Genomic DNA, 56,580 nt, shown 5'->3' with positions numbered 1-56,580 from the left:
CGAGACCGGAGGCCACGGCGGTCAGCGCCGGGCGGCGCCGCACAGCGCGGCCGAGGGCGGCGAACCGGGCGTTCTCCGGCTCCCGCTGCCAGGACTTCGACGGCCAGAAGACCTTGGGTCCGATGAGCGAGACGACGGCCGGGATCAGGGTCAGGCCGGCGACCAGCGTGGCGGCGACCGCGATGGCGAGCGCCGGGCCCATCTGCTTGAGGAAGCCCAGCGTGGAAAGCACCAGCGCCAGGAAGGCGATGATGACGGCACCGGCGGCCGAGGCGATGGCCTCGCCGACCCGGCCGACCGCGTTGACCATGGCCAGCTTGGGCTCGTCACCGGCGCGCAGGCGTTCGCGGTATCGGAACATCAGGAACAGGAAGTAGTCCGTACCCACGCCGAAGAGCACGACGATCAGGATCGACGAGATCGAGCTGTTGGCCTGCAGGCCGAACAGCTTGGTGGCGTAGGCGATCAGACCGTTGGCGACGGCCGAGACCAGACCGATGAGCACCAGGGGCAGTACGGCGAGGATCGGCGCCCGGAAGATGATCAGCAGGGTCACCAGGATGATCACGAAGGTGCCGATACCGATCAGCGCCTGGCCGCGCGTGGACGAGTCCTGCTGGTCGAGGGCCTGTGCGGCGGAGCCGCCGAGCTTGACGTCGAGATGTGTGCCCTTGGCCAGTTGCTTGACGTCGTCGCGCAACGTCTTGGCGGCGTCGGCCTGTTTGGGCTGGCCGGCGTTCTTGCTGTCCATCTGGACCAGGGTCATGGAGTACTTGCCGTCCTTGGACGGCGGGCCGGGGACGACCTTCTGCACCTGGTCGATGTGTTTGTCACCCAGCTCGGTGGTGATCCGGGCGATGTCCTGCTGGTCGGCGGCCGTCAGCCTGCCGCCGTCGGTGCGCTGGTAGAGCGCGATCGCGGACGGGGTGAAGGCGCTGGGGAACGCCTTCTGCTGGATGTCCGCGGCCTTGATGGATTCGTAACTCTTGGGCAGGAAGCTGCTCTCGTCACTGTTCGAGGGCAGACCGGGGGCGGTGGCGACGATCGCCACCGCGGCTATCAGCCATGCCACGATCGTCCACACGGGATGTCGGACGACTGTGTTGCCAATACGTCGGAACATGCGGAAGGTCCTCCTGGACAGGAAGATCACCGCAGCCCGGGGAGCGGTCCCTGGCAATCGGCGACCCCGACCGGAACGCACTGTACGAACCGGTCGATCGGTTGACTTCGGGCCACATGGTAGTGTCCCGATACGAATTGTCATCTCATCAGATGGCTCAGGCGTGGGGACGCCCGGGACCGGAGGTGAGAGAGGGAGGGAAAAGGGCGGGGAACCGCTCGGCCGAGGGCTGTTGGGCCGAGGGCTGGTCAGCCGAGCACGAAGGGGAGTTGTGCGGCAAGTTCGCCCAGGTCGTACTTCTCGGTGCCGGTCGGCGCGCGCCGTCCGGTGCCCACCCGCAGCGCGTCCGCGTCGGAGATCGAGGCCGGGAACGGGGCGCCCGCGATCCGCTCCAGCGCGATACGTGCCGCGGCGAGCGTGTCGGCGGGCGGTTCCGGGGCCGACGGCAGGTGCGCGATCAGGTCGAGGTGATGCAGAGTCCATTCGACGACGTACGCGGACAGGTAGTCGCCGACGGTCAGCACTTCGCCCCGGGTGCCGACGCGCGCGGCCGGATCCGCGAGTTCGGCGGCACGGCCCGCGGCGGAGCCGACGTCGTCGAGGTGGAACCGCAGCAACCCCGGCTCGCCGTAGGCGGCGGCCAGCCGCGGGATCAGCGCGTCGAGCGGATCGTCACCGGTCGGGGGCTCGCCGAGCTTCCAGTACCCGGCCGCGTCCACGGTCGGCTCACCCGTCGCGGGCGTGACCAGCGTGATCAGCACGTCTTGGGCGTCGATGACCAGGTGGCAGACCAAGTCCCGCACCAGCCAGCCGGCACAGCCGGAAGGCCGCCCGAAATCCTCGTCGGGGAGTCCGGCGACCGCCGCGCGTAACGCCGTCCAGGAACGTGAGAAGAGATGCACCGGGGCAACGTAGTGCGGGACCGGATCAGCCCTCAACCGAATTCAAGCGGATCACGGCCGCAGCGAGCGCGGGGGCAGGGGTATCACGGCGACGTGAGGACGGGCGGCGGGAGTCGGAGGAGGGGGGCGGAGTGCGGGGAGTGGGGCGAGTGGGGCTGGAAGGCGCGAGCCGGGGAAGCGGGGGCGGGGCCGTGGGAGGGCGGCCGGCCGGGGCTGGGGCGGCGGAATCCGGGAGAACCCTGACGGAGACCACGCGTCCGGGGCCGGAACGCGAGCCGGGGCCGCGGGCAGCCCGGGCGACCTGGGGCAAGCACGGCGGAACCGAGCCGAGGTCAGGCATCGGACGGGCAACGCCGGCGACTCCGGCCGGGGCCTGCGACGTGAGCGCCCGCCAGCCGGGGCACGGGAACCGGGGGCATACGGCGCGAGGAGCCTTGAGCCGGGCCCCAGGGACCCGGGACGACCAGGACCGACACGGCGCGCCGCGAACGACGGGGAAGAAGGGCGGCGTCGCCAGGGTCATGCGACGCGGGCAGCCCCGACTCGCGGCGGGGGGGGCCGGGACATCCGATTCGGGCGGCAGAGGCCCAGGGACCGCACGGCGCGCGGCCGGCAACGGGGCGGAGGAACCGGGGCACGCGGTACGAGCAAACCGGCGCCGGGGAGGGCAGGCGCGGGGGGGGTCAGTGGGCGGATGGGGAGAGGCGGTAAGAGGCGGCGAGGTCCCGTACCTCCACCGAGAGCACGGCCTTCGGCGGTACGCCCTCGACGCGCAGGTGCTTGCCCAGCAGTGCCAGCACCGCGTCGGACAGGCGCGTCTTCTGCGCCTCGGGGCGGCCGGGCATGAGACCGATCTCCACGTGCACGAAGGCGGCCTCCTCGCCCGGCCGGTCCCCCACGAACGTCTCCGCCGCGCGCAGCAGCGTCTTGCAGACGCCGGTCGTGGCGGACTCCTCGGTCACGAGCGGGTGCAGTTCTTTCACCAGGGCCGCCGGGTCGAAGGATCCGGCCAGGCGGGAGGAGTAGTCGATGGTGAGGTGCGGCATGGGGGACCCTTCACACGATCCAGGTGGTTTCACTAGGCAACTAGTTTCCCTCATGCCGTTCACGCGCCGCACTGGCCCCCCTTCCGCCACCCTGGACGCACCGGATGCCTCACGCCATGCGGACCTCCGTACGGAGCCCTCCCTCCGCTCGCACCGGTCGGCCGCGGCATGGGAGACGTCGGCCTGTCGGCCGATGACGTACGCCTCGCACATCCGGCTGACCATGACCACCTCTTCGGTGCGAGCGGCAGTACGGCATCGCCGCCGCGCTCGCGGAACGCTTCGCCCCCCGAGGAGCCGGCCCGGGCCGTCCGGCCGCGGTGCGCCGCTCATGCGCACGGGGCGACGCGGAGCCGGGCCCATCCGCCTCCCCCACGCTGGGGCCTTCCGGGCACTGCTGGAGGAGGCGTTCGGTGTCCTGCGTCACATCGGACAGCGGCGAGTAAACCGGCCAATCACCTCAGAGCGGTGAGCACGTCCCGCGAGCCGGACCCGTCCCCGCGGACGCCGTCGTTCCGGGACCCGCGGCACGGCGCGAAACATGCTCGTCACACGCATCCCCGTGTCGGTTTTCGGCCGGAGTAGGAGTCACCTCTTCCCCTGCCGCCACACGAGGCGAACGATGTTCGAAGGAACGAACCACGTCACCGGGCGACGTCGCTGAGCAGACCACTCACATTCAGGACCTCATGACACTGCGCCGCCTGCTGTCCCGTGGCCGGGGTGCCCGGCTTCGCGCAGGTCACGTTCATGGTGACGGTGGCGTCCTCGGGGATCTTGATGGGGGTGACCCAGTGGTAGTCCTGGTTGCGGAAGGTCTCCAGCGCGATCGTGGTGATCTTCCGGTCGCCGAACGTGATGGTCAGGAGGCCCTCGTCACCCTGGAAGTTCGCGACCACGATGTCCGTGACACCGAAGATCTTGCCCTTCGGGACCACATAGGTGCCCGTCTTGGTCGCCCCGCCCGCCGTCTGCACGTCGATCGTGGTCGAACTCTGCTGCCCGCTTCCGGACGCCGTGCCGCCGGGGCCGTCGCCTCCGGTGCCCCCCGGCCCGGCGGTCGTGCCCCGGCCGCCGTCCTGCCGCGGACCGGTGCCCTTGCCGGTGCCGGCCCCCGGGGACTGCCCGTTCTGGCTCCCGCCCGTGGTCGGGCGGGGCTGGACCACCTCGTCGGCCGCCTGCTTGGCGGCACTGCGCACCGCCGGGCGGACCAGCGCGAACCAGGCCACGACCAGCGCGATCAGCGCCGCGAGCACCGCCAGCAGCCACTTCGGGAAGACCGGTATCTGGACGAACTCCGCCTCCAGCGGAGGCCGAACGACGTCTCCGGGCCGCTCGGCCTCCTCCGCGGCCTGCGCGTCGTCGGCGCGCACGGTGAACGGCCAGACCACCGGTTTGCCGAACCAGACCGGTTTGCCGATGCGCACCCGCAGCCGGGTCTCCGCCGACTCACCCGGTTCCAGCGGGAGTTCGGGCGGCGTGAACCCGAACTTCAGCTCCTCGCCCGGCTGCTGCGGCGTGAAGGAGACGCGGGCCGGGGTGTTGCCCTCGTTGCGCACCGCCAGCCGGTAGCGGCCGCGCAGCCAGCCACGCCGACGACGCGGGAGCACCTCGGTGCGCAGTTCGTGGAACGCCTCGATGTGCACCGTGGTCTCGGGCACCGTCACCGACTCGGGGTGCTCGGCGGGCAGCACCCGTACCGCCAGCGGCACCTCGCCCGCGCGGACCTCCGGGGAGCGCGGCGGGGCCAGCCGGATGGTCACCGTCTCGGAGGTGCCGGGATACAGGGAGACCCGAGCGGGTTCGACGGTCGCCCAGGCCGCGCAGTCGCCCACGACCTCCAGGGTGTACGCCTCGACGATGTCGCTGTCGTTGCGGACGGTCAGGCTGGTGGAGGCGGTACTTCCCGGTGTCACCGTCACGGCGGGGATGTCGAGGCCGGGCGCTCCGGGTCCGGAAGAGGCAGCAGATGGCGTCACCCCACGACCGTAGAACCGCGAGCCGTGGGCCACGAGAGATGCGAGGGCAACTTCCGGGCAGTCGGCATGCCCCCAACGGTCAACGCCAACTCGCCACGATGACAGGGGGGTTGACCCGAGCGGTCCCGGCGCGCGCCCCGCCGTCACGGGGTGTCGGCCATTCCGCGCGCCTCCTTGGTTCCGTCCGCCTCTCTCCGCTCTTCTCGTCATGAAACAGGTACTCAGTATGTCCGGCTCCGTGAAGGGGAACCCGCTCATGCCCGCCCGCACGCCCCGCACCACCCACCCGTCGGCGACCAGCCACCGGGCCGCCTCCGAGCACCGGCCGCACCGGGTGTCCGTCGCGGTCTACGCCCAGGATCTGGTGCTGCGCATCGGCGTCGTCCACCAGTTGCGCCAGCGTCCCGAGGTGGAGCTGGTCGACGAGGCAGAGGCGGACCGGGCACGGACGTCACTCGTGGTCGTCGACTCCGTGGACGACGAGGTCATCGTCCTGCTGCAACGGCTGCAGCGCAACGCCGCCACCCGCACCGGGCTGGTGGTCGGCACCTTCGAGTCCGCGGCGCTGCAGCGCGTCATCGAGTGCGGTGTCGCGGCGGTGCTGCGGCGCGCCGAGGCCGACCAGGACCGACTGCTGCACCTGGTCGTCGCCCTGGCCAACGGCGAGGGAGTGCTCCCCGGCGACCTGCTCGGCAAGTTACTGACCCATGTCGGAGGCCTGCAGCGCGCGGCGCTCGATCCGCGCGCCCTGGCCCTGTCCACGCTGACCGCGCGCGAGGCGGACATGCTGCGGCTGGTGGCGGAGGGATTCGACACGGCGGAGATAGCGCAGAAGACCGCCTACTCCGAACGCACCGTCAAGAACGTGCTGCACGAGATCACCACCCGGCTGCAACTGCGCAACCGCGCCCACGCGGTGGGCTACGCGCTGCGCAACGGACTGATCTGACGGGCCGGTCGCGCGTCCGGTCGTGGCGGGGCCCTTTGCACCGCGCCATGCGCTGACCCGGCGGGCACCTCGCGGTCCCCGGGTGCACGGCCGTCCTCCCCTCGCCCGCAGCGTGCCCGGTTTCCACCGCCCCGCCCGCGGCGCGCCCGCACCGGCCGGCTGCCCGAAAGCGCAGCCCGCGCTTCCCCCGGGCACGGCCCCGCCGCCCTGCCGTGCGCCCTGCGCGCGGGCGCACAGTGGCGTGGCACACCCTGGTGTTCCAAGACTGCGAGGTGGAACCGTGAACGGCACCGCTGGCCCCGGCGGGGAGCGCCGGCTGGGGAGATTCGGCGCGTCGTTGCTCCTGCTGGTACCGCTGCTCGCGGTGACGGCGGCCTCCGGGCCCGACCGCGCCGAGGCCCGGCCGCGGGCGGCCACCGCCTCCGCCACCCGGATCGTCTACGCCGGCACCGGGCACCGCAGTCTCGGCAAGGTCGTCAACTCCAAGGAGAGCGACGCGCTCTTCGGGCCGGGTCCGGCGCACTACGACGTCGAGCCGTCGGCGCTGGGCGACACGATGGTGTTCGCCAGCCGCCGCGACTCCAAGGACCCGCAGGTCTATCTGCGCGCCCCCGACGGCTCGGTGCGCAAGCTGACCAGCGGCCGGGACGCGGCCCACCCCCGGCTGACCCCGGACGGCAAGGCCGTGGTGTTCGACTCGGCGGAGCCCGGTGGCCCGAACGGCGAGAAGCAGCGCGACCTGTGGCTGGTGCGCACCGACGGCACCGGACTGACCCGGCTGACCGACACGCCGTACGACGAGGAGAGCCCGACCGTGTCACCGGACGGGCAGCGCCTCGCGTACTCCGGCGACAGCGACGCCGTCCTCGGGTTCCAGATCTACGAGCGTCCGCTGGCCGGGGGCGCCGCCACCCGGGTCACCGGCGCGCCCGGCAAGGCGACCGAGCCCGTGTGGAACCCGGTGGACGACGCCGCGCACCGGGACCTCATCGCGTACACCTACACCGCCGACTCCTCCACGGGGCCGCGGCTGCGGATGACCGGCGGCCCGGCCGGGGACCAGCCGCTGCTCACCAAGACCCCGCAGGACTGGCGGACCCATGGGGCGGCCTGGCTGCCCGACGGGGAGGGGGTGCTGTTCCTCAGCCCGGACCGCACCTGTGGCTGCGAGGGCGACTGGGACCACGTGTACCAGGTGCAGAACCGCGGCTCGGACCCGCAGTTGGTGCTCATGGAGGACCGCGCGGTCGGCACACCGACCTGGGTCGGCCCGCGCGACGGCGGCTACGTCGTGGTGGACCGCACCACGGCCGAGGCCGACACGGAGAACGGCGTTCACGGCACGAACGTGGTGACGCTCCAGGACGTCCGCACGGACGGCGCCGACCCGCGCGACCTCCGGCTCACCATCCTGAACGAGGACCCGGCGGCCGACACCAACACCGATCCGGCGAAGGATCCGCTGTTCGCCCCGGCGCCTGGGTACGACCCGTGGACCGAGCGGCAGAGCTACACCCCGGACGGCCGCCGCATCGTGGTGACCCGGTTCGAGGGCACCAAGGACAACCGGATCGAGCGGATCTGGACGGTGGACGCCGACGGCACCCATCCCGCGGCCATGCCGCTCGCCGGGCGCGGACCGCGGGACTGGGACACCGACCCGGCGTTCTCCCCGGACGGCAAGTACCTGGCGTTCACGCGGACGTCGCCCGGCGGTGTCGGCTCCGCCTCGGGCCCGGGCCGGATCCTCATCGCCGACGCGGCTACCGGCGCGATCCTGCACGAGATCGTGCCGCCGGCCGGCGGGCAGCCGGGCAGTGACGCCCAGCCCACCTGGTCCTCCGACGGCACCATGCTCGCGTTCACGCGCACCATGACGATCGCCGGCAACGGCGGCAACAAGCACATCTGGACCGTACCCGTCGACGCCCTCGGCCAACAGCGCGACCTCAGCGCACGGATGTGCCCCGGCACCTGCTCGGTCATCGACGACAGTCCCGCCTTCTCCCCGGACGGACGCCGGATCGCCTTCAACCGGAAGGACGGCGGCGGCCAGGTCGACGAACGCAACGGCCTGCTGCTCAGCTCCGTGTCCGGCGACAGCTGCCGGGTGCTGCTGCCCGAGTCTGCCCGGTCCGCCGCGGACGGCTGCCGCCAGGAACTGCCCGACACCTCCGTGACCGGGCCGCACCAGCCGCGCGACGCGGCCTGGACGGCGGACGGCAACGGCATCGTCTACAGCTCACGCACCGACACTCCGGCCAACTGCCCGGAGAAACTGCACCTGTTGAACGTCACCACCGGCCACAGCAGCCCGCTCACCCTGGAGCTGCCGGGCCGTCAGAAGGAGCCCGGCGTCCAGCAGTCGGTGGACCTGGCCGTACGCGCGCCGGGCACCGGGCCCGCGGTCACCGTCGGCCGTTCCGCGGACATCCGCGTCGACGTCGTCAACAACGGTCCGGCCGCCTCCCCCGGTACCCGGCTGACCATCGCCCCGCCGGCCGGCCTCACCGTCACCCGGATCCGCCGCCCCGGCGGCACCTGCGACGCCGCCTCGCTCCAGTGCGCCGTCGGGATGGTGCCGCCCGGCACCACCGTGCCGGTGACCGTGACGGTCACCGGAGGCGTCGTGGGCGAGCAGCCCGTCGACTGGTCGGTCACCGGCAGTGTGATCGACCCCCAGCCCGGCGACAACACCGCCCGGACGGTCGTGCCCGTGCGCAAGGCCGCCCCTGCGAGCCCCAGCCCGACGCCTGCGCCGCCCGCCCCGACCCCCGTCCCGACGCCGCCTGCGCCGAAGGCCGGACCCGGAGTCACGGTGAGCGCGCAGCCCGACCCGGGCTATGTCGGCGGGCGGGTCGTGGTGACGTACACCGTGCGCAACGGACGCAACGCCCTGGCGACCGGACTGCGGCTGCGGGTCGGACTGCCCGCCGCGATCCCCTCCAGCGGGCCGCCCGCGGGCTGCGACAGCGGCTGGGTGTGCGCCCTGCCGGACCTGGCCCCGGGCGACAGCACGGTCGTACGGGTGGTGCTCTCGCCGGACCGTGCGGCGACCGGCCGCGCGACCGGCGTCCTGACCACCACCGGCACGGACGCCGACCCGAACGACAACACGGCCCGGACCACGATCCGGATCCTGCAGCCGCGGATCGTCGCCGTGCCGCCGATCGGCAGGCCCGGCTTCGTCACCTCGGTGCGCGGCAAGGACTTCCCGCCGGGCGTGCCGGTGCGGTTCACCTGGAAGCCGGGGATCACCGCGGCGGCCGCGCCCACCGTTCCCCAGCCGGACGGCACGTTCATCGGCCAGCTGCTGATCCTCGCCAAGGACCAGACGGGCCCGCGCACCATCACCGCGAGCGGCCCCGGATTCTCCCCGGTGAAGACCGACTTCCTGGTCGTGAACGGCAGTGTGCAGCCGCCCGACGAGGTGACCCGCCGGTGATCCACGAGGTCGACGAGGCGCTGCGCGGTCTGCTCGGCGAGTCCGGACTGGAGGCCTCCGGGGTCGAGATCGTCTTCGACGCGCCGACCCGCGACTGGGCGGCCCGCCGCACCGCGCCCACCGTCTGCGCGTTCCTGTACGACATCCGGGAGGACGCGTCCCGGCGCGGCAGCGGCGCCGGGGAGGTGTACGACGCCGACGGGTATGTGGTGGCGCGGCGCACCCCGCCGCGCTGGTTCGAGCTGACGTACCTGGTCACGGCGTGGACGAGCCGCCCGCAGGACGAACACCGGCTGCTGTCGCAGGTGCTGGCCACCCTGGTGGCCGTCGACGCGCTGCCGGACCGGCTGCTCACGGGCTCGCTCGCCGAGCTGGGCCTGACCGTCCCGCTGGACGCCGGCGGAGCCGCGCTGGACGCGCCCAGCGCGTCCGACGTGTGGTCGGCGCTCGGCGGTGAACTGAAGGCGTCCCTCGGCGTGCGGGTGCGCGCGCCCCTCGCCGGGGCGAGCAGGGCCGCCGCGCCGCCGGTCACCGAAGGGCTCCTGGTGCGTTCCGCGCACCGGCCGGAGGACGGCGCCGCGGTGCCGGGACGCCGGCTGCGCTACGACGGGGTGAGCGAACCGGGGCCGCAGGAGGGCTTCGCCGGTTCACGTGAACGGCGTCCGGCGCCCGCGCGCCGCCGCCGGGGAGGACGCCAGCCGTGACGTACGCCCAGGAGATGGAGGAGACGGTCCCGGACCTCGGCGCGGATCCGCTGTGGGCACGGCTGCGGCTGGTCGAGCAGCGGGTCCGCCACGCGGTGGCGGCCCGCCGGGCCGTCGATCCCGACCCCGACGACCCCTACCGGGGGCAGTACCTCACCCCCGAGGCGGTCCAGCGGATCCTGGACGGGCCGGGCGGCCTCGACGTACCCGGGTACGGCCCGGCGCCCGTGCCGCCCGACTCCGTGCTCGGCACGCTCGCCGCGCGCTTCGGCCTGTCGCCGCTGGACACCGATCTGCTGCTGATCGCGCTGGCCCCGGATCTGGACGCCCGCTTCGAGCGGCTCTACGGCTATCTCAACGACGACCTGACCCGCCGGCGTGCGACGGTCGGCCTCGCCCTGGAGCTGTGCGGGCTCGCGCCGGCCTCGGCGGCCCGGTTCCGGCTCGCCGCCGGCGCTCCCCTGGTGGCGGGCGGGCTGCTGGAGGTCGGCGAGCCGGAACGCCCGCCGCTGTCCCGGGTGTTGGCGGTGCCGGACCGCGTCACCGCCTTCCTGCTGGGCGACCCCGCGCCCGACGCCCGGCTCGCCGGTGTGCTCGGCACGGCCGCCGAGGATCCGACGGCGGAGCCGGAGGAGGTCCGCCGGGCGGCCCGCGCGGCCCGGTCCGGACCGGGCCTGGTGCACCTGCTCGACCGCGGCGGTGACGCGCCGGGCCTCGCCGCGGCGGCGCTGCGTGCGGCCGGGCGGGGCACGCTCGTCCTGGACCCGGCGGCCCTCGCCCGGCGCTCCGCCGACCTGCCCGCCCTCGCCCGGGTGGCGGCGCTGGAGGCCCGGCTCACCGGCGCGGGCGTGGTCCTAGGCCCGCTGGAGGCGCTGCCCGCCGCGCCCGGTGAACGGGCCCGCTGCGCACGCGCGTTGTGCGGGGCGCTGCGCGGCGTCCCCGTCCTCACGCACGGCACCGACGGCTGGGACCCCGCGTGGGCGGCCGACACCCCGGTCGTCCTGCCCGTGGCCCCGCCCTCCCCCCGGCGTCAGGCCGCACGCTGGCGCCACGCGCTCGCCCTGGCCGGCGCCGACCTGTCCCCGCAGGGCAGTGGCGCGGACGTCGACGGGGCGGACCCGGCCGGTGCCGAGGCGGAGGAGGGCGCCGAGGTGCTCGCGCGGGCCGTCGCCGCGCACCGGCTCGACGGGGATCAGTTGCGGCGCGCCGCGCAGGCGGCCGTGCGAGCGGCGGACCTCGCGGGCCGTCCGGTCCGCCCGGAGGACCTGCGTGCGGCCGTACGGGCGCAAAGCGGCGCGGGGCTCGCCCGGCTGACCCGCAGGATCGAGCCCGGCGTCGGCTGGGACGACCTGGTGCTGCCCCCGCCGACCCGGCGCGGGCTGCGCGAACTGGCCGTGCGTGCCCGGCACCGCGAGCAGGTGCTCGGGCGGTGGCGGATGCGGCCGGGCGGCGGCCGGGGGCGCGGGGTGATCGCGCTGTTCGCGGGCGGCTCGGGCACCGGCAAGACCATGTCCGCCGAGGTGGTGGCCGCGGACCTCGGCATGGACCTGTATGTCGTCGATCTGTCCACGGTCGTCGACAAGTACGTGGGCGAGACGGAGAAGAACCTGGAACGGATCTTCACCGAGGCGTCCGCCGTCAACGCGGTGCTGCTCTTCGACGAGGCCGACGCGATCTTCGGCAAGCGCGCGGAGGTCAAGGACGCGCACGACCGGCACGCCAACATCGAGTCGGCGTACCTGCTGCAGCGCATGGAGTCGTTCGACGGCATCGCCGTGCTGACCACGAACCTGCGGGCCAACCTGGACGAGGCGTTCACCCGCCGGCTGGACGTGGTGGCGGAGTTCCCGATGCCCGACGCCGCCCAGCGTCTCGCCCTGTGGGAGCGCTGCCTGGGCGACCGGCTGCCGCGCGCCGCCGACGTCGACCTCGGCTTCTGCGCGGACCGCTTCGAACTCGCCGGCGGCTCCATCCGGGCCTGCGCGGTGACCGCCGCCTATCTCGCCGCCGAGGCCCGGCGGCCGCTCACCATGCGGCAGTTGGTGTCGGCGGTGGTGCGCGAGTACCGCAAGCTCGGCCGGCTCGTCCTGGAGAGCGAGTTCGGCCCGTACCTGGCGGACGCCGTCGACGCCTGAAAAGGCAGCGCGATTGCCCCCGGCAAGGTACCCGCGCCCCTGCCGCCGGGCCGCACCCGCCTCGGAGACTCGGCATCGACGCAGGTGACCCGATGGAACGTGTGAAGGAGCGAGCATGCCGACGTACCTCACCCCGGGCGTGTACGTGGAGGAGGTGCAGTCCGGTGCCCGCCCGATCGAGGGGGTCGGCACCGCCGTCGCCGCGTTCGTCGGGTTCGCCCAGAGCGGGCCCTTCCACGAACCGACGCTGGTCACCAACTGGGACCAGTACACCCAGCTGTTCGGCGGCTTCACCGAGGGCACCTACCTCGCGCACGCCGTCTACGGCTACTTCTCCAACGGCGGAGGCGCGGCCTACGTGGTGCGCATCGGCGGCTCCGCCGAGGGCACGGCCGCGGGCGGCCGGGGCTCCCAGCAGGTGAGGGCGGCGGCCGAGCCCGTCGCGCTCGGCGGGTTCCAGATCGCCGCCCGGCCCGGCGTCTTCGGCGTGTCGGTGGAGATCGCGGACCCGGACGGCGAGAACCCGCCCGAAGACCGCTTCAAGCTGCTGGTCCGCCAGGGCGACCAGGTCGCCGAGACGTACGACGTCTCCACCCGCAAGAACGTCAAGGGCTATGTCGTCGCCCAGCTGCGCGCCTCCAAGCTGGTCGAGGTCACCGAGCAGCGCGACGCCGCGCAGACCCGCCCGGCGAGTCAGACGGTGGCCGTGCCCGACGCGCCGGCCGCGCCCGCGGTGCCCGGCTCCGGCGCGGCGAGCCGGCTCGACCCGGCCGAGTACGTCGGCGACGCCGATGCCCGCACCGGGTTCGCCGGACTGGAGGCCATCGACGAGATCACCATGGTCGCGGTCCCCGACCTGATGGCCGCCTACCAGCGCGGTGACATCGACGCCGAGGGCGTGCGCACCGTCCAGCTCGCGGTGATCTCGCACTGCGAGCAGATGGGCGACCGGGTCGCGGTCCTGGACACCCCGCCCGGACTGACCGCCCAGCAGGTGCGCCACTGGCGCAACGAGGAGGCGGGCTACGACTCCCGGTACGCCACCCTCTACTACCCGTGGGTGCGGGTCTTCGACCCGGCGGCCGGCCGCAACACGACGGTCCCGCCGAGCGGTCACATCGCCGGTGTGTGGGCGCGCAGCGACGCCGAGCGCGGGGTGCACAAGGCACCCGCGAACGAGGTGATCCGGGGCGCGGTGGACCTGGAGGTCCGGCTCAGCAAGGGCGAGCAGGACCTGCTCAACCCGATCGGCGTGAACTGCGTGCGCGCCTTCCCCGGCCGCGGGATCCGGATCTGGGGTGCCCGCACGCTGTCCTCCGACCCGGCCTGGCGCTATCTGAACGTGCGCCGCCTGTTCAACTACCTCGAGGAATCCATCCTGTTGGGCACCCAGTGGGTGGTCTTCGAGCCGAACGACGACCGGCTGTGGTCGAGCATCCGGCGCAACGTCACCGCGTTCCTCACCGAGGAATGGCGCCGGGGCGCGCTCTTCGGCCGCACCGCCGACGAGGCGTTCTACGTCAAGTGCGACCGCGACAACAACCCGCAGACCTCCATCGACCAGGGCCGCGTCGTCTGTGAGATCGGCGTGGCCCCGGTCAAGCCCGCCGAGTTCGTGGTGTTCCGGCTGGCCCAGTTCTCCGACAGCACCAGCCTCATCGACGAGTGACCGCGGGTCGGTCAAGGAAAGGTGACAGACAGTCATGGCAGAGGGCGATGCTCTTTCCACTCACGTCTTCGGCGTGCAGCTCGGCGGGTACATGGTCGAGTCGATCCAGGAGATCAGCGGGCTGACCGTCGAGGAGGAGGTCGTCGAGGTTCGGCAGGTCAGCTCGGAGGGCAAGCAGATCATCCGCAAGCAGCCCGGCGCGCGCCAGGCCGGCGAGATCACGATCACCCGGGGACTCGACAAGAGCAGCGAGTTCACCAAGTGGATCAAGGAGACCCTGAACAACGGCGCCGTCGACACCGCCCGGCAGAACCTGACCATCGAGATCAAGGACACCAAGGGCGACACGGTCCGCCGGATCCAGCTGATGAACGGCTGGGCCTCCAAGTGGGAGGGCCCCTCCCTCAAGGCCGGCGAGTCCGCCGCGGCCACCGAGTCCGTCACGATCGTCTTCGAGGAGATCCACGTCGAATGAGGCGCCGTACCGTCACGGCGGGCAACCTGGAGGAGATCCTGGAGCTGACGGCGCCCGCCGCCCAGGCGGCCGCCGAGCAGCAGCAGGCGCTGCCCCCGGCCGCCCGCCCCGCGCCAGGACAGGACCACGGGCTGCGCACGGAGTTCGAGTTCGAGCTGCCGCGCGGATACGTGGACGAGGCGGGCACCCTGCACCGGCACGGCGCGATGCGCCTGGCCACCGCCCGCGACGAACTGCGTCCGCAGATCGATCTGCGGGTCAAGGAGAACCCGGCCTACCTGAGTGTGGTGCTGCTGAGCCAGGTGATCACCCGGCTCGGCACGATCACCGACGTCCACGCGGGGATAGTCGAGCGGATGTACGCCACCGACGTCGCGTTCCTCCAGGACTTCTACCGCCGCGTCAACAGCGAGGGACACACCCGGGCGGCGGTGACCTGCCCGCACTGCGAGGGCGCCTTCGAGGTCGACCTCTCGGGTGGGCGCCTGGGGGAATCGTGACGTACGCGCTCCCCCGGCTGCGGGAGGAGATCGCGTACGTCGCCTACCACTTCCACTGGCCGCGCGAGGAGATCCTCGACCTCACCCATGCCGAGCGCCGGCAGTGGGTGACCGAGATCGCCCGTATCAACACCCGTGTGAACGAAGGCGGTTGAGCAACATGGCATGGCGGGACAGACTGCGCCGCCGGGCCGCGGCGCGGGCCGCCGCCCCGGGCTCCGCCGCGCCTGCGTCCGGTGCGACCGCAGGTGTCGAGGGCACGGAGGGTACGTCCCTGTCCCTGCCCGGGGACTGGGACGGCGGCTGGCGCCTGGCCCCGGCGCCGACGCTGACCGTGGCCCGCGCGCCGCTCGGCGTCAGCGACGGCCTCGCCTTCCGCGCGGGCCTCGCGTCCTGGCAGAACCCGTCGTTCGACGCCGGCCTCGGGCACGCGCTCCTGCCGTCCGCCCCGGTCGGCCTGGTCCACGGGGTCACCCGCCCGGCCGCGCCCGCGGGGACGTTCGCCGACGGAGGTCCGCTGCGCTTGCGAGCGCGGCGGGCGGACACCGAGGGCGGCGACGGGGGCGAGGCAGGCGTCGCATCCGGTGCCGCGGCGGCCCACGGCACCGCGCGCCGTGACCGCCGGGCCGCAAAGGGCGACGCGCCCACCGCGAACGCGCCCATGGCACCGGCCTCTCCGAGGAACCGCGCGGCCGAGCACACTCCTCGCCCGCGGGGTTCGCAGCCGTCGGACCGCTCTGCGCGGACTCCCGCGACCGACACCGTGCCCGTCCAGCGTTCGGTGACCGCGCCCGCCCCGGGCCGTGCGATCGTGGGCGCGGACCCTCTGCCGCCGGTGACCGTGCCGGGCACGTCCGGCCGGCGGGCGGAAGGAGCGGACCGGACCACGGGTGTGGTCCGGCCCGACACTCCCGGCCGTCCGGCACCGGGGCCGGAGATTCCGGTGGTGCGGCGCGTCGCCGTGGTGCCGAACGCCTCGGGGCCTGCCCCGGATGACACGGCGACGGCCACTGGGTCGCGTACCGGCCGGGCAACGGCGCCTACGGCTCCCTCCGGGGGGCGAACCGCGCCGGGCCCCGAACGCTCCGCCCGGCCGGAGCAGGCGGCGAACAGCCCCGTGCGCCCGAGGGCACTCGGCCCCGCGCTGACCACCGCCCGGCGAACGGCCGCGCCGGTACGGCGGATCGCCGTGCTGCGGCCGGCTGTCCCGGTGGCCGAGGCGGTCGCCTCCCCGTCCGCTGCCGGCAAGGGCACGGAACCCGCCGCCGTCACGGGTGGGACTGCTCGGCCCGCGCCCGCCGTACAGCGCGCCGCCACGCCCGCGCGGCCGGGCACCCGGCCGCCGCTCGGCGAGCCACTTGCCGAACTCCCCATGAGTGCACGGATGTTGACGTCCGACGACGCCCCGGGCATGACAGGGCCGGCCGGCGACAGGCAGGCGACGGAGGGACCTGCACTGCCGATCGTGCAGCGCCAGGCGGAGCCCCCCGCGTCCGCGCCCGGCCCGCACGGAAAGGGTCCGGCGACACCCACCCTCCCCGCGAGGCCCGCCTCCCCCCGGACCGGGTCAGAGCCGCCCCACCGGAGGACCTCCCACAGCGCCTCCCGCACCGGCACGCCGAGCAACCCCCGGTCGGACGCCGCCCCATCGAGCACCCGCCCCTCCGACACCGGCACCTCGGACGGCCGCCGGTCCGGCACCGGCGCCTCAAGCACCCACCCGTCCGACGGCAGCACCGGCAGCCACCGCTCCGGGGCCCGGCCGTCCGGGGCCCGTGCCCGTGGCGGGCTGGGAGCGCCGCTGCCGGCCATGCCGCCGACCGCGGACGTGCCGCGCTCCGCCGGCCCCGGCGGCCGGCCGGAGACCCCGGCCGGCCCCGTCGCTCCGCTCGTCCAGCGCGCCCCCGCCCGTCCGGACCGGTCCGCCGCGGGCGCCGTGCAGTCCCCGTCCGGCAACGGGCTCGGAAGCACCGCTCCGCTGCTGGGCACGACGGAGGACGAGCGTCTCCGCCGATCCCCCGACTCCCCCGACGCACAGGGCGATTCGGGCGCGGCGGCGAGCAGCAGCACACCGGCTCCGGCGACCCCCCTGGTCGTTCCCGGCGGTGCCGCTCGGCCCGCACCCGCCTCCCTCCCGTCCCCCGAATCCGAACCCCGCCCCGGCCCCGCCCCGGTGCGGCGGCTGCTCGCGACGGGGGCCGCAGCCCGGACGCGACCCGGTGGAGCGTCCGCGGACGCCACTCCGGTCGTCCTGGCCCGGACCGCCGCGGCTACCGGTTCCGGGCGGGCTCCCGATGCGGGCGCGGGCCGCCGGACCGCCGGTGTCGTCGACGCGCGCCCCCTCACGGCACAGCGCCGGCCGGTCCGCCGTGCCCTTCCCCTGCTCGCCGCCCGTCCGCTCACCGTCAACACCCGTCTCCCGGAAGGCGTCGCGCCCGCTGTCGCCGCCCGTGGCACCGCGCGCCCGGTCGTCGCCGCGGCCTGGCGACGGGAACCGGCGTCGGCCCCGGCACCCGTCCCCTCACCGGCGCGGCGGAGCGTCTCCGCCCCGGCTCCGACAGCGTCGTACAACTCCCCCGCGCCGGGCGCCGGTTCCTCGCCTTCCCGCCGCTCCGTCCCCCTCGTACGGCCGAACCCGCCAGTGCAGCGGGCGACGCCCGTGGGCCTCTCGGCGCTGCCCGTGACCGATCCGCAGGCGCCCCCGGTGCCGGACCGGCCGGACAGCCCGACGCGGCACTCCGGCCCGCCCGTGCCCGTGGTCCGGGCCGCCCGGCCGTCGGCCGGCGGGCCCACGGGCGCCCCCGCCCCGGCCGCACCCGTCGTCCAGCGGCAGGTGGCCGGCGGTGGCACCGCCCCCGGCCCCGCCGCCGTCCCCCCGGGGGTGCCGGTGACCGCCGTGCCCGCGAGGACGGTGCGGCGCACGCCTGCCGGACCAGCGGCGCCCGGGCGGAGCGCGGGCGGGGACACGGTCCGGCCGACGGGAGACGCGCGGGATCCCGGGATCGATCTGGACGAGCTGGCGCGGCGGCTGCTGGACCCGATGGCACGGCTGTTGCGGGCCGATCTGCGGCGCGGCCGGGAACGTGCGGGCCGTCCCCACGACGGACGCCGCTGAGGACTGGGAACGGATGGACTGCGGATGACGGACAACATCTTCGCGACGAGCGTGTTCTTCCGGCTCGCGATCGGCGGCAACGACCTCGGCGCCTTCCACACGTGCTCCGGCATGGGGGCCCAGGTGGAGATGGAGACGTACGCCGAGGGCGGCAACAACGGCTTCGAGTGGCAGTTACCCGGCCGGGTGACCTGGTCGAACATCACGCTCACCCGGCCGGTCACCGCCGACACGGCGAAGATCGGGCGCTGGCTCGACGACACGCTGCGGCGGGTGGAGCCGAAGGACGGGGAGATCGTGGCGCTCAGGCCGGACCTGAGCCGGATCATCAGCTGGCAGGTGCTCGGCATCGTGCCGGTGCGCTGGCAGGGGCCGTCGTTCGATCCGGCCTCCTCGCAGCCGGCGGTGGAGACGCTGGAGATCGCCCACGAGGGACTGAGGCCTTCCTGATGGCCGCCGTCCGTACCAACGTCGCCAGGGCCCAGCTGACCCTGAGGGAGCCCCCGACGGCCGTCGGCGCCAAGCCGGGCGGGACGATCGCGCGGCTCAGCCTGCAGTTCAACCCCAACACCCTGCAGCTGCGCAAGACCACCGAGTGGCGGCGCACCCCGTCGCGGATGGCCGGGGAGTCGGCGCTGCCGGAGTTCGTCGGCAGCGGGCCGCGGGAGCTGAGCCTGGAGGTCTTCCTCGACGCCACCTCCACCCACGACAACTCGGTCGAGCAGGCGGTGGAGAAGCTGATGAAGGGGTGCGTGCCCACCCCGGCGAGTCTCGCGCGGAAGAAGCCGGCGAGTCCGTGGGTGCGCTTCGAGTGGGGCACGGCCCGTACGACGTCGTTCGACGGCGTGCTGTCGAGCCTGTCGGTGACGTACACGCTGTTCGACGTGGACGGCAAGCCGCTGCGGGCGACCTGCTCGCTGTCGGTCGCGGAGGCCAGCGTCGACCCGGCGGGGCAGAACCCGACCTCCGGCGCGCGCACGGCCCGCAGTACGCACACCGTGGTGGCCGGGGACAGTCTGCCGCTGCTGGCGTGGCGGGAGTACGGGGACGCGACGGCCTGGCGGGTCATCGCGGAGGCGAACGGGATCGACGACCCGATGGCCCTCGCGCCCGGCACCGAACTGGTGGTGCCGGCGCTGGGCGACGCGGGCGATGAGGGGGAACGGTGACCACACCCGAGGCACGCGGCGGCCGGTCGTTCGCGGCGGACCCCGTCGTGGAGGCGCCAGGTGAGCTGCCGCGGATCTGGGCGGCGCAGCTGGTGAGCTGTGTGGTGGACGAGAACGTGGGTCTGCCGGACACCGCGGTGCTCACCTACCGCGATCCCGACCACGAGTTCCTGAGGTCGACCGGCATCACCCTCGGCACCCCGCTGCGGGTGTCGGTGGTGACCGTCTCCGGGCAGGCGCGCGAGCGGCTGTTCAACGGCGAGGTCACAGCCGTGGAGATCGACCGGGACGGCACGGGGTCGTTCACCGTCGTACGCGCCTGTTCCGTCGCGCACCGGCTGCAGCGCGGCCGGAAGGTGGTGGCGTACCGGAACATGACGGCCGCGGCGATCGTCCGCAAGGTGGCCGCCGGGGCGGGGCTGCCGTGCGGCACGGTGGAGGCCGCGCCGGTCACCTACCGGCAGTTGTCGCAGGCGAACGTCTCCGACTGGGAGTTCCTGCAGTACCTGGCGGGCGAGAGCGGTGCGCTGGTGCGGGTCGACGACCAGGGGGTGCTGCAGTTCACCAGGCCGGAGAAGGCCTCCGGCGCGCCCGCGCCGTCGACGCCGGCCACCCAGAGCCCGATGGTGCTGGAGTACGGGCGGAATCTGCTGGCGCTGCGGGCCGCGCTGTCGGGTGCGGACGGGGCGTCCCAGGTGGAGGTGCGCGGCTGGGACGTGACCACCAAGACGCCGCTGGTGGCCCGGCGGCAGTCGGTGACGAGCGAGACCGTGCTGCCCGGCCTCGCCCCGGAGCTCGGCGCCCGGTTCGGCTCGTCGGCGAAGCTGACCGTGACGGACACGCCGTACCGGACGCAGGCCGAGACGACCGCGGCCGCGAACGCCACCGCCGCCCAGGTGAGCGCCGGTTTCGGCGAGTTGGAGGCGGTGGCCGAGGGCAATCCGCGGCTGCGGGCGGGCCGTCCGGTCGCGCTCGGCAACGTGGGGCCCGCGTTCTCCGGCAAGTACACGGCGACGGCGGTGCAGCACACCCTGGAGCCGCACGGCGGCTACCGGACCACGGTGTGGGTGAGCGCGAGCCCGGACCGCTCCCTGGCCGGTCTGGTGACCGGGGCCAACGCGCCCGGCCGGGGCCCGCGCATGCCGGGTCTGGCGATCGGCGTGGTGACGGACGTGCGCGAGCCGGGCGGTGCGCGGAGCGGAGGGGTCCGGCTCACGTTCCCCTGGCTGGACGACACTTATGTCACCGACTGGGTGCGTACGGTGCAGTGGGGCGGCAAGGGCGGCGGGGGCGTGGTGAGCCCCGAGGTCAACGACGAGGTGCTGGTCGGCTTCGAACAGGGCCTGCTGGACCGGCCGTACGTCATCGGCGGCCTCTACAACGGCGTGGACCGGCCATCGCCGCACGACGTGCCGCTGGTCGACGGGACCAGCGGCAAGATCAACCGCCGCTCCGTGGTGTCGCGTTCGGGACATCGCGTGGAGCTGCTGGACGCGCCCGCTCCGGGGCCGTCCGGGGTGCGGCTGCGCACGGCGGACGAGCGGCTGGAGGTGGTGCTGGACGACCGGCACGACCGCATCGAGCTGACCGTGTACACGGCCGGCGGCCGGCGCGCGGTGTCCTCGCTGCGGCTGGACGAGGGCGGGATCACGCTCGACGCGACGACCGGCACGGTGCGGGTGAAGGGCGGGAGCGTGGAGATCGACGGCACACAGTCGGTGACGGTCGACGGCCGGTCGGTGACCGTCACCGGGCACACGGACCTCAGCCTCGACGGCGGCCTGCTCGGAGTGCTGAAGGCGGATCTCGTGCGCATCAACTGACCGCCGTACCCCGCTGTTTCCCCTTTCCGCCGACGCCACGAACTCCGAGGAGCCCCGCATGCCCGCCGCAGCCCGTACCGGCGACCCCACCAGCCACGGGGGCGTGATCGCCACCCCGCCGCCCGGCGCCGCCGCGACGGTGGCTCGGGTGCTGATCGGCGGTCGGCCCGCCGCCGTCGTGGGGAGCCTGCACACCTGCGTGGTGCCCCCGCACGCGGCCATGGGACCGGCCAACGTGGTCCTGCCCGCTCCGGGCGCGCTCGTCTCGGGCGAGGTGCTCATCGGCGGACTGCCGGCCGCGCGGGCGGGCGACTCCACCGCCTGTGGCGCGACGATCCAGATCGGCGCCCTGAACGTCCGGATCGGGGGCGTGTGATGAGCGAGCGGTTCATCGGCCGGGGCTGGGCTTTCCCGCTACGGGTCGGGCCGACGGGCGGGATCGCCCTGGTGGAGCGGGAACGGGAGATCGAGGAGGCGATCCGGCTGGTGCTGGGAACCGCGCCCGGCGAGCGCCCGATGCGGCCGGAGTTCGGCTGCGGCATCCACGACTACGTCTTCGCGCCCGGCGACGGCGCCACCGCGGGGCGGATCGCGCGGGCGGTGCGCGAGGCGCTGGAGCGGTGGGAGCCGCGGATCACGGTGGACGACGTGGTGGTCGCCTTCGACGCGGTGGACGACGGAACCCTCTACATCGACGTGCGCTACACGGTGCGTTCCACCAACGACCGGCGCAACCTGGTGTTTCCCTTCTACACGATCCCCTCCGAGGAGGGGACCGAGGAAGCGGTCGCGGACTGACATGGCCCTGCCCTCCCCCAACCTGGACGACCGGCGGTTCCAGCAACTCGTCGACGAGGCGAAGCGGTATGTGCAACAGCGCGCCCCGGAGTGGACCGACCACAACGTCTCCGACCCGGGTGTCACGCTGATCGAGACGTTCGCCTATCTGGTGGACCAGTTGCTGTACCGGCTGAACCGGGTACCGGACAAGAACTACACCGCGTTCCTGGACCTGTTGGGGATCCGGCTGTTCCCGCCCGCGGCGGCGAGCGCCGAGGTCGACTTCTGGCTGTCGGCGCCGCAGTCCGAAGCGGTGACGCTGCCCGCCGGTACCGAGGTGACGACGGCGGACGGCGAGGCGGAGGAGCCTGTGGTCTTCACAACCACTCAGGAACTGCGCGTGGTGCCCAGCGAGTTGATCCGGCTGGTGACCGCTCCGCGCGCCGGTGACCAGACCGACCGCACGCGTGAGCTGGGCGAGGGCCGTGACGTACGGTGCTTCCAGCCGGCGCCCGAGCCGGGGGACGCCCTGCTGTTCGGGCTGCCCACGGCCGTGCCGCGGTGCATCGTCGCCGTACGGCTGGACAGCCGGGTGGAGGGCGTCGGCGTGGACCCGCGCCAGCCGCCGCTGGTGTGGGAGGCGTGGGACGGCGGCCGCTGGCAGGTGTGCGAGACCGGCTCGGACACGACGGGCGGCCTGAACCGGCCCGGCGAGGTGATCGTGTACGTCCCGGCCGGGCACACCGCGTCCGTGATCGGCGGCACCCGGGCGGGCTGGCTGCGCTGCCGGGTCACCGAGGCGGAGCCGGGCCAGCCGTTCTACTCGGAGTCCCCGACCGTGCGGGAGGCGGCGGTGTTCACGGTCGGCGGCACCGGCACGGTGGAGCACGCCGAGACGGTCACGGACGTGCCGCTCGGGGCGTCGGAGGGGGTGCCGGGCCAGAGCTTCCGGCTCGGCCGGCCGCCGGTACTGCTGGACGGCGAGCCGCCGGTGGTGGAGGTCTCCTCGGCGGACGGCTGGCGGCGCTGGGAGGTGGTCGAGCACTTCGGCCGCTCCGGACCGGGCGACCGGCACGTCCAAGTCGACGCCACGACGGGCGAGTTCGTCTTCCCGCCCGCGCTGCGCGAGCCGGACGGCACGCTGCGGCTGTGCGGTGCGGTGCCGGAGAAGGGCGCCCAGATCCGGGTGTCCCGCTATCGCACCGGCGGCGGTCCGGCCGGCAATGTGGCCCGGGGCGCGATCTCGGTGCTGCGCAGCTCGGTGCCGTACGTCGCGCGGGTGACCAACCGGGAAGCGGCGCGCGGCGGGGTGGACGGGGAGACCGTCGCCAACGCCAAGCTGCGGGCGCCGGACGCGCTGCGGATGCAGGAGCGGGCGGTGACGGCCGAGGACTACGAGATCATCGCCCGGCAGGCGGCGCCCTCGGTGCGCCGGGTGCGCTGTCTGCCCGCGGCCCAGGGCGCGGGCGCGGTGCGGGTGCTGGTGGTGCCGGACGCCGTGGCCGATGAGGGCGACCGGCTCCGCTTCGAGCAGCTGATCCCCTCGGACCAGGTGCTCGCCGCGATCGCCGGGAGCCTGGACGAACGGCGGCTGATCGGGACCCGGCTGGTGGTGGAGCCGCCGGCCTACCAGGGCGTCACGGTCGTCGCCCGGCTCGCGGCGGCCGCCGAGGAGACCGACCGGGTACGGGACGCCGCGCTCGCCGCGCTCTTCCGGTACCTCAACCCGCTGCGCGGCGGCCCCGACGGCACGGGATGGCCGTTCGGGCGGCCGGTGCAGTACGGAGAGGTCTTCGGCCTGCTGCAGCGTGCCACCGGCAACGCGCTGGTGGAGGAGATCCGGCTGTTCGCCGCCGACCCGATCACGGGCCGGCGCGGCAGCCCGGCGGACCGCGTCGACGTGGCCGCGGGGGCGCTGGTGTTCTCGTACCAGCACCAGGTCGTCGTCCAGCCGCTTCAGCCGGGAGGCCCGGCATGAGCCGCGCCGCCGTTCCCGGTCTGCCGAGCCGGCACCCCATCGGCGGGCTGCTGCCCGCGCTCTACGCCGACGACGACGTCGCCCAGCGCTTCACCGCCGGTCTGGACACCGTCCTCGCCCCGGTGTTCGCCACCCTGGACAACCTGCCGGCCTACCTCGACCCCCGCGTGGCACCGCTGGACTTCGTGGCCTGGCTGGCGTCGTGGGTGGGCGCCGCCGACGACCCGGACCGGTCCGCGGAGCTGCGCCGCGAGGCGGTGGTGCGCGCGGTGGAACTGCACCGCCGGCGCGGCACCCGGCGCGGCCTGGTGGAACGGCTGCGGCTCACGCTCGGGGTGAACGCCGACGTCAGCGGCGACGGCGGGGCGGTGTGGTCCCGTACGGCGGGCGCCGCGCTGCCGCCGGAGCCGTCCGGCGAGGTGGTGGTCCGGGTGTGGCCGGGGCGCGACCCGGTGGTGGACGAGGCCCGGGTCCGGGAGACCGTCCGCGCCCTGTGCCCGGTCCATGTCTCGTGCCGGGTGGAGGTCCTGCCCGGCCCGCCCGCCGACGAAGGGAGGTGACGCCGTGCGCGCGTGTCCCGTGTGCGGAGCGTCCAACGAGCCCGATGACGACTTCTGCTCCAACTGCGGTTCGTACCTGGGCTGGTCCGAGGAGGGCTCGCGGAGCCCGTCCGCGCCGGCGTCCGGCTCCGCGCCGGATGCCGCACCGGCTGCGGTTCAGGAGCCTGCCGCGCCGTCGGCCGGGGAGCCGAGCGCCGCGCGGTCGTCCCGTACGTCACCCACCGCGCCACCGGGTACGTCGTCCTTGCGGACGAGGCGGACGGGCCGGTCCCGGCGGGACGCGGAGCCCACACCCGGTGCCGCTCCCGAGGGCACGCCCGAGCCGGAGCGGTCCGCTCCTCCCCCGCCACCGCCGGCTCCGGACGCCCCGGCAGGCGACGACAGGGTTCCGGCGGGGGGGAGTTCGTCCCCCGTGGCAGGCGCAGACGGCGAGGACCGCCGTACGGACAGCACCGGTCCGGCCCCCTCCCACACCCCCGCGTCCGCGTCCGGCACATCCGACGCCACGGGACGGCCTCCGCAGGCCCCGGCCCGGCAACCGGCACCGCCCGAACGCGAGCCGGAGCCCGGGCCCGGGGCCGTTGGGCCCGTGCAGCCCGCGAAGCCGGTCGCGCCGCGGCCCGTCGTCCGGCCCGTGGCGGCGCCGCAGGAGGTGTCCGGCGTGCCCTGCCCGGCGTGCGGTACGCCCAATCCGCCCGGCCGCCGGTTCTGCCGGCGCTGCGCCCATCCCCTGACCCCGGCGGCGCAGCGGACCGCGCTCCCCTGGTGGCGGACGCTCTGGCCGCTGCGGCGCCGGGTGCGGGCGGGATCGGGGCGGTGGATCCGGTTCCTGGTGATCCTGGCCGTGGTCGTGGCGCTGTGCGTGGGCGGTTTCCTCCTGCTGCCCGCCGGGCACGCCCTGTTCGAGGACACCCGGGACAAGCTCAGCGGCACCAAGGCCGTCACACCGGTCGGCGTCCGGGCGAGTGCCGAGGTGCCGGGGCATCCGGCGAAGAACACCACGGACGGGATCAGCAACCACTACTGGGGAGCGCCCGGGGCGGGGGCGTCGATCACGTACACCTTCGGCAAGCCGTTCCGGATGGTCGACCTCATCGTCACCAACGGCGCCTCGCGGGAGCCCGAGGAGTACCACCGTGAGGCACGGGCGCTGCGCATGGACATGGAGGTGACGTCGGCGGACGGCTCGGTGCACCGCAAGGAGATCGACCTCAGCGACAAGGCGGGCGACCAGACCGTCGCGACCGGGATCGACGACGTGGTGAAGGTGCGGCTGGTGCTGGGCTCGGTCACGGGACTCACCGCGGGGCGTCATGTCGCCGTCGGCGAGGTCGAGTTCTTCCAGCGGAGCTGACCCGCGCCGCCGGGCGCGGCCGGGTCAGCGCGGCGCGTCCATGCGCTGGGTGCCGACGACCGACAGCAGCCGGAGCGCCTCCTCGGAGGGCGAGCCCGGGACGGCCGTGTAGATCACGACCTGCTGGTCCCGGTCGGTGAGGTCGAGCGCGTCGCAGTTGACGGTGACCGGCCCGACCAGGGGGTGCCGGAACGTCTTGCGCAGGGTGGGCGCCACGGCCACCTCGTGGGACGCCCACAGCCGGGCGAACTCCGCGCTGCCCTCGCGGAGTTCGCGGACCAGCCCGGCCACCTCGGGGTCGTCCGGGTAGCGGGCGGCGGCCGTGCGCAGGCGCCGGACGGCGTGCCGGGCGAAGGCGCCGGCGTCGGACACGCCGTACAGCGGCCGTCCCTGCGGGTGCGGTCCGAGGAAGGCGCGGCGGGCGAGGTTGCGCTCGCGCCGTGACAGGGCGGAGAAGTCCTCCATGAGGGCGGCGGCCAGGTCGTTCCAGGCGAGCACCTCCAGCGTGGCGGAGGTGACGAAGGCGGCGGAGCCCGGCAGCCGGTGCACGAGGTCGAGGACGGCCTGCGGCACCGCGCGGGAGGGGCCGGGCGGCGGGCTCGGCGAGGCACCGGCCAGCAGGTGGAGGTGGTCGCGTTCGGCGTCCGTCAGCCGCAGGGCGCGGGCCAGCCCGGTCAGCACCTCGCGCGACGGGCGCGGGGCGCGGGCCTGCTCCAGGCGCGCGTAGTACTCGGTCGAGATGTACGCCAGCTGCGCCACCTCCTCGCGGCGCAGTCCCGGGGTGCGGCGGCGCGGCCCGGCGGGCAGCCCCACGTCGGCGGGCCCGATCCGCTCGCGCCGGCTGCGCAGGAAGGCCGCCAGCTCTGTTCTGTCCACGCCTCGAGTGTGCCCGGGTGCGCCGGACGCATCCAGGTACCGCCGGTGCCTGGATGCGTCCGGCGCACCGGCGGGAGGCTCGGCGTCATGGAGAACACAGACATCCCCGCATCCGCTCCCTCGGCTCCGGGCCTGCTGGCCGGCAAGGTCGCCTTCGTCACCGGCGCCGGGCGCGGGATCGGCGCGGCGGCGGCCCGGCTCTTCGCCCGGGAAGGGGCCCGGGTGATGCTCGCGGCCCGTACGGAGGCCCAGTTGGCGGCGGTGAGCGCGGAGATCCGGGCGGCGGGCGGCACCGCGGAGCACGTGGTGTGCGACCTGGCCGTACCGGCGAGCGTGCAGGGCGCGGTGGACCGTACGGTCGAGGTGTACGGCCGTCTCGACGTGGCCTTCAACAACGGTGCGACGATCCAGCCGCCCGGCCCCATGGACCGGTTGCCGGAGGCCGACTTCGACCGTGTCTGCACGGTGAACCTCAAGGGCGTCTGGCTGGCCATGGTCGCCGAGGTCGCCGCGATCCGGGCGGGCGCCGGCACCGGCGCCATCGTGAACAACTCGTCCGTCGGCAGCCTGCGCGGCAATCCCGAACTGCCCGCTTACGGCGCGGCGAAGCGGGCGGTGAACAGTCTGACCGAGTCGGCCGCCGTGACGTACGGGCCCGAGGGCATCCGGGTCAACGCCATCGCGCCCGGGAACACGCTGACGGAGATGATCCGGCGCTGGGAGGAGGACTCCCCCGGTCTGCAGGACCGGCTCACCGCCCTCACCCCGCTGCGCCGCGCGGCCGACCCCGCGGAGATCGCCGAGGCCGCCGCGTGGCTGCTGAGCGACCGCGCCTCCTTCGTGACCGGCGCGGTGCTCCAGGTCGACGGCGGCGCCCGGGCGTGAACTCCTGCCCGGCCCGGGTCAGTCGAGGCCGAGCACGCTCATGGTCCGTTCGGCCATGCGCTGTTCGCCGAGGGCGTTGGGGTGGACGGGCACGACGTTCGTCCCGAACAGCAGCGCCTCGATCCAGCGGGTGCCGATCGGCCGGCAGGCGTCATGGCCGGCGGAGGCCTGGGAGAAGTCCACGTACGTGGCCCCGGTCTCCTCGGCGGCGCGCCGCACCACGGCGCTGAGGTGGGCCTGGAGGGCGTGCAGGTACGGCACGTCGCCCTCGGCGACGTGCAGTCGGGCGAAGCAGGACGGGTCGGCGGTGGCGGGCGTGATCCAGGGGTAGCCGAGCACCGCCACGCGGGCGCCCGGCGCCTTGGCCCGTACGGCGCTCAGGGCGCTCCTCAGGGCGGGGTAGGTGTGGGCGTCGACGGCGCCGTCGAAGTCGCCCGCCCCGAGCGGGTGGACCCCTGGATCGCCGAGGGTCTGCGCACCTGGCGGCAGGGCTTCCGCCCCGGCCTCGGCTCTCCGGTCTCGCGCGATCTGTAGCCTGCTCCGGCAGGCCCGGCCCGAACTGGCGCCGCTGTCGCACGCCGTGCCGGCCCGCGAGTACCGGCGCGCCCGCCGGGCCGAGGACAAGCAGGAACGACGGCGCCGGAGGGAACCGCGCGGCCGCGGGCGCGGTACGCGCGCCTGACATCCGCCCCGGCCGTGCCGCCACCCCTTACGGAGTCGTGACGTGCGGCCCGCGTCGCCGGGCGGCGGCCCCGGCCGAGGCTAGCGTGGCCGTATGCGTGTACTGGTCACCGGCGGTGCCGGGTTCATCGGGTCCCATGTCGTCGAGGCGCTGCGGGCGAGCGGGCACGAGCCGGTCGTGTACGACGTCCGGGACGATCCCGGCGCCGACGTGCGCGACCCCGCGGCGGTCGCCCGGGCGCTGGCGGGTGTGGACGCCGTCTGTCACCAGGCGGCGATGGTCGGGCTCGGCGACGGTGTCGCCGACGCGGCGCAGTACGTCTCGCGCAACGACCTCGGCACCGCCGTCCTGGTCGCGGCCATGGCGGAGGCGGGGGTGCGGCGCCTGGTGCTGGCCGGGTCGATGGTGGTCTACGGGGAGGGCCGATACACCTGCTCCCGGCACGGGGTCGTACGGCCCGGCCCCCGCAGCGTCGCCGACCTCGACGCGGGCCGCTTCGAGCCCCGGTGCCCGCGCTGCGGGGCGGAGTTGAGCCCGGGGCTGGTCGGCGAGGACGCCCCGGCCGATCCGCGCAACGTGTACGCGGCGACCAAGCTGGCCCAGGAACACCTGGCCGCCGCGTGGGCCCGCGCCACCGGCGGGTCGGCGGTGTCGCTGCGCTACCACAACGTGTACGGCCCCCGGATGCCGCGCGACACCCCGTACGCGGGGGTCGCCTCCTTCTTCCGGTCGGCACTGGCTCGCGGGCAGGCGCCCCGGGTCTTCGAGGACGGGCGGCAGCGGCGGGACTTCGTCCACGTCCGCGACGTCGCGGAGGCGAACGTGGCGGCGCTGGAGGCGGAGCCTGCGCCGGGCGCGCTCACGGCGTACAACACCGGCAGCGGCGAGCCCCGTACCGTCGGCGAGCTGGCCCGGGCGCTGGCCGACGCCCACGGCGGGCCGCGCCCCCGGGTCACCGGACAGTACCGGCTCGGGGACGTACGGCACATCACCGCGGACTCCTCCCGGCTGCGCACCGATCTTGGTTGGCGGCCGCGGGTCGGATTCGCCGACGGCATGCGGGAGTTCGCGCGGGCCGCCCCGCGCGAGGGGTGACCGCGCGGGCCCGGTGCCCGGGCCGGCGACGTTCGCCCCGTCGCGACGCCCGGCACGCTCCCCCGCCGCACGGGAGGTTCCCCACCCGCCGCGCCGGACGCCGCTCCTCGACGGGCCGACGTCGCCCGCCCGGGTCCTAGGGCGCCGTGGGCAGGGTCACCTCGAAGCGGCATCCCCCGGGGATGTTGCGGACACTCGCCCGCCCCTGGTGCGCCTCCACGATGCCCCGGACGATGGCGAGGCCGAGGCCCGCGCCCGCCGGGGGCGTGCGGGCGTCGGTGCCGCGCCAGCCGGTGTCGAAGACGCGGGGCAGGTCCTCCTCGGGGATGCCTCCGCAGCCGTCGGTGACGGACAGGACCACCGCGTCCCGGGTGCGTTCGGCGGCGATCGCCACGGTGCCGTCGGGCGGGGTGCGGCGGATGGCGTTGACCAGGAGGTTGCCGAGGACGCGGGTCATCTCCTTGGCGTCGACCTCGACGGGGACGGCTGCGACGGCGTCGCCCACCAGTCGTACGCCGTGCTCGCGGGCGAGCGGGTCGGCTCCGGCCAGCGCGTCGCCGACGAGGTCGTACAGCGAGATCCGGGAGGGCTGCAGCGGAAGGGTGCCCGCGTGGATGCGGGACAGTTCGAAGAGGTCGCCGACCATGTCGTTGAGGCGTTCGACCTCGGTGCGGATCTGCTTGAGGTAGCGGCCGGGGTCCGTGGCCACGCCGTCCTCCAGCGCCTCGGACATGGCGCGCAGTCCGGCGAGCGGGGTGCGCAGGTCGTGGGAGATCCAGGCGACCAGTTCGCGCCGGGACTTCTCCAGCGCCCGCTCGCGCTCACGGGATTCGGCGAGCCGCGCGCTGGTGACCGCCAGCTCCCGGCCGAGGGCGTCCAGTTCGGCGGTGGCCGGGCCGTGCGGGGCGGCGAAGGCGCCGGCCTCACCGAACGAGCGGGCAGCGTCGGCCAGTTCGCGGCTGCGGGCGACGACCCAGCGGCCCAGGAGCAGGGCGGTGGCGAACGAGACCACGGCCGCCATGGCGACGACGGTGGTGACCACGCTCAGGTCGTGCGAGGACAGGAACATCGCCCAGGCGACGGCGAGCGTGCCGGCGAGCATCGCGACGACGCCGACCGCCGCGACGACGGCGAGCGAGGCGGTGAGCGAGCGGCGGCGGATCAGGCGCAGCACGACCGCCCCGCTCACCCCGGCGGCCGCGGCGCCGGCGAAGGCGTACAGGGCGATGAGGAGGGTGTCGCGCATGGTCAGGACACCGCCTCGCCGGAGCCGGAGGCGGGCTCGAAGCGGTAGCCCACACCCCAGACGGTCTGGATCAGCCGGGGCCGGGCCGGGTCGTCCTCCACCTTGCCGCGCAGCCGGCGGACGTGGACGGTGACCGTCGACAGGTCACCGAAGTCCCAGCCCCAGACCTCGCGCATCAGGTCCTCCCGGCTGTACGCCCGGCCCGGGTGTCGCAGGAAGAAGGCCAGCAAGTCGAACTCCCGCAGGGTCAGGGCGAGTTCGGTTCCGTTCTTGGTGGCCCGGCGGGCCGGGGGGTCGACGGCGAGTCCGGCCGCGGCCAGCCGGTGCCCGGCGCCGGCGGGGCGGCTGCGGCGCAGCACCGACTCCACCCGCAGCACCAGTTCGCGCGGGCTGAAGGGCTTGGTGACGTAGTCGTCGGCGCCGACCTCCAGGCCCAGGATCCGGTCGTCCTCGTCGCCGCGGGCGGTGAGCATGATGACCGGCACGGGGCCGCCGTCCCGCATCCGCCGGCACACCTCCAGGCCGTCCATGCCGGGCAGCATCAGGTCGAGCACGACGAGGTCGGGGCGGTGGGCCGCGGCGCGGGCCAGGGCCGTGGGGCCGTCGTCGGCGCGGTCGACCGCGTAGCCGGCGCGGCGCAGGTATCCGGTCACGATCTCGGCGACGGTCGGGTCGTCGTCGACGACCAGGACCCGGGCCGCCTGGCCTGCGGCTTCGGTTCCATGGGGCGGGTACGGCGAGTGCATGCCTCCAGCCTCGCACCGCCGGGCCGGCGCCGCCGGGGCGGGAGGTCCGGCGTCCGCGTTTCGTAAGGTCCTGAAGTCCGATATGCCCGATCGGTGTTCGTAGGGTGAAAGCCGTGACGACCCATTCCACGGACGTCGACGTGGTGCTGCCCTGCCTGGACGAGGCCGAGGCCCTGCCCTGGGTGCTCGGCCGGATCCCCGCCGGGTGGCGCGCCCTCGTCGTCGACAACGGTTCCACCGACGGCTCCGCCGAGATCGCCCGCGCGCTGGGGGCGACGGTGGTGCGCGAGCCGCGACGCGGCTTCGGCGCCGCCTGCCACGCCGGGCTGAGCGCGGCGACGGCCGCCGTCGTGTGCTTCTGCGATTGCGACGCCTCCCTCGACCCGGCGCTGCTCGAACCCTTCGTCCGGGAGGTCCGGCAGGGCACGGCCGACCTCGTCCTCGGCCGGCGCCGGCCGCAGGGCCGGGGCGCGTGGCCCGCGCACGCCCGGGCCGGCAACCTGGCGCTGGCCCGGATGCTGCGCCGGCGCACCGGACTGCGCCTGCACGACCTGGGCCCGCTGCGCGCCGCCCGCCGCGAGGCGCTGCTCGCGCTGGACCTCAGCGACCGGCGCAGCGGCTACCCGCTCCAGATGGTCGTCCGCGCGGCCGACGCCGGCTGGCGCATCACCGAGCACGACGTGCCGTACCGGCCGCGCTCCGGCGCCTCCAAGGTGACCGGCACGTGGCGCGGCACCTGGCAGGCGGTGCGGGACATGAGCCGGGTGCTGGCCGAGGCCCCGGCCGATCGCGGGCTCGTCCGGTGACCGCCCTCCTCGTCATCGCCAAGGAGCCGCTGCCCGGGCGGGTCAAGACCCGGCTGACCCCGCCGTTCAGTCCGATCGAGGCGGCGGAGCTCGCGGAGGCGGCGCTCGCCGACACCCTGGGTGCCGTGGCGGCGACGCCGGCGACCCGGCGGATCCTCGTCCTGGACGGCGCGCCCGGCGCCTGGCTGCCGCCCGGCTTCGAGGTGGTGCCGCAGTGCGCGGGCGGCCTGGACGAGCGGCTGGCCGACGCCTTCGCGCACTGCGCGGGCCCGGCGCTGCTCATCGGCATGGACACCCCGCAGGTCACGCCCGACCTGCTGACCGTGGACTTCACGGACTGCGACGCCTGGTTCGGCCCGGCCGAGGACGGCGGCTTCTGGGCCCTCGGGCTCGCCGCGCCGGATCCCGCGCTGCTGCGCGGGGTGCCCATGTCGACCCCGGGGACCGGGGCCGCGCAGCGGGAGCGGCTGCGGGCCGCCGGGCTGCGGGTGCGTGAGCTGCCCCGGCTGCGGGACGTCGACACCGCCGCCGACGCCCGTGCCGTCGCCGCGCTGGCCCCGCACGGCCGGTTCGCGGCGCGGCTGGCCGACTGTGCTCCGGCCGGCCCGCGATGAGCGGCCCGCGGGCAGCCTGCGCCTGGGCCGCGGCCGACCCCTACGCGGACGCGCTGCGCACCGGCCGGGGCCCGCTGTTCCTGCGCCGCGCCGACGGCTGGCTGCTGCCGCTGGAGGTGGAGCGCTGGTGCGGCCGGGCCGATGCCGTGGACCGGACCGTACTGGACCGCTGCGAGGGCGCGGTCCTGGACGTCGGCTGCGGTCCGGGCCGGCTGGTCGCGGAACTCGCAGCCCGGGGCCGTACGGTGCTCGGCGTCGACGTCAGCGAGGCCGCCGTCGAGCACACCGGGCGCCTCGGCGGGCCCGCGCTGCGCCGCTCGGTCTTCGAGCCGCTTCCGGACGAGGGCCGCTGGGACACCGTGCTGCTCATGGACGGCAACATCGGCATCGGGGGCGAGCCCGCCGCCCTGCTGCACCGGGTGGCCGGGCTGCTGCGCCCGGGCGGGCTGCTGCTGGCCGAGACCGTGCCGGCGGACGTCGACGAGCGCGCCCGGGTCGAGGTGGTCGCCGCGGTGGCCGCCGGCGCGGGCGGCGCCTCGTTCCCCTGGGCCCGCCTCGGTACCCCGGCCCTGCTGCGCCACGCGCGCGGGGCCGGCTGGCGGCCCGCGGCTCAGTGGGAGGCGGGTGGCCGCTGCTTCGCCGCCCTGCGCAGCCGGAGCGCCAGCAGGAGCGCCGAACCGCCGAACAGGGCGGCCGTGATCAGCAGCCAGCGGGTGAGGAAACCGTCCGGGGACAGTCCGGTGAGCAGCCGGTAGCGCTGGGCCGCCATTCCGCTGATCAGCGGGAACCAGACGAGCAGAAGCAGCAGGGACAGCGCGGCCGGGACGCGAGCGTACGGCGTCCAGCCGCGCCGCCCGGCCGTGCCGAGACCGCGCACGACCAGCCGGTCCGCCAGCGCGTACAGCGGCAGCAGGACGAGGTCGTGCAGCAGGGCCGCGCCGACGATCCACAGCGCCACCCCGAACCAGTCACCGGCGAACAGCCGCAGGCCGGCGTACGCGGCGAGCGCGAACGAGCAGACGAGCAGCAGCAGGTGGACGGGGCTGCCGAGGGGCGGGCGACGCGGCCGCACCAGGCGCGGCAGGACAGGTCGCGGTCGGGGCATCACAGGTCTCCGAAGGTCAGCCGGGCCACCCACTTGGTGTTGAGCACACCGGGGGCCGCGGGCACGATGATCCGCGCCGGGTGGCCGTGGTCGGGGGACAGTTCCTCGCCGTTGACGTACAGGGCGAGCAGGGAGCGCCCGTCGGCCACCTGGTTGGCACGCAGAGCCGCGCGGCGGAAGGCGCCCTGGCGTTGCAGCGACTCCACGAGCACGTCCGGCGGATCACCGTCGTACCCGACGAGCGCGGCGAGGTCGCGCAGCCGCACCCCGCGCCACCACTGGTCGGCGGTCGACCAGCCCTCCACGCAGGCGATGGGCAACGACGAGCTGTGCAAGGGCAGTCGCAGCAACTGGGCGCGGCTGAGCCGGAGGGTGCCGGTGCGGCCGGTGACGACGAGGCGCCAGCTGTCCGCGTGGGTGTCGGCCGCGGTGATCCCGGCGTAGGCGGCGGTCTTGTTGATCTGGAAGCCGTTCGGCCCGCCGCCGGGATCGGCCGTGCCGTGCGGGGCGAGCAGGGCGGTACGGCGCAGGGGACCGCCCAGGCTCTGGCCGGCCGTGGTGAGGAACAGCAGCAGGGAGCCGCCGCCGACCAGGCCGAGCGCGCCGCGCCGGGACACGGTGGGCGCGTCGGGGCGCGGGGAGGCCAGGTCGCCCCCCTTGCTCGCGCGGTTCCGTACGGCACGCAGCGCGGCCGGGGTCTTCAGCACGGCGTGGGCCGTGAAGGCGGCGAAGAAGACCCAGGCGCCGTAGAAGTGCAGCGGGTAGAAGGAGCCGGGGAAGACGTAGTCCAGCTGGACGTTGAGCACACCGGTCGTGAACTCGAACAGCCCTCCGCCGACCAGCAGCAGCAGCGAGATCCGCTCCAGCGCGTGCGCGAGGGAGCGGGCCGGCGGCAGTGCGAACAGCTTGGGCACCACCGACCACAGCTTGGCCAGCAGCACCGGGACGAGGCCGATGCCGAGGGTGACGTGCAGGCCCTGGGTGAAGCGGTACAGCCACACCGGCCCGGTCGGCCAGGCGAAGAGGTAGAAGCCCAGCACCCCCTTGTCCGGTGTCATGTCGTTCACCCGGGACAGGCCCGGGTTGTAGGCGGCGTACGACACCAGGCCGGTCACGAACAGCACGGTGACGCCGCCGAGCAGGACGAGTCCGAGCACGGAGGTGAACCAGGTGCCGCGCAGCGGGCTGCGCCAGAAGCCGGGAGAGGTGGGAAACCGGGGATGGTCGCGCATGTCCCGACGGTAGGCCGCGCATCCCCGGTGACAGGGGGTGCGGCCCATGACGAAACGCTGACGTCCGGCCCGGACGGCGGCCACGCGTCGCGCCCCCGGCCTAGCGTTCCGGTGTGATCCGCGTTCTCCTCTCCGCCGAGCCCCGCCCCGTCCGCCGCGCCGCGCCCCGCTCCACGCGCCGTGACCTGTACGCCGTCGGGGCCGCCGCCCTCCTCGTGACGGTGGCCGTCCTGGTCGGCCGGCACATCCAGGACACCCGCCACACCCTGTTCGTGCACTGGCCGCCGCTCTTCGCCGACTGGGACCCGCACCTCGGCCCCGGCACCCCGGCGGCCCTGGCGGTGGCGGCGGCCACCGTGGCGTACGGTCCCGCCGTCGCCGCCCGGCTGCGGTGGCGGGCGCTGCTCGCGGCGGCCTGGGCGGCGGCGCTGGCCTGGATCGTCTCGCTCGCCCTGGTCGACGGCTGGCAGCGGGGCATCGCGGGGCGGCTGACCACGGCCAACGAGTATCTGCGGGTCATCGGCCGCTTCCACGACATCCCGGCCACCCTGCGCGACTTCACCCACCACATCGTCGACGGCACCGGCGACCCCTGGCCCGCGCACATCGCCGGTCATCCGCCCGCCGCCACGCTGACCTTCGTCCTGCTGGACCGGATCGGGCTGCGGGGCGGCGGCTGGGCCGGGATGTGGTGCATCGTCGTGGGAGCGACCGGGTGCGCGGCCGTGCTGATCGCGGTCCGCGCGCTGGCCGGTGAGACGCTCGCGCGCCGGGCCGCTCCGTTCCTGGTCCTGGCGCCGGCCGCGGTGTGGCAGGGGACCTCCGCCGACGGCTACTTCGCCGCCGTCGCCGCCTGGTCCGTGGCCCTGCTCGCGCTCGCCGTGACGCGGCGGTCCCCGGTGTGCGCGGCGGCCTCGGGGCTGCTGTTCGGGCTGACCTGCTTCCTCTCCTACGGCCTCACGCTCTTCGTCCTGGTCGGCGCGGCGGTGCTCCTCCTCGGCCGGGCCGGGCCGCGCGAGCGCCCCGCCCTGGCGGCGGCCCTGCTCGTCGGAGGGGCTGTGGTCCCGCTGGTGTTCACGCTCGCCGGGTTCGACTGGTGGGAGGGCTACCGCCTGCTCGTCACCCGCTACTACCAGGGGGTGGGCGGCACCCGGCCCTACGGCTACTGGGTGTGGGCCAACCTCGCCTGCGCCGCGATCATCACCGGCCCGGCCACCGCGGCGGGCCTGCGCCGCACCACCGCCTGTCTGCTCCCCCGCCGTTCCCCGCGCACCGCCGGCCCCGATGCCGCGCGTACCCGCCTCGCGCTGCTGGTGACGGCCACGCTGCTCGCCCTGCTGATCGCCGACCTGTCCGGCATGAGCAAGGCGGAGACGGAACGCATCTGGCTGCCCTTCGCCCTGTGGCTGCTGCCCGCGGGTGCCCTGCTGCCCCGGCCCCGCGCCTGGCTCGCCGCCCAGGCCGTGCTCGCCCTGCTGCTCAACCACCTTCTGTTCACCGGCTGGTGACAACGCGTCAGGCCGTGCACGGGGGTGAGTCCGCGTGACCGCCGTACGAGCGCGGGCGTTGCCCCTGGCGTGAGCGGGAGCGGGAGTGGCTGAAACGGCGTACTGGTGCGAGCGGTGCCGATGCCACTTCGCTGATCGACGACCGAGGACGGCAGGAAGGACAGGGGATGGACGTCGGCAGGTTCAATCGGCGCGGGTTCCTCGGGACGGCGGCGGCCGGGCTGGTCACCGCCGCGTCCGCGGGGACGGCGACGGCGGCGGAAGGGACGGGGGCGGACCGCGCGCGGTCCGGCGCGCCGGGGCGGGTCCTCACCTGCACCGCGCTGACCGGGGGTTCGGTCACCGGCGTCCGGTCGGGTGGCCCGCTGATCGCCGAGGTGCAGGGCGTGCTGTGGCGGATTCCGCGGGCCGGCGGCGCGGCGGTGCGGCTGACGGACTGGACACTGGAGGCGACGCGCCCCGCCCTGTCGCCGGACGGCGGGACACTGGCCGTGTGCGCCTACCGCGGCGGCGGCTTCCATCTGTGGACGCTGCGCCCGGACGGCGGCGGGCTGCGCCGGCTGACCGACGGACCGTGGGACGACCGCGGCGTGGCCTGGTCACCGGACGGCACCCGGCTGGCCTTCTCGTCCGAGCGCGGCGGTGACGCGACGGCCGGCGGCTCCTACGGGCTGTGGGTGCTCGACCCGGCCGGCGGGCAGCCGAGACAGCTCAGCGGCGGGGACTTCGAGGACTACGACCCGGCCTGGTCGCAGGACGGGCAGACACTGGTGTGCGTGCGCGCCGCCCATGCGTCCGGCGGCGGCAACGACGGCGGCCTGTCGCTGGTCCGGGTGCCCGTCGCGGGCGGCGACGCGGAGGTGGTGCGCACGGTGAGCGGGGGCCGGCTGCTGTGTCCGGCCGTCTCGCCGGCCGGCCGGATCGCCTATCTGCACCTGGCCGGGCCGGCCGCCGCCGGCGAGGTGGCCGACTCCGCGGCCCTGATGGTGGACGGCGAGGTCGTCGCGTCCGGTGAGGACCTCGCGGCCGCGCCGCCCTGCTGGCTCGGCGACGACGAACTGCTGTACGTCGGTGACGGCCGCATCCGCATCCGCTCCCTCGCCGACTCCTCCGTACGGGAGGTCGCGTTCACCGCGCGGATGCCGGTGCCGGAACCGTCCCGGCGGCGGCGCCGGCGCCCGCTCGCGCCGCGGGAACCGGCACCGCTGCTCGGGGTGCACCGGCCGGCACTGTCCCCGGACGGCCGCAGCGTGGCCTTCGCCGCCCTGAACGCCCTGTGGCTGATGCCGGTCGACGGCACGCCCCGCAAGCTCGTGCAGGAGAGCGGCGTCCACTGGGTGCAGATGCCCGTGTGGGCGCCGGACGGACGCAGCCTGCTGTACTGCACGGACCGCGACGGGCTGGTGGCCGTGCGCCGCCACCATCCGCACGACGGCACCGACGAGGCGGTGACCGGCGCCGGGCGGCTGTATCCCGCGCCGTCACCGGACGGCGCCCGGCTGGCCTGCCAGGACCTGACCGGGAACCTGCTGCTGCGCACCCTGGCCACGGGCGAGGAGCGGACACTGGCGGCGCCGCTGGCGATCGACGGACCCCCCGGAGCACCCACCTGGTCGCCCGACGGGCGCTACGTCGCCTTCTGCGACCGCAACCGGCTCAACCAGCGCTTCCGCGAGGGCTACAACCTCATCCGCGTCATCGACACCCGCACCGGCCGCGAGCGCCGTCATCTGCCCGCCGAGCACCAGTCGTTGTCCGACCGGGTGGCCTGCGGGCCGGTGTGGTCGCCCGACGGCCGCTGGATGGCGCTGGTCGCCGAGTCGGCCCTGTGGCTGCTGCCGGTAACGGCCGACGGCACCCCCGCCGGGCCCGCCCGCCGGCTCACCGACGAACCGGCCGACCACCCCAGCTGGTCGGCGGACTCCGGCACGCTCCTCTACCTCTCCGAGGGCCGGCTGCGCAGCCTCGCCGTCGCCACCTCCCGCACGCGCACGCTGCCCCTCCCACTGACCACCGGCGACGGCCCGCGTGCCGAGCCGCTGCGCATCCACGCCGGGCAGCTGTGGGACGCCACCGGCGCGCCACCGCGGCACGACGTCGACATCCTCGTCGCCGCTGGGCGGATCACCGCCGTCGAACCCCACCGCTCCCGCCGCCCCGGCCACCGCACCCTCGACGCCTCCGACCGCACCGTCGTGCCCGGACTCGTCGACAGCCACACCCACCCCTACGTGGCGACCTACGGCGCCCGCCAGAGCCTGACCGCGCTCGCCTACGGCATCACGACCACCTTCTGTCTCGGCAGCCCGCTGTACGACGCGGTCCGGCTGCGCGAGGCGGCCGGTTCCGCCGAACTGCTCGGGCCGCGGCAACTGGCCTGCGCCGAACTGCTCGACGGCGCGCGCACCGCGTACGCCATGGGCCGCGCCCACCGCACCCGGGACGGCGTACGGCGCTCGCTGCGACGGGCCACCGCCCTGGAGGTCGACTTCGTCAAGACCTATGTGCGGGCGCCGGGCGGGACGATGGCCCTGGCGGCGGAGGCGGCGCACGCGCTGGGGGTGCCGAGCGGCAGCCACCTGTGCTCGCCCGGCCGGGCGGCGGGCCAGGACCTGACCACCCATCTGCAGGCGACCCAGCGCCTGGAGTACGGGCATGCCACCACGCCGCTCGGCCACATCCACCAGGATCTTGTCGAGACGTACGCGGACGGCGGCTTCGCCATGATCATCACGCCGTTCAGCGCGCAGATCCTGCTCGCCGCCGACCCCCGGCTGGCCGACGACCCGCGCGTGACGGCCCTCATGCCGCCGTGGGACGTCGCCGCCGTGCGCAAGGAGGCCGGCTCCGCACCGACCGACCACCAACGGCAGGCGCTGGAACGGGAGATGGCGAACTACCGCGGGCTGGCCTCGCGGGGCACCCGGATCTCCCTGGGCACCGACGCGCCCCTGGTCCCGGTCGGCCTGTCCCTGCACCTGGCCCTGCGCGCGCTGCACGCGCACGGGTTCACGGCGGCCGAGGCGCTGCACACCGCGACCGTGGAACCGGCCCGCCTCTTCGGTCTCGACGCCGATCTCGGCACGGTGCAGGCGGGCAGGATCGCCGACCTGACGATCGTCGACGGCGACCCGTTCGCCGACTTCGCCACCCTCGTCGACATCCCCGTCGTGGTGCGCGACGGGGTCCCGCACACGCGGGAGGACCTGACGTCGGCCCACCGCTCCACCGCCACGACGCACGAGCCTCCCCGGGGCATGTCCTGGCTGGAGGTCGCGGAGCACCTGCGCAGGGGTGCGTGCTGCCACCCCGGCGCGAACGGATGACCGGCCGCGACGCGGACGGCGGAGGGCGGCGTCAGCCGGTGCCGTCCTCCGCCGCGCAGGGCCGGTAGGAGGGCGCCGGACCGGGGCCGGCACGATCGGCCGGAGGGCGTGGCGATGTCCTTCGTGGCTCCCAGGCCGCGCGGGACGGTCCGCTGTCCCCGGCCGGTGCCGCAGAGGGGGCCGCGCCGCAGTCCGGCGACCGGCGCCGGGACCGGATCGTCGCCCCCTTGTTCCTGCCCCGCGACGACGGCCGGGTCCGCCCAGCCGTCGCGGTCCACGTCGTCCACGCGGCGCTCACGTGACGCTGTCCGCCGCCGGTGGGGGTTGCCGGTGGCCGCGCCGGGAGGGGCCGACGACGCGGCCGGGCCGGCCGTCGTCGTGCACGTCGGCCGCAGCTCCCCCGCCGCGTCATGGGCCACCGTGCAGCAGCGGACCGACCGTGCGGGGTATGGCGGTCAGGCCTCCTCGTCCTCGCCGACGGTGCGGCTGGCCAGCCGTTCGTAGCGCTGGCGGGCGGCCTGCGGGGTGCCGAGGCCGAGCCCGAAGGCGATCTCCGGCCAGGTCATGCCCCGGCCGCGGGCCATCTCCAGGAGGCCGGCCTCCAGTTCGTCCAGTTCCGCCCGCACCGACGGCACCAGGCTCAACGCGGCCGTGATGTCGGCGTGGTCCACCTCCGGCTCCGCGTCGTCGGGCAGCGCGGCCCCGCTGAGCAGGAACGCCACCAGCCGGACGGCCTCGTGCGGCGCGAGGACCGACGGGTGGATCTGGCGCCTGCGTTGCTCGTCCGTCGCCGCGTGCCGCTCGGCGATACGGAAGAGGGCGGCCGGAACGCGCCGGGCGCGCGCCTGTTCGGGATGCGGGGGAAGGAAGGGGTCGGTGGAGTCAGCGGTCGATGCCATGGGAGAAGCATGGGGTTCCACACGACATGACGTCAACTAACTATCATGAACAACTTGTTCACTCCGGCGCGGGTACGTGGAGGCGGCGACCCGGTCCCGGACACCGAGCACCGCGGCGAGGACGACGGTGGGGGAGCTACCGGGGTGTCGTCGGTCTGGCGGCCGCTGCCCGACCAGCAGGTCGGGCTGGTCTGCCTCGCGCACCGGGACGCGGAGACGGTGAGGCTGCGGGCGCTGCGGTTCGCCCGGCCGGCACGGACCGGGCGGCCGGGTGACGAGCCCGGGGTCTGGCGCTTCGACGACAGTCCGCCGGCCATGCTGGTCGCGGCGGCTCCGGCGGAGGCGAGCCGTCTGATGGTGGTCGCCCTGGGGCCGGTACTCCGGCTCCCGGAGCGGAGCGGGCCCGGCCGCCGAGCGCCCTGGGGCACTGGTTCGCCGCGGGCGGCTTGGCGGACGGGGCGGCGGACCGCCTGTTCGTCCACCCCAACACGGTGCGCTACCGGCTGCACCGCATCAAGGAGCGCTCCCGCACGGACCCGGCCGCGCCGGCCGACCTGGGCGCGGCGCTGCGCCCGCTGCGTGTGCTGCCGTCCTGACGGGCAGGAGCGGCCCGGCCGTCGTCCCCGTCCCGCCGCCGGCTACCCCGCCATCGGGATCCGGTACACCGACACAGGCGACCGGGACTCGGCGGTGAAGGCGCCGCCCGCCCAGTCCGCGTGTCGCGACTCCCGTTCGAATCCGGCCAGTTGGGCCATGGGGTCCAGCTCGGCGGGCCAGATGTAGCGGTGCGGGCTGCGGTGCAGCTCGGCCCGCTCGGTGCCGTCGAAGCCAAAGTGGTGCGAGACCACGTGCTGGTCGAGCACGTCGTAGGTGTCCAGCCCGAGGTAGCCGGGGTCGGTGCGCCAGACGGTGGCCTCCTTGCCCGGCGGGAGCGAGCGCAGCTCAGGCACCCACAGCTCGACGACAAACCGGCCGCCGGGGCCGAGAGCGGCGGGCGGCGTTGCGGAAGCACACGACCCGTTCGGCCTGGGTGAGCAGATTGGAGATCGTGTTGTAGACCAGGTAGACGAGGCTGTACGTTCCGGGGGCGGCGGCCGTCGCCATGTCGCCGATGACCACGGGGACGGTCGCCTCGTCGGCCTTGGTGCGCAGTCGCTCCACCATCGCCTCGTACAGTTCGATGCCGGTGACCGGCACACCGCGCTCGGCGAGGGGGACGGCGACCCTGCCGGTCCCGATCGCGAACTCCAGCGCCGCACCGCCGTCCGCCAGCTCGGCGAGGCGCGCCACCGTCGGCTCCAGCACCTCCGGTGCGAACATGCCGGTACCGGGTGTGCCGTAGCGCCGGGCGGTGGCGGCGTCCCAGATGCTCCGCTGCTCCATGGCACCAACCCTGGCCTCCCGGCGGAGAGTTGTCGACCCGGTTAGCGCTTCGGCGCTCCCGCCTTCCCCGTGCCATTGACACCGGGAGCCAGTCCTCTACGGTAGATCCCCGCACAGCATGTCGCACAGCTTTCGGTATATCGAACGAACAGTCCATGGGGCGGGGACCGGGACTCCCCGCCCCATGCCATCGGCATGCGGAGGACTTCGTGACCCCACCCCTCGGCAGACGGTCCTTCCTCACGGCGGCCGGCTCGGCAGCCGCGACGGCCCTGACGGTGACCGACGCCGGCGCCGCCCCCGCGGCGTCCGGACACCCCCCGGCGCCGCGCCTGCGGGCCACTCCTGTACAGCCGTTCCCGCTGACCGCGGTGACCCTGCTGGCCGGACCGTTCCAGGACAACCAGCACCGCAACACCGCCTATCTGCGCTTCGTCGACATCGACCGGCTGCTGCACACCTTCCGGCTGAACGTCGGCCTGCCCAGCACGGCCCAGCCCTGCGGCGGCTGGGAGGCGCCGACCGTGGAGCTGCGCGGGCACTCCACCGGCCATCTGCTCTCCGGGCTCGCCCTCGCCTACGCGGGCACGGGCGACACCGTGCTGCGCGACAAGGGCCGCGACCTCGTCGCCGCGCTGGCCGCCTGCCAGGCCGCGTCGCCGTCGGCCGGTTACGGCAAGGGCTATCTGTCGGCCTTCCCGGAGAGCTTCTTCGACCGGCTGGAGGCCGGGACGGGCGTCTGGGCGCCGTACTACACGATCCACAAGATCATGGCGGGGCTGGTCGAGCAGTACCGGCTGGCCGGGAACAGCCAGGCCCTCGATGTGGTGCTCCAGCTCGGCGGGTGGGTCAACGCCCGGACGAGGAAGCTGAGTTACGCGCATATGCAGCGCGTGCTGGAGACCGAGTTCGGCGGCATGAACGACGTCCTCGCCGATCTGCACACGATCACCGGCGACGCGGTCTGGCTGGAGACCGCCGAACGCTTCACCCACGCCCGGGTCTTCGACCCCCTGGCGGCCGGCGAGGACCGGCTGGCCGGACTGCACGCCAACACACAGATCCCGAAGATGGTCGGCGCGATGCGGCTGTGGCAGGAGGGCCTGCCGGAGCGCTACCGCACCATCGCGCAGAACTTCTGGCAGATCGTCACCGCGCACCACTCGTACGTCATCGGCGGCAACAGCAACGGCGAGGCCTTCCACGAACCGGACGTCGTCGCGGGCCAGTTGTCCAACGGCACCTGCGAGAACTGCAACAGCTACAACATGCTCAAGCTGACCCGGCTGCTGCACCTCGAGAGCCCGGACCGGACGGATCTGCTCGACTACTACGAGCGCACCCTGTTCAACCAGATGCTCGGCGAGCAGGACCCGGACTCCGTGCACGGCTTCAACATCTACTACACGGGCCTCGGCCCCGGCTCCTTCAAGCAGCAGCCGTCCTTCATGGGCACCGACCCGGACGCGTACTCCACCGACTACGACAACTTCTCCTGCGACCACGGCACCGGCATGGAGACCCAGGCGAAGTTCGCGGACACCATCTACACCCACGACGGACAGCGGCTGCTGGTCAATCTGTTCATCCCGTCCGAGGTGCGCTGGCAGGAGCGGGGGATCACCTGGCGGCAGACCACCCGGCTGCCCGACACCGCCTCCACCGTGCTCACCGTCACCGCCGGCAGCGCACGGCACGAACTGCTGGTGCGCATCCCGGCCTGGGCGGCCGGTGCGCGCGTGAGGCTGAACGGCCGTACGCTGAAGAACCGCCCGGCCGCGGGCAGTTGGCTCAGCCTCGACCGCGCCTGGAAGGCCGGGGACCGGGTCGAGGTCGCCCGGCCGATGCGGACGACCGTCGAGGCCACCCCCGACGATCCGGACGTGCGGGCCGTGCTGCACGGCCCGGTGGTACTGGCGGGGGCGTACGGCGCCGAGCAGAGCCGCTGGATGCCCCGGCTGGACACCGCCTCGGTCCGGCAGACGTCGGCCGACCCGCTGCGGTTCACCGCGACGGCCGACGGGCGGACGGTGCCGCTGCTGCCCGTCGCCCGGGTCCACCACCAGTACTACAACGTCTACTGGCTGACGGGCCGAGCCCCCACGCCGCCGCCGGAGTTCGCCGCCTGGTACCGCTTCGACGAGGCGTCCGGCACGGCCGCGGCGGACGCCACCGGCAACGGGAAGACCGCGACCCTGGCCGGCGGTGCCTCCTGGACGCAGGGGCACCTCGCGGGCGCCGTGTCCCTGGACGGCGCCGACGGCCATGTCGCCCTCGCCGAGGACCTGCTGGCGGGCGCCTCCGCGTACTCGGTGGCCACCTGGGTGCGGCTCGCCGGGCAGCCCGCCGCCTGGAGCCGGATCTTCGACTTCGGCACCGGTGTCAGCGCCAACATGTTCCTCACCCCGCTGAGCGACGCGGGCACCCTGCGCTACGCGATCACCACGAGCGGCGGCGGGGCGGAGCAGCGCATCGACGCCGCCCCGCTGCCCACCGGCCGCTGGGTCCATGTGGCCGTCACCTACGGATCCGGTACGGCCGTGCTCTACGCGGACGGCCGCGAAGTGGGCCGGAACACGGCGGTCACCGTCGAGCCCCGGTACTTCGGCAACCACATCCGGGCCGCGTACATCGGCAGGTCGCAGTACCCGGACCCGTATCTGAAGGCGGCGGTCGACGACTTCCGCGTCTACGGCAGGTCCCTGGCCGCGGCCGAGGTCGCGGCCCTGGCCGGCTCCTGACCCGGCGGCCCGCACAACTACGCCTGGCGCGGTGGGAGAGACGGTGACGGCACACGGAGACGGCCGGGGCATGACCCGGCGGCAGGCGCTCGCGCTCGGCGCGGCGGTGGCGGGTACGGCCGCCCTCGAACCGGAGGGCTCCGCATCCGCGCGCGCCGTGACCGGCGGCCCGCCGCGCGAGCGGTCCTTCGACGAGGGCCGGCTGCTCCTGCGCGGCGACGCCGACGGCGCCGAGTCGCCCGGGTACGCCGACGGCTCCTGGCGGCGCCTCGACCTCCCGCACGACCGGAGCATCGAGGACCTGCCCTACGCCGGTCCGGCCGACGGCGGCGCCACGAGCGATCCCTCCCTGCCGGTGCTCAAGGACCCGGACGCGCCGCCGGCTCCCCAGGTGATCGGCCCCTTGGACACCGGGCGCCGCCAGAACGGGGGCTCGACCGGGTACACGGTCGGCGGCGTCGGCTGGTAAGGAGGCCGGCTTCGACGCGATCCGCACCGCCCGCAATCCGCCGACGCCGTCCCTGCTGGACGCCTGCGACCGGCTCGGCATGCTGGTGATGGACGAGTTCTTCGACATGGGGGACACCGGCAAGAACCCGCAGGACTACTCGGTGCACTTCGCCGAGTGGTGGGAGCGGGACCCGGCGAGCGCGGTGCTGCGCGACCGCAACCATCCCAGCGCGGTGATCTGTCCGCGCCGGGGCCCCGCCACCGGCCGTCTCGCGGGTCAGCCTCTGCGATCCGGGCGGCGGCCATGGCGCTGAGCGCGGCGTGGGGCGTCCCGTCGGGCAGGCCACGCACCCGAGGCCTTTACTTGAACTCACAAGCACCAGGTGTATCGTCCGTGTGATTCAAATTTGAATCAGCAGAACCGCCCCCGCCTGCTCGGGAGGACGCCATGCGCGTCGCCATCACAGGGTCCACCGGACTCATCGGATCCGCCCTCACCCGCTCGCTGCTCGCCGACGGCCACCAGGTCGTCCGTCTCGTGCGCGACCGGTCCGCCACCCCGCCTCGGGACGGCAGCGAGACCGCCCACTGGGACCCGGTGGCGGGGCGGGTCCAGCCCGCTGCGCTGGACGGTGCCGACGCCGTCGTCCACCTGGCCGGCGCGGGAGTCGGGGACAAGCGGTGGACGGCCGGATACAAGCGGCAGATCCGCGACAGCCGGGTCCGGGGCACCGCGGCCGTCGCGCGCGCCGTGGCCGAAGCCGACACGGCCCCGCGCGTGCTGGTGTCCGCGTCCGCGACCGGCTACTACGGCGACACCGGCGAGCGGGTCACCGACGAGGGCGGCCCCGCGGGGGACGACTTCCTGGCGTCCGTCTGCGTCGAGTGGGAGGCGGCCGCCGACCCGGCGCGGCGGGCCGGCGTGCGGGTGGTCCACCCGCGCACCGGGCTGGTGGTCTCGGCCGAGGGCGGCGCCTTCGGCCGGCTCCTCCCGCTGTTCCGGCTGGGCCTCGGCGGCAGGCTCGGCTCCGGCGACCAGTACTGGCCGGTGATCTCGCTGACGGACCACATCGCGGCGCTCCGCTTCGCCCTCGCCACCGAAGAGCTGTCCGGCCCGGTCAACTTCACGGCCCCCTGTCCACCGACGAACCGCGAGGTGACCCGCGTGCTCAGCCGCGCCCTGCACCGCCCCGCGCTCGTGCCCGTCCCCGCCTTCGCGCTGCGCGCGGTGCTGGGCGAGTTCGCGGGGAGCATCACCTGCAGCGCCCGTGTCGTGCCCGGCGCCCTGGAGGAGGCGGGCTTCGCCTTCGCCCACCCGACGTTCGGCCAGGCGCTCGACTCGGCGCTGGGGACGGCCGGTTGAGGCACCGACGCGGCCGGATCGGGACGCCGCCTCCCGCCGAGGAGCGGGTATGTCATCCACGGTGCCGGGCGCGGTACGGCGTTCGTGGTGCCGCGTGCGGGAACGGCCGTCGCGCGGGACCATGGTCGTCCCGCCGTACGGTGCCGGGTCCCGGCGAGAGGACCGGTGGCCAGGGCGACAAGGAGGAAGCCGTGTGCCGACTGTTCGGACTGATCAGCTCCCCGCACCGCACGCACGCCACGTTCTGGCTGCTGGACGCCCCCGACAGTCTCCGTACGCAGAGCCACCGGGAACCGGACGGCACCGGGCTGGGCTTCTTCGGCGCCGACGCGGCCCCGGAGGTGCACAAGGCCCCGATCGCGGCGTACGAGGACCGCGCCTTCGCCCGGGAGGCCCGGGAGGTCGAGTCCGCCACCTTCGTCGCCCACATCCGCTACGCCTCCACCGGGGGCCTGGACATGCGCAACACACACCCCTTCGAGCAGGAGGGCCGGCTGTTCGCGCACAACGGGGTGATCGAAGGGCTCGACGACCTCGACCGGCACCTCGGCGCCGACCGGTCGCTGGTGCACGGCGACACCGACTCCGAGCGCTTCTTCGCCCTGGTCACCCGGGAGACCGCGGCGCACGGCGGCGATGTGTCCGCCGGCCTCGCCGCCGCGGCGCGCTGGGTCGCCGAGCACCTTCCGCTGTACGCGCTCAACGTCATCCTCACCACCGCCGACGAGTTGTGGGCCCTGCGCTATCCCGCCACCCACGAGCTGTACGTCCTGCGGCGCCCCGCGGGCGGGCACCACGGCGCACGGCACCTGGACCACGCGGGCCGCGACGGTCATCTGCGGGTGCGCTCGGCACACCTGGCCGCCCTGCCCTCCGTCGTCGTCGCCAGCGAGCCCATGGACGAAAGTCCCCTGTGGCGGCTCATGGACCCCGGTGAACTGCTCCACGTAGGCCCCGGCCTGCGCACCACGAGCCAGGTCGCCCTGCCCGACGCACCGGCCCACCCCCTCACCCTGGCCGACCTGCGACCCGCCGCGGCCGCGTCACAGCGCCCCGCGTAGCAGGACACACCAGCGCCCTCAGGCCCGGTCGGTCAGGTCCTCGGCGTACACCTGCGACAGCGGCTGCGGGCCGACGTACTGCTGGCAGTTGCACTCCCCGGCCTCGTACCGCAGCGGCTTTTTGTTCTCGTCCCACGCCGTCGGTATCTCGACGCGCTCATGGCAGCGGCCCTCCTTGTCATGCTTGGCCAGATGGTGCGTGCACCCGCAGACCGGCTCCGGCGTGCGCTGAGCCGCTTCGACGGCCAGACGCTCCTGCCGGGCCGCCTCCATCAGCTGCAGCTTCCGCTCGTGCCGGTTGCGCAGCGCGGTGCGCACGGTGTCCGCGAGCCAGGCGAACCCACCCGTCCAGAAGAGGATCAGCACCCACCAGACCCAGTCCATCGATCCCTCTTTCCCCCTGTGCGACGCCCCTGCTTCAGGTCGCGCGCCTGTCCCGGCGCCGGGCGTCGCGGCGCCGGGACATCCGCCCAGGATAGACGCGTCCGCGCAGATCGCACCGGGCGGTGATCCGGTTCACCGGGTCGAAACTTGCGCAAGCTCTAAACTGTGCGCCGTGGACACTACCGAAGTGACGGGTTGGGAGACCGCGGTGCTCCAGGGCGGGCCGGCGGACGGGCTGCGGATGAAGGTGACGGGCCGGCCGCGCGTCGTCCAGGTGACGTACCCGTGCACGGTGGAGGCCGCCTCCGCCGGCGGCGTACGGGCCGAGGCCGTGTACGTGTACCGCCGCGACTACGGCGTGACCGGCGAGCCCCTGCGGTACGGCTTCGACATCGCCAGTCCCTGACCGGCGCGGTGGGTGCGGCCCGGCCGGGCCGCCCCGCAGGCGTGCCCGCCCGGTACCGCTCAGGAGTCGGAGTCGGGCACGTCCCGCGCCGCCGCGTACGCCTGCGCCGGGGTCATGGAGACGCCGTTGAGGCTCACCGTCCGGTACTGGCTGACCTGGGCGCAGGTCTTGGCCTCGTCGGCGGTGGAGGCGTGGGCGTTGGAGACGGCGGCATGGGTGTCGGCGGGCGCCGGCGAGGAGCCTCCGCCGGGGAAGCTGGAGCCGCTCGGCCAGTCCGACCCGATCACCAGGGTCAGACCCGTGCCCGTGCCCTGCTTCAGATGCGCGGAGGACAGGCCGAGCGCCTTGGCGACCGTCTGCGCCTCGCCCTTCTGACCGGTGCCGTAGGTCAGGGTGGTCGTCGTCGCGGGGCTCGGGGCGTTCGCCGTGGTCGTGGCGGAGCTGAAGCCGTGGTCGGTCAGGGCGGTGGCGATGTCCGAGGCACGGCCGGTGACCGTGGTGCCGTTCTCCACCGTCACCGCGATCTGCGCGGCGGGCACGGCCGAGGCGGTGGGCTTGGCGGTGGCCGAGGCCGCCGCGGCCTTCCCGCCCGAACCGGTCGTCAGCGACTGGTCGTTGGCGATCGTGGCGAACAGGGTCTGGGCGCCCGCCCCCACGACCAGGCGCTCCTTGTTGTTCGGGTCGGGGGCCGTCTGCATGGTCGTGAACGTCATGCGCTTCGTGGGCACCTTGTTCACGTCCGTCGCGAGCGAGATCAGCTTGTTCACGCTGCCCAGTCCGTCGTCCACCGTCAGCGCCTTGGTGGCGGCGTCGGCGAGGCCGTAGACCGCGGTGGGGTCGGTGAGGGTGCCCGCGCTCTTGAACTTGCGGATCAGCGAGCTGAGGAAGATGTGCTGGGTCGTCGTACGGCCGAGGTCGCTGCCGTCGCCGAAGCCGTGCCGGGACCGGACGAACTCCAGGGCGCCGACCCCCTTGAGGGTGTGCGCGCCCTTGGACAGCTTCAGATGCGAGTAGGTGTCGTAGACGTTGTCGCTGACACACACCGAGACACCACCGACCGCGTCCGACATCTTCACGACGCCGGAGAAGTCGAGTTTCACGAAGTGGTCGATCGGGATGCCGGTGAGCTGGTGGACGGTGGCCACCTGGCACGCCGGGCCGTACTGCAGCGCGCTGTTGATCTGCCCGTAGTAGCCGTTCGTGGACTGATGCGTCTCGCTGTTCGTACAGGCGGGCACATGGGTCATGGTGTCGCGCGGGATGCTCATCACCGTGGCGTTGGAGCGGTCCGCGGATATGTGCACCACCATCTCCACGTCCGCGTTGCTGCCGGTCTGCACACCCGTGTGGGCGCAGCCGCCGCCGAGCTTGCAGTCCTCCGCGCTGGTACGACCGTCGGAGCCCATGACCAGGATGTTGATCGGGGTGCGGCCGAAGGCGTCCGCCTTCTCGGTGCCGCCCTTGCCGTCGAGCGAGAGGCTGTGGATGTTGCCGTTGAGGTGCTCGTAGAACCACCAGCCCGCGCCGGCCGTGACCACGATGAGGGTCGACATGCCGATGCCGACGATCTTCAGGACCCGTTTGCCGCGCCCTGCCTGACGGGCCCGGCGTCCGCGCTTGGCGGTGCGCGAGCGGGCGGCCGCCCGGACCGCGGCCCTGCCGCCCTGCGCCCGGGCCCCGTCGGCCTCGGACGCCCGCTGACCGGGCACCCGTGCGCTACGGCTCCGCGTGGCCTGGCCGGCGGGGCCGTCCCACGGGTCGCTCATCTCCCACTCCCATGAACGGTTGGGCCCGTCAGTCCCGGCCGAGGGGTGTACGGCCAGGACTGCGCGGCGGTGTACGGGCGGGCGGAGCGCTGCCGCTCCACCTTGCTTGCGTGATTGCGCAATCTAACAAACCTGTGGCCCGAACAGCGCAGATACACACTCGATTCACAGAGGGAGCACCTATGGGAACCGCGTGCGAACCTGGGACGGTACGGGAGCCGGAGTGTACGCCCCCCGGTTAAGAACGGTGTCAGGTGTGATCCACAACGGGGCCCATATGGGTCACATCCCCTACGAATTGCCCGTCGTGATCTTTCAAACCCTGTTCTTACACAGCCACTTCACGGACATCGCGGCCGGAGGGCGCGAGTGGTCTGTGGCCGGTGCGCGCCGTCAGCTGACCGACCATCACCCGGACCAGGGTCATCACGTCCGGGTCGTCGATGTAGTAGACCTGCCGGCGGCCCTCGCGGCGGGAGCGGACGAGCCCCGCAAGCTTCAGCTTCGCCAGATGCTGGCTGACGGCGGGCAGCGCGCCCCCCACCCGGTCGGCGAGGTGCGTGACGTCGCTCTCGCCCTGCGACAGGGCCCACATCAGATGGAGCCTGGCCGAGGAGGCGAGCAGCCCGAACGCCGCGGCGGCCTCCGCCAGCACCTCGGCAGGCGGGTCGTCGAAGCCGGCGGCGTTCTCCGTCACTGTCCTCTCCCGTCCCTGCCCTCATCACGGTCGACGCACATGCGCCCACCCAGTGTAGGCGGCGAAGGAGACGGGGAGGGCCGGCCGGGGTGCGTACCGGCCCTCGGGATCGGCTTCCGGGACCGGTCCGGGGTGGTCAGTCCTCGTAGTAGTTGTTCACGACGACGTCCGGTTCGTCGTCGTCGAAGGCCTCGTTGAGCAGCGCGCCGCCGATGAGACCGGCCGCACCGGCACCGATGAGCGCGCCGGCGCCGAAGCGGCGGCCGCCGCCCTGCTGCCCGTGGTCGTGGTGGTCGTACGGCTCCGCGTATCCCTGCTGCGGATAGCCCTGCTGGGGGTAGCCCTGCTGCGGATAGCCCTGCTGCACCGGCTGCGGGTAGCCCTGCTGGGGCGGGGTGTAGAAGGGCGGCACCGTGGTCTGCACGCGCTGCGCGCAGCCGCCGCAGGTCTGCACGGGGCGCGGCACGCCCCACTGCGGGGACCAGGTCACGGTGGTCGTGCCCGGGCCGTGGTTGGGGTCGAAGAAGCAGGTCACGGTGGAACTCCCGGTGGGTTGCGGGGATGCGGTGAACGCCGGGGCCGGCGGTGCGGCGACCGGTGGCTTGGACAGTGCGGGCTGCGGCGGCGCGGCCGCGCCCTGCGGGTGCGCGGCGAGCGGGGCCGGGCCCGGCGCCGGAGCGGGCGCGGGGCTCGCGTCGGGCGCGGGGCTCGGGGAGGTCTCCTGGAGCACCGTCACGCCGTAGTCGGTGGCGATGCCGGCGAGGCCCGAGGCGTACCCCTGGCCCACCGCGCGGAACTTCCACTCCGCGCCGTGCCGGTACAACTCTCCGAAGACCAGGGCCGTCTCGGCGGACAGACCGCCCGACGCGAGGTCGTAGCGGGCGAGTTCGGCGCCGCCGTCCCGGTCGAGGACGCGGATGTGCGCGCGGTGCACCTGCCCGAAGCTCTGGCCCCGGCTCGCGGCCTCGTAGAGGGACACGAGGAAGACGACCTTCTCGACCTGGCCGGGAACCCGGGTCAGGTCGATCTGGATGCACTGGTCGTCCCCGCCGGACGGGGCGCCCCCGCCGCCGTGGCGGACCGAACCGTCGGGACTCGTCAGGTTGTTGAAGAAGACGAAGTGCTCGTCGGACAGCACCCGCCCCGACGCGCCGCAGAGCAACGCACTGGCATCCAGCTCGTACCCGGTGTTCGCCTGCCAGCCCAGCCCGACCGTCACCGCAGTCAGACCGGGGGCCTGCTTGCTCAGCGACACGTTGCCGCCCTTGGTCAGGGACACACTCATCCACGTCCTCCGCAGCCGCTCACGCTTCCCGCGTCCATCATGATCGACGCTCCTGGAGCCCTGCCGGTTCCCCAGTTGCGCAATGTCTTAATCATGTAGCAAATCCTCGACGGGACCTCACCAGTGGCCGACGACGGCCGGACACCCCCGATGTCCACCCCTACGCTTGCGCGAACACGCAACCGACTGGAAGGCGACACCGTGGGCATCATCGGCTGGATCGTGCTGGGCCTGGCCGCCGGAGCCATTGCCAAGCTGCTGCTGCCGGGCCGCGACCCGGGCGGCCTCATCGGCACCACCGTCATCGGCATCGCGGGCGCCTTCATCGGCGGCTGGCTCTCCGCCCGCTTCCTCGACCGCCCGGTGGAGAAGCACTTCTTCGACCTGTACACCTGGGGCGCGGCGATCGGCGGCTCACTGGTGCTGCTCATCGGCTACCGCATCCTGTTCGGCAACTCCCGCGACTGAACGCTCCCCGCTCAGCGGCACATCGTCACCCTCGGGCAGGGAACACCCATCGTTCGTCCCACCGCGCACGCGACGTGACTCGGATCCCGCGGGTCCCGGATCCGCCCCGAATCTACAACACTGTAGAAACAGCGCGGCGGAGCGGCGCGAGGGACGCCGACGCCGGGAACGGAAACCGGCCACGGCCGGCGGCTCGGCACCCCGGTACGATGTGGCGTTCCTCCGGGCGAAGGGAGACAGCGGGTGACGGACCCCGATCCGCGCCGTCCGCGCAGGGCGCAGGGGGCGCTGGAGACGCAGGTGCTCACGGCGCTGCACACGGCCGGGGGACCGGTGACGGCCGGCTGGGTGCAGGAGCATCTCGCGGCCGACCTCGCCTACACGACCGTGGTGACGGTCCTGGCCCGGCTGCTGGCGAAGAACGCCGTGGCGCGCCGCCGCGAGGGCCGGTCCTTCGTGTGGATGCCCACCGCGGACGAGGCCGGGCTGGCCGCGCTGAAGATGCGCAAGGTCCTCGACGGCGAACAGGACCGGCGAGCGGTCCTGGCCAGTTTCATCACCGCGCTGCCCGAGGGCGACGAACAGGTGCTGCGCGAACTGCTGGACCAGGCCGCCGGCGAGGACTGAGGACGAGACGCACGCCACGATGGGAATCTTCGTCCTCCTCCCCCTGATCCTGCCGCTCACGGCCTGGCCGATCGCCCGCCTGGCCGAGCAGCGTCTGCATCCGCGCACCGCGACCGTGCTGCTGACCTGGGTCTGCACGGTCATGGCACTGTGCAGCACGGTCTGTCTGGCCCTGCTGATGGTGGTCGGCACGGCCCAGTTGCCCGGCAATCCGCTGCCCGACGGCTGGTCGGATCCCGAGGTGCGGGAGAGCGTGCCCCGGCACGAGGTCGCGGGGAAGGCCGCGATCCCGGCACTGCTCTCGGTCGTGGCCGCCTGCGGCCGCTCGCTGCTGCGCCACCGGCGGGTACGACGACGGGCCCACGCGGCGCTGAGGGGGCTGCCGCCCACTCCGGTCGCCGTGCTGCCGGATTCCCAGCCGTACGCGTACGCGCTGCCGGGCGGGCCGCGGGACCGGATCGTGGTGTCCACGGCGATGCTCGGCTGCCTCGCGTCCAGCGAACGGCGCGCCCTGTTCGCCCATGAGCGCAGCCATCTCGCCGCCCGGCACCACCGGCACCTGCTGCTCGTCCAGCTCGCCGCCCGCGCCAACCCGTTCCTGCGCCCGCTGCGGACGGCGGTCGCCTACAGCGCGGAGCGCTGGGCGGACGAGGAGGCGGCTCAGGCGGTCGGCAGCCGCAAGGCCGTCGCCCGGGCGATCGGCACCGCCGCGCTCGTCTCCCGCCCCACCCCGGCCGCCACTCTCGCCGCGCTGGCCGCCCCCGGGCCGCTCCCGCGCCGGGTCGCCGCGCTGCTCGGCCCGGCGCCGAGCGGACGCGCCTGGCCGTCCCCCTTCACCGCCGCGGGCCTGGCGCTGTGGACCGCGGCCGCCGGAGCCGCCCTCTCCGCGATGTTCTCGGCCAACTCGGCGCTCACGCTGCTGCTCCTGCTGCGTGCGGCGACCCCGCTGTGAGCGAGCGGCCCGCGGCTCAGCCCGCGTCGCCGTCCGCCCCCGGAAGGCGCACGGACTGCCGGTGCCGGAAGACGTCGCGGGGGTCCCCGTAGGCCTCGGCGCGCTGCAGCCGCGCACTTGACGGCGGGGTCGTCGCCGTCGCGTACGGCGACGACCTCCGGCGGAGACGGCGGTGGAGCTGGGTGGCGATGTGCCGGTTGCCGGCGCCGGCCTCGACGCAGAACGCCTCCATCGTCGGGTGGAGGGAGATCCGGTCCATGGCGCTGACGCCGGTGAAGACCGCGACGTCGTCGCCGCAGAGTGCCCGGCGCGGGCCGGGCACCCCTGGTGGTCGGGCGGTTTTGGTGGTGTGCTGGTAGTGGCGGGAAGGACCGAGACAGACGCGGAGAAGCGGTCGGGAACCGTGCACCGCGCAATCCGGATCCGCGAGAAGCGGGTGGCCCTTCCCGCCCTGTCGCCGCGCGGCGCACCCCTCCGGGTCCCCGCCGGTGGTGAACGGCCGTCGAGCCGCGGGTCCGTCAGCCCCGGCCGCCGCTGAGGTTGCCCCACCGGGGCCCGATCTGCTTCCACTCCTCGTCCCACTCGGCCATGCGGCGCCGGATGAGCCGGGCGCGCACGCCCCACCCCACGACCCACACCGCCGCGCCGGCCGACGGGGCGACGAGGACGCCGGTGAGAGCCGCCTGGAGATCCGCCGCGGCGCCGGTCACGGGTGCGGACACGACGCGGCCCGCGCTGTTCGTCCAGACCGTGACCTGGGAGCCGGCGGGGGCGCCCGGGGCGACCTTGGCGCGGTCGGTGTGCACGGCGCCGTGCGCGTCCGTCCAGCGCACCAAGGCCCACACCCGCCCGTCGTCGTAGCCCGTCCCGGAGGTGGAGCCGCGTGCCGAGTCGTCGGTCACCACGGCGCGCACCGCGTGCACCTGGGCCCGCCGGGCGGCGAACCCCGAGTCGGCGTGGTGGGCCGCGGCGAGACCCGCGACGGCGCCGCAGACGACGGCGAGCACCCAGGTCGCGAGGACGATCCAGGCCTCGACGACATCGCTGTGGCGCCGCAGCGGATTGCGCCGCCACCGCCACAGCCGTACCGGTGTGACCGTCGTGGGAGGTGTCCGGGTCATCGTCACCGCCTCCTCTCCACCGCCGGGCGAGCGGCGGGTGCCACCACTCCATCGTGCACCTCATCGGGTGTCGTGGCGGTATGGGAGCGGAAAAGACCGGTGTACGGCGGGCCAGGCGCGGTCCGGGCCGGTGCGCGCCGGGAAGCGGTGCCGGGCCGTACGCCGGTCTACGACGGGGTGAGCGGCAGGTCGTCGGTGAAGGCGTTCACCGGCTGCGCGATGGGGCGGGCGCTGGTGGCGTCGAGTGCCGCCCGCGCGGTCGCGGTGCCGAGGGCGCCCCCGGGGTGCCAGGTGCCGGTCACCGCGAGCCAGGTGTCGGCGGGCGGTGCCTCGGTGCCGTACACGCGGACCTTGACCGTCTGCGAGTCCGCGGCGCAGCACGTGAAGATGATCCGGGTCAGGTACCAGCCGTCACCGTCCTCGGCCGGGCTGGCGAAGCCCGTCAGCAGGACGGCGCGGTTCCTGACGGCGAGGCTGCGGTCCTGCTGGACCCGCCTGGTGAAGTCCGTGAGGGTCAGCGGCACCGGTGAGGTCGCGGGCAGTGGAGCGAATCCCTTCTTCTGCACGCTGACCGGCTTGGTGTTCGAGCGGGCCGCGGTGTACGCGCCGAGGGCCGGCGGGGTGAGGAAGAGCAGGCTGAGTGCCGGGAGGAACAACAGCCAGGCGATGCGCGGGGCACGGGAGTGGTCGTGTCCGTGGCCGTGGTCGTCGTCGTGCGCCTGCCGCCGGCCGTCCCTGAGGACCGCCGAGGCCAGGCCGAGCAGCAGCAGGACGGCGCCGGAGACGATCAGGGGCGGACGCAGCCCGGCCTTGACGTAGCGCAGGTAGATGTCGGTGAACAGGGCCGCGTGCAGCAGGCCGGTGCCGGTCAGGGTCAGGACCAGGGCCTGTACCGGGCGCCTCACAGCAGCGCGCCTGAGATCAGGACGCTCGCGGCGACCGCCACCGCGGTGGTGGCCGTGGAGAACCGCCAGGCGAAGGCGCGTCCGAAGGTTCCCGCCTGCAGGGCGATGAGCTTCAGGTCGACCATCGGGCCGACCACCATGAACGCGAGCCGGGCGGTCGGCGAGAACCCGGTGAGCGAGGCGGCGACGAACGCGTCGGCCTCGGAGCAGACCGCCAGCAGGACGGCGAGCCCGGCGAGGAAGAG

At 74.5% G+C, this 56,580-nt stretch carries 52 protein-coding genes and 3 pseudogenes (2 of these 55 running past the window's edge); 35 read left to right on the top strand and 20 right to left on the bottom strand.

The features are described from left to right. From ACZ60X_RS08220 to ACZ60X_RS08205, 4 genes are all read right to left on the bottom strand, one after another. Window positions 1-1,123: the 5' portion of an MMPL family transporter gene (locus ACZ60X_RS08220; protein WP_469594868.1), read on the bottom strand. The gene continues 1,058 nt to the left of window position 1, outside the view; 1,123 of the gene's 2,181 nt are visible here — the first part of the coding sequence; it begins with the start codon at window positions 1,121-1,123; the stop codon falls past the left edge of the window. A 248-nt stretch (window positions 1,124-1,371) separates the two neighbouring features. Next, window positions 1,372-2,025 (bottom strand): maleylpyruvate isomerase N-terminal domain-containing protein, encoded by a 654-nt coding sequence (locus ACZ60X_RS08215; RefSeq protein WP_469594865.1) that lies wholly within the window; start codon window positions 2,023-2,025, stop codon window positions 1,372-1,374. A gap of 683 nt (window positions 2,026-2,708) precedes the next feature. Next, on the bottom strand, window positions 2,709-3,071 hold the full coding sequence (locus tag ACZ60X_RS08210; RefSeq protein ID WP_469594863.1) for a 5-carboxymethyl-2-hydroxymuconate Delta-isomerase: 363 nt from the start codon (window positions 3,069-3,071) through the stop codon (window positions 2,709-2,711). A gap of 644 nt (window positions 3,072-3,715) precedes the next feature. Further along, window positions 3,716-5,050, bottom strand: a complete 1,335-nt coding sequence (locus ACZ60X_RS08205) for a COG1470 family protein (RefSeq protein ID WP_469594861.1) — start codon at window positions 5,048-5,050, stop codon at window positions 3,716-3,718. A 226-nt stretch (window positions 5,051-5,276) separates the two neighbouring features. Here ACZ60X_RS08205 and ACZ60X_RS08200 point away from each other — a divergent pair, with 226 nt between their 5' ends. The 17 genes and pseudogenes from ACZ60X_RS08200 to ACZ60X_RS08120 form a co-directional block, all read left to right on the top strand. Beyond that, window positions 5,277-5,999, top strand: a complete 723-nt coding sequence (locus ACZ60X_RS08200) for a helix-turn-helix transcriptional regulator (RefSeq protein WP_469594858.1) — start codon at window positions 5,277-5,279, stop codon at window positions 5,997-5,999. 280 nt (window positions 6,000-6,279) lie between these two features. Then, the gene (locus ACZ60X_RS08195) at window positions 6,280-9,444 is read left to right on the top strand and encodes a hypothetical protein (protein WP_469594855.1); all 3,165 of its coding nucleotides are present in this window, start codon (window positions 6,280-6,282) and stop codon (window positions 9,442-9,444) included. Next, window positions 9,441-10,148, top strand: coding sequence for a Pvc16 family protein (locus tag ACZ60X_RS08190; RefSeq protein ID WP_469594853.1), 708 nt, complete (start codon window positions 9,441-9,443; stop codon window positions 10,146-10,148). Before ACZ60X_RS08195 ends, ACZ60X_RS08190 begins: the two co-directional genes overlap by 4 nt. A gap of 14 nt (window positions 10,149-10,162) precedes the next feature. After that, on the top strand, window positions 10,163-12,283 hold the full coding sequence (locus ACZ60X_RS08185; RefSeq protein ID WP_469595965.1) for an ATP-binding protein: 2,121 nt from the start codon (window positions 10,163-10,165) through the stop codon (window positions 12,281-12,283). 115 nt (window positions 12,284-12,398) lie between these two features. Then, window positions 12,399-13,952, top strand: coding sequence for a phage tail sheath family protein (locus tag ACZ60X_RS08180; protein ID WP_469594850.1), 1,554 nt, complete (start codon window positions 12,399-12,401; stop codon window positions 13,950-13,952). A gap of 34 nt (window positions 13,953-13,986) precedes the next feature. After that, window positions 13,987-14,427: a phage tail protein gene (locus tag ACZ60X_RS08175; protein WP_469594847.1), complete on the top strand. Its 441-nt coding sequence runs from the start codon at window positions 13,987-13,989 to the stop codon at window positions 14,425-14,427. After that, on the top strand, window positions 14,424-14,927 hold the full coding sequence (locus ACZ60X_RS08170) for a hypothetical protein (RefSeq protein WP_469594845.1): 504 nt from the start codon (window positions 14,424-14,426) through the stop codon (window positions 14,925-14,927). The genes ACZ60X_RS08175 and ACZ60X_RS08170 overlap by 4 nt, the downstream gene beginning before the upstream one ends. After that, on the top strand, window positions 14,924-15,082 hold the full coding sequence (locus tag ACZ60X_RS08165; RefSeq protein ID WP_167403935.1) for a DUF6760 family protein: 159 nt from the start codon (window positions 14,924-14,926) through the stop codon (window positions 15,080-15,082). The genes ACZ60X_RS08170 and ACZ60X_RS08165 overlap by 4 nt, the downstream gene beginning before the upstream one ends. Before the next feature lie 5 nt (window positions 15,083-15,087). After that, window positions 15,088-18,042: a hypothetical protein gene (locus ACZ60X_RS08160; protein ID WP_469595962.1), complete on the top strand. Its 2,955-nt coding sequence runs from the start codon at window positions 15,088-15,090 to the stop codon at window positions 18,040-18,042. A gap of 24 nt (window positions 18,043-18,066) precedes the next feature. Next, window positions 18,067-18,492, top strand: a complete 426-nt coding sequence (locus ACZ60X_RS08155; protein ID WP_469594843.1) for a phage tail protein — start codon at window positions 18,067-18,069, stop codon at window positions 18,490-18,492. After that, window positions 18,492-19,211: a CIS tube protein gene (locus tag ACZ60X_RS08150; protein ID WP_469594841.1), complete on the top strand. Its 720-nt coding sequence runs from the start codon at window positions 18,492-18,494 to the stop codon at window positions 19,209-19,211. The genes ACZ60X_RS08155 and ACZ60X_RS08150 overlap by 1 nt, the downstream gene beginning before the upstream one ends. Further along, window positions 19,208-21,034 (top strand): VgrG-related protein, encoded by a 1,827-nt coding sequence (locus tag ACZ60X_RS08145; RefSeq protein ID WP_469594839.1) that lies wholly within the window; start codon window positions 19,208-19,210, stop codon window positions 21,032-21,034. The genes ACZ60X_RS08150 and ACZ60X_RS08145 overlap by 4 nt, the downstream gene beginning before the upstream one ends. A 58-nt stretch (window positions 21,035-21,092) precedes the next feature. Beyond that, complete coding sequence (locus ACZ60X_RS08140) at window positions 21,093-21,410, top strand: PAAR domain-containing protein (protein WP_469594837.1); 318 nt, start codon at window positions 21,093-21,095, stop codon at window positions 21,408-21,410. Next, entirely contained in the window at window positions 21,410-21,832 is a 423-nt protein-coding gene (locus ACZ60X_RS08135; protein ID WP_469594835.1) for a GPW/gp25 family protein, read from the top strand. Before ACZ60X_RS08140 ends, ACZ60X_RS08135 begins: the two co-directional genes overlap by 1 nt. A gap of 1 nt (window position 21,833) precedes the next feature. After that, complete coding sequence (locus ACZ60X_RS08130; protein WP_469594833.1) at window positions 21,834-23,792, top strand: putative baseplate assembly protein; 1,959 nt, start codon at window positions 21,834-21,836, stop codon at window positions 23,790-23,792. Next, window positions 23,789-24,352 carry a phage tail protein gene (locus tag ACZ60X_RS08125; protein ID WP_469594831.1) on the top strand — a complete coding sequence of 188 codons (564 nt, stop codon included), beginning with the start codon at window positions 23,789-23,791 and terminating at the stop codon, window positions 24,350-24,352. Before ACZ60X_RS08130 ends, ACZ60X_RS08125 begins: the two co-directional genes overlap by 4 nt. Then, window positions 24,297-24,422, top strand: a pseudogene (locus ACZ60X_RS08120) (zinc-ribbon domain-containing protein); the annotation flags it as partial. The gene ACZ60X_RS08125 and the pseudogene ACZ60X_RS08120, both read left to right, overlap by 56 nt. 86 nt (window positions 24,423-24,508) lie before the next feature. On the opposite strand, the gene ACZ60X_RS08115 reads toward ACZ60X_RS08120, so the two are convergent. Beyond that, the gene (locus ACZ60X_RS08115) at window positions 24,509-24,643 is read right to left on the bottom strand and encodes a hypothetical protein (protein WP_469596022.1); all 135 of its coding nucleotides are present in this window, start codon (window positions 24,641-24,643) and stop codon (window positions 24,509-24,511) included. Between the two features lie 298 nt (window positions 24,644-24,941). Between ACZ60X_RS08115 and ACZ60X_RS08110 the strand changes: the two genes are divergently transcribed. After that, entirely contained in the window at window positions 24,942-25,706 is a 765-nt protein-coding gene (locus tag ACZ60X_RS08110) for a zinc ribbon domain-containing protein (protein ID WP_469595960.1), read from the top strand. A gap of 24 nt (window positions 25,707-25,730) precedes the next feature. On the opposite strand, the gene ACZ60X_RS08105 is transcribed toward ACZ60X_RS08110, so the two are convergent. Continuing rightward, window positions 25,731-26,582, bottom strand: coding sequence for a helix-turn-helix transcriptional regulator (locus tag ACZ60X_RS08105; protein WP_469594828.1), 852 nt, complete (start codon window positions 26,580-26,582; stop codon window positions 25,731-25,733). Window positions 26,583-26,669: 87 nt separating this feature from the next. Here ACZ60X_RS08105 and ACZ60X_RS08100 point away from each other — a divergent pair, with 87 nt between their 5' ends. Next, entirely contained in the window at window positions 26,670-27,467 is a 798-nt protein-coding gene (locus ACZ60X_RS08100; RefSeq protein WP_469594825.1) for an SDR family NAD(P)-dependent oxidoreductase, read from the top strand. A gap of 18 nt (window positions 27,468-27,485) precedes the next feature. Here ACZ60X_RS08100 and ACZ60X_RS08095 read toward each other — a convergent pair. Then, window positions 27,486-27,896, bottom strand: a pseudogene (locus ACZ60X_RS08095) (GDSL-type esterase/lipase family protein); the annotation flags it as partial. A 346-nt stretch (window positions 27,897-28,242) separates the two neighbouring features. Here ACZ60X_RS08095 and ACZ60X_RS08090 point away from each other — a divergent pair. Then, entirely contained in the window at window positions 28,243-29,244 is a 1,002-nt protein-coding gene (locus ACZ60X_RS08090; protein WP_469594821.1) for an NAD-dependent epimerase/dehydratase family protein, read from the top strand. Between the two features lie 136 nt (window positions 29,245-29,380). Here ACZ60X_RS08090 and ACZ60X_RS08085 read toward each other — a convergent pair whose 3' ends face one another. Beyond that, a complete protein-coding gene (locus ACZ60X_RS08085) occupies window positions 29,381-30,490 on the bottom strand; it encodes a sensor histidine kinase (protein WP_469594819.1) in 1,110 nt (369 codons plus the stop codon). A gap of 2 nt (window positions 30,491-30,492) precedes the next feature. After that, entirely contained in the window at window positions 30,493-31,236 is a 744-nt protein-coding gene (locus ACZ60X_RS08080) for a response regulator transcription factor (protein WP_469594817.1), read from the bottom strand. Between the two features lie 104 nt (window positions 31,237-31,340). Here ACZ60X_RS08080 and ACZ60X_RS08075 point away from each other — a divergent pair, with 104 nt between their 5' ends. The 3 genes from ACZ60X_RS08075 to ACZ60X_RS08065 are packed head-to-tail and all read left to right on the top strand — an operon-like array spanning window position 31,341 to window position 33,411. Then, the gene (locus ACZ60X_RS08075; RefSeq protein WP_469594815.1) at window positions 31,341-32,042 is read left to right on the top strand and encodes a glycosyltransferase family 2 protein; all 702 of its coding nucleotides are present in this window, start codon (window positions 31,341-31,343) and stop codon (window positions 32,040-32,042) included. Continuing rightward, window positions 32,039-32,656 carry a TIGR04282 family arsenosugar biosynthesis glycosyltransferase gene (locus ACZ60X_RS08070; RefSeq protein WP_469594813.1) on the top strand — a complete coding sequence of 206 codons (618 nt, stop codon included), beginning with the start codon at window positions 32,039-32,041 and terminating at the stop codon, window positions 32,654-32,656. The genes ACZ60X_RS08075 and ACZ60X_RS08070 overlap by 4 nt, the downstream gene beginning before the upstream one ends. Further along, complete coding sequence (locus ACZ60X_RS08065; RefSeq protein WP_469594810.1) at window positions 32,653-33,411, top strand: class I SAM-dependent methyltransferase; 759 nt, start codon at window positions 32,653-32,655, stop codon at window positions 33,409-33,411. Before ACZ60X_RS08070 ends, ACZ60X_RS08065 begins: the two co-directional genes overlap by 4 nt. Window positions 33,412-33,760: 349 nt before the next feature. Here ACZ60X_RS08065 and ACZ60X_RS08060 read toward each other — a convergent pair whose 3' ends face one another. After that, window positions 33,761-34,993: a molybdopterin-dependent oxidoreductase gene (locus ACZ60X_RS08060; protein ID WP_469594808.1), complete on the bottom strand. Its 1,233-nt coding sequence runs from the start codon at window positions 34,991-34,993 to the stop codon at window positions 33,761-33,763. Window positions 34,994-35,109: 116 nt separating this feature from the next. Here ACZ60X_RS08060 and ACZ60X_RS08055 point away from each other — a divergent pair, with 116 nt between their 5' ends. After that, entirely contained in the window at window positions 35,110-36,501 is a 1,392-nt protein-coding gene (locus tag ACZ60X_RS08055) for a hypothetical protein (RefSeq protein WP_469595957.1), read from the top strand. Between the two features lie 167 nt (window positions 36,502-36,668). Continuing rightward, window positions 36,669-39,827, top strand: a complete 3,159-nt coding sequence (locus tag ACZ60X_RS08050; RefSeq protein ID WP_469594805.1) for an amidohydrolase family protein — start codon at window positions 36,669-36,671, stop codon at window positions 39,825-39,827. A gap of 455 nt (window positions 39,828-40,282) precedes the next feature. On the opposite strand, the gene ACZ60X_RS08045 is transcribed toward ACZ60X_RS08050, so the two are convergent. Continuing rightward, a complete protein-coding gene (locus tag ACZ60X_RS08045; protein WP_469594802.1) occupies window positions 40,283-40,726 on the bottom strand; it encodes a DNA-binding protein in 444 nt (147 codons plus the stop codon). A 446-nt stretch (window positions 40,727-41,172) separates the two neighbouring features. Here ACZ60X_RS08045 and ACZ60X_RS08040 point away from each other — a divergent pair, with 446 nt between their 5' ends. Beyond that, window positions 41,173-41,322: a helix-turn-helix domain-containing protein gene (locus ACZ60X_RS08040; protein WP_469594799.1), complete on the top strand. Its 150-nt coding sequence runs from the start codon at window positions 41,173-41,175 to the stop codon at window positions 41,320-41,322. A gap of 42 nt (window positions 41,323-41,364) precedes the next feature. On the opposite strand, the pseudogene ACZ60X_RS08035 reads toward ACZ60X_RS08040, so the two are convergent. Next, a pseudogene (locus ACZ60X_RS08035) lies at window positions 41,365-42,109 on the bottom strand (class I SAM-dependent methyltransferase). Between the two features lie 209 nt (window positions 42,110-42,318). Between ACZ60X_RS08035 and ACZ60X_RS08030 the strand changes: the two are divergent. The 5 genes from ACZ60X_RS08030 (at window position 42,319) to ACZ60X_RS08010 (ending at window position 47,724) form a co-directional block, all read left to right on the top strand. After that, window positions 42,319-44,850: a beta-L-arabinofuranosidase domain-containing protein gene (locus ACZ60X_RS08030; protein ID WP_469594797.1), complete on the top strand. Its 2,532-nt coding sequence runs from the start codon at window positions 42,319-42,321 to the stop codon at window positions 44,848-44,850. A gap of 43 nt (window positions 44,851-44,893) precedes the next feature. Continuing rightward, window positions 44,894-45,319 carry a hypothetical protein gene (locus ACZ60X_RS08025; protein WP_469594794.1) on the top strand — a complete coding sequence of 142 codons (426 nt, stop codon included), beginning with the start codon at window positions 44,894-44,896 and terminating at the stop codon, window positions 45,317-45,319. A gap of 19 nt (window positions 45,320-45,338) precedes the next feature. Beyond that, a complete protein-coding gene (locus ACZ60X_RS08020) occupies window positions 45,339-45,614 on the top strand; it encodes a hypothetical protein (RefSeq protein ID WP_469595954.1) in 276 nt (91 codons plus the stop codon). A gap of 134 nt (window positions 45,615-45,748) precedes the next feature. Further along, entirely contained in the window at window positions 45,749-46,663 is a 915-nt protein-coding gene (locus tag ACZ60X_RS08015; protein ID WP_469594792.1) for a TIGR01777 family oxidoreductase, read from the top strand. A 191-nt stretch (window positions 46,664-46,854) separates the two neighbouring features. Further along, window positions 46,855-47,724 (top strand): class II glutamine amidotransferase, encoded by an 870-nt coding sequence (locus ACZ60X_RS08010; protein ID WP_469594790.1) that lies wholly within the window; start codon window positions 46,855-46,857, stop codon window positions 47,722-47,724. 18 nt (window positions 47,725-47,742) lie between these two features. On the opposite strand, the gene ACZ60X_RS08005 is transcribed toward ACZ60X_RS08010, so the two are convergent. Next, window positions 47,743-48,108 (bottom strand): hypothetical protein, encoded by a 366-nt coding sequence (locus tag ACZ60X_RS08005; RefSeq protein WP_469594788.1) that lies wholly within the window; start codon window positions 48,106-48,108, stop codon window positions 47,743-47,745. A gap of 172 nt (window positions 48,109-48,280) precedes the next feature. Between ACZ60X_RS08005 and ACZ60X_RS08000 the strand changes: the two genes are divergently transcribed. Then, window positions 48,281-48,514, top strand: coding sequence for a hypothetical protein (locus ACZ60X_RS08000; protein WP_469594786.1), 234 nt, complete (start codon window positions 48,281-48,283; stop codon window positions 48,512-48,514). A 59-nt stretch (window positions 48,515-48,573) separates the two neighbouring features. On the opposite strand, the gene ACZ60X_RS07995 is transcribed toward ACZ60X_RS08000, so the two are convergent. From ACZ60X_RS07995 to ACZ60X_RS07985, 3 genes are all read right to left on the bottom strand, one after another. Beyond that, window positions 48,574-50,280, bottom strand: coding sequence for an LCP family protein (locus tag ACZ60X_RS07995; protein WP_469594783.1), 1,707 nt, complete (start codon window positions 50,278-50,280; stop codon window positions 48,574-48,576). A gap of 328 nt (window positions 50,281-50,608) precedes the next feature. Then, a complete protein-coding gene (locus tag ACZ60X_RS07990) occupies window positions 50,609-50,977 on the bottom strand; it encodes an ArsR/SmtB family transcription factor (RefSeq protein ID WP_469594781.1) in 369 nt (122 codons plus the stop codon). 136 nt (window positions 50,978-51,113) lie between these two features. Further along, window positions 51,114-52,262 carry a TerD family protein gene (locus tag ACZ60X_RS07985; protein ID WP_469594778.1) on the bottom strand — a complete coding sequence of 383 codons (1,149 nt, stop codon included), beginning with the start codon at window positions 52,260-52,262 and terminating at the stop codon, window positions 51,114-51,116. Window positions 52,263-52,463: 201 nt separating this feature from the next. Here ACZ60X_RS07985 and ACZ60X_RS07980 point away from each other — a divergent pair, with 201 nt between their 5' ends. The 3 genes from ACZ60X_RS07980 (at window position 52,464) to ACZ60X_RS07970 (ending at window position 54,309) form a co-directional block, all read left to right on the top strand. Then, window positions 52,464-52,730 carry a GlsB/YeaQ/YmgE family stress response membrane protein gene (locus ACZ60X_RS07980; protein ID WP_469594775.1) on the top strand — a complete coding sequence of 89 codons (267 nt, stop codon included), beginning with the start codon at window positions 52,464-52,466 and terminating at the stop codon, window positions 52,728-52,730. Between the two features lie 243 nt (window positions 52,731-52,973). Continuing rightward, window positions 52,974-53,357, top strand: coding sequence for a BlaI/MecI/CopY family transcriptional regulator (locus ACZ60X_RS07975; protein WP_469594773.1), 384 nt, complete (start codon window positions 52,974-52,976; stop codon window positions 53,355-53,357). A gap of 19 nt (window positions 53,358-53,376) precedes the next feature. Beyond that, on the top strand, window positions 53,377-54,309 hold the full coding sequence (locus ACZ60X_RS07970; protein ID WP_469594771.1) for a M56 family metallopeptidase: 933 nt from the start codon (window positions 53,377-53,379) through the stop codon (window positions 54,307-54,309). A 16-nt stretch (window positions 54,310-54,325) separates the two neighbouring features. Here the strand turns inward: ACZ60X_RS07970 and ACZ60X_RS07965 are convergent, their stop codons facing one another. From ACZ60X_RS07965 to ACZ60X_RS07950, 4 genes are all read right to left on the bottom strand, one after another. Beyond that, window positions 54,326-54,631 (bottom strand): hypothetical protein, encoded by a 306-nt coding sequence (locus ACZ60X_RS07965; RefSeq protein ID WP_469594769.1) that lies wholly within the window; start codon window positions 54,629-54,631, stop codon window positions 54,326-54,328. A gap of 196 nt (window positions 54,632-54,827) precedes the next feature. Continuing rightward, a complete protein-coding gene (locus tag ACZ60X_RS07960) occupies window positions 54,828-55,430 on the bottom strand; it encodes an Rv1733c family protein (RefSeq protein WP_469594766.1) in 603 nt (200 codons plus the stop codon). A gap of 167 nt (window positions 55,431-55,597) precedes the next feature. Continuing rightward, window positions 55,598-56,335: a TIGR03943 family putative permease subunit gene (locus tag ACZ60X_RS07955; protein ID WP_469594764.1), complete on the bottom strand. Its 738-nt coding sequence runs from the start codon at window positions 56,333-56,335 to the stop codon at window positions 55,598-55,600. After that, window positions 56,332-56,580, bottom strand: the final stretch of a protein-coding gene (locus tag ACZ60X_RS07950) for a permease (protein ID WP_469594762.1). It continues 795 nt past the right edge of the window; 249 of the gene's 1,044 nt are visible here — the last part of the coding sequence; its start codon lies beyond the right edge, outside the window — the gene reads right to left on this strand; its stop codon occupies window positions 56,332-56,334. The genes ACZ60X_RS07955 and ACZ60X_RS07950 overlap by 4 nt, the downstream gene beginning before the upstream one ends.

The sequence above is a fragment of the Streptomyces sp. NPDC104106 genome (genome assembly GCF_055584345.1).
The sequence above is the reverse complement of the archived record's forward strand: the minus strand, read 5'-3'. Positions and strand labels throughout refer to the sequence as shown.

What these genes read in the sequence shown, in the direction of transcription:
- ACZ60X_RS07985 (WP_469594778.1), bottom strand. Translation starts at nt 52,262, where the DNA reads ATGAGTGTGTCCCTGACCAAGGGCGGCAACGTGTCGCTGAGCAAGCAG.
- ACZ60X_RS08150 (WP_469594841.1), top strand. Translation starts at nt 18,492, where the DNA reads ATGGCCGCCGTCCGTACCAACGTCGCCAGGGCCCAGCTGACCCTGAGG.
- ACZ60X_RS08130 (WP_469594833.1), top strand. Translation starts at nt 21,834, where the DNA reads ATGGCCCTGCCCTCCCCCAACCTGGACGACCGGCGGTTCCAGCAACTC.
- ACZ60X_RS08160 (WP_469595962.1), top strand. Translation starts at nt 15,088, where the DNA reads ATGGCATGGCGGGACAGACTGCGCCGCCGGGCCGCGGCGCGGGCCGCC.
- ACZ60X_RS08125 (WP_469594831.1), top strand. Translation starts at nt 23,789, where the DNA reads ATGAGCCGCGCCGCCGTTCCCGGTCTGCCGAGCCGGCACCCCATCGGC.
- ACZ60X_RS08170 (WP_469594845.1), top strand. Translation starts at nt 14,424, where the DNA reads ATGAGGCGCCGTACCGTCACGGCGGGCAACCTGGAGGAGATCCTGGAG.
- ACZ60X_RS08050 (WP_469594805.1), top strand. Translation starts at nt 36,669, where the DNA reads ATGGACGTCGGCAGGTTCAATCGGCGCGGGTTCCTCGGGACGGCGGCG.
- ACZ60X_RS07970 (WP_469594771.1), top strand. Translation starts at nt 53,377, where the DNA reads ATGGGAATCTTCGTCCTCCTCCCCCTGATCCTGCCGCTCACGGCCTGG.
- ACZ60X_RS08085 (WP_469594819.1), bottom strand. Translation starts at nt 30,490, where the DNA reads ATGCGCGACACCCTCCTCATCGCCCTGTACGCCTTCGCCGGCGCCGCG.
- ACZ60X_RS08045 (WP_469594802.1), bottom strand. Translation starts at nt 40,726, where the DNA reads ATGGCATCGACCGCTGACTCCACCGACCCCTTCCTTCCCCCGCATCCC.
- ACZ60X_RS08090 (WP_469594821.1), top strand. Translation starts at nt 28,243, where the DNA reads ATGCGTGTACTGGTCACCGGCGGTGCCGGGTTCATCGGGTCCCATGTC.
- ACZ60X_RS08065 (WP_469594810.1), top strand. Translation starts at nt 32,653, where the DNA reads ATGAGCGGCCCGCGGGCAGCCTGCGCCTGGGCCGCGGCCGACCCCTAC.
- ACZ60X_RS08180 (WP_469594850.1), top strand. Translation starts at nt 12,399, where the DNA reads ATGCCGACGTACCTCACCCCGGGCGTGTACGTGGAGGAGGTGCAGTCC.
- ACZ60X_RS08005 (WP_469594788.1), bottom strand. Translation starts at nt 48,108, where the DNA reads ATGGACTGGGTCTGGTGGGTGCTGATCCTCTTCTGGACGGGTGGGTTC.
- ACZ60X_RS08060 (WP_469594808.1), bottom strand. Translation starts at nt 34,993, where the DNA reads ATGCGCGACCATCCCCGGTTTCCCACCTCTCCCGGCTTCTGGCGCAGC.
- ACZ60X_RS08140 (WP_469594837.1), top strand. Translation starts at nt 21,093, where the DNA reads ATGCCCGCCGCAGCCCGTACCGGCGACCCCACCAGCCACGGGGGCGTG.
- ACZ60X_RS08210 (WP_469594863.1), bottom strand. Translation starts at nt 3,071, where the DNA reads ATGCCGCACCTCACCATCGACTACTCCTCCCGCCTGGCCGGATCCTTC.
- ACZ60X_RS08100 (WP_469594825.1), top strand. Translation starts at nt 26,670, where the DNA reads ATGGAGAACACAGACATCCCCGCATCCGCTCCCTCGGCTCCGGGCCTG.
- ACZ60X_RS08185 (WP_469595965.1), top strand. Translation starts at nt 10,163, where the DNA reads ATGGAGGAGACGGTCCCGGACCTCGGCGCGGATCCGCTGTGGGCACGG.
- ACZ60X_RS07960 (WP_469594766.1), bottom strand. Translation starts at nt 55,430, where the DNA reads ATGACCCGGACACCTCCCACGACGGTCACACCGGTACGGCTGTGGCGG.
- ACZ60X_RS08015 (WP_469594792.1), top strand. Translation starts at nt 45,749, where the DNA reads ATGCGCGTCGCCATCACAGGGTCCACCGGACTCATCGGATCCGCCCTC.
- ACZ60X_RS08200 (WP_469594858.1), top strand. Translation starts at nt 5,277, where the DNA reads ATGTCCGGCTCCGTGAAGGGGAACCCGCTCATGCCCGCCCGCACGCCC.
- ACZ60X_RS08175 (WP_469594847.1), top strand. Translation starts at nt 13,987, where the DNA reads ATGGCAGAGGGCGATGCTCTTTCCACTCACGTCTTCGGCGTGCAGCTC.
- ACZ60X_RS08135 (WP_469594835.1), top strand. Translation starts at nt 21,410, where the DNA reads ATGAGCGAGCGGTTCATCGGCCGGGGCTGGGCTTTCCCGCTACGGGTC.
- ACZ60X_RS08155 (WP_469594843.1), top strand. Translation starts at nt 18,067, where the DNA reads ATGACGGACAACATCTTCGCGACGAGCGTGTTCTTCCGGCTCGCGATC.
- ACZ60X_RS08080 (WP_469594817.1), bottom strand. Translation starts at nt 31,236, where the DNA reads ATGCACTCGCCGTACCCGCCCCATGGAACCGAAGCCGCAGGCCAGGCG.
- ACZ60X_RS07995 (WP_469594783.1), bottom strand. Translation starts at nt 50,280, where the DNA reads ATGAGCGACCCGTGGGACGGCCCCGCCGGCCAGGCCACGCGGAGCCGT.